47 protein-coding genes, 1 tRNA gene, 2 pseudogenes and 1 riboswitch (1 of these 51 cut by a window edge) are annotated in these 57,017 nt (G+C 71.6%); of the genes and pseudogenes, 28 read left to right on the forward strand and 22 right to left on the reverse strand.

The features are described 5' to 3' along the window. Positions 1–351, reverse strand: partial view of a tyrosine-type recombinase/integrase gene (locus ACGFYV_RS09085; protein WP_393877698.1) — the start only. Its footprint begins 1,491 nt before the window's first position; 351 of the gene's 1,842 nt are visible here — the first part of the coding sequence; its start codon is at positions 349–351; its stop codon lies off the left edge, out of view. Positions 352–710: 359 nt separating this feature from the next. Further along, positions 711–1,841, reverse strand: coding sequence for a tyrosine-type recombinase/integrase (locus ACGFYV_RS09090; protein WP_393877699.1), 1,131 nt, complete (start codon positions 1,839–1,841; stop codon positions 711–713). 122 nt (positions 1,842–1,963) lie between these two features. Between ACGFYV_RS09090 and ACGFYV_RS09095 the strand changes: the two are divergent. Next, positions 1,964–2,449: pseudogene (locus ACGFYV_RS09095) on the forward strand (HNH endonuclease family protein); the annotation flags it as partial. Between the two features lie 138 nt (positions 2,450–2,587). On the opposite strand, the gene ACGFYV_RS09100 reads toward ACGFYV_RS09095, so the two are convergent. Together ACGFYV_RS09100 and ACGFYV_RS09105 are read right to left on the reverse strand one after the other, a co-directional pair. Further along, the gene (locus ACGFYV_RS09100; RefSeq protein WP_393877700.1) at positions 2,588–3,331 is read right to left on the reverse strand and encodes a hypothetical protein; all 744 of its coding nucleotides are present in this window, start codon (positions 3,329–3,331) and stop codon (positions 2,588–2,590) included. A 244-nt stretch (positions 3,332–3,575) separates the two neighbouring features. After that, positions 3,576–4,268: a hypothetical protein gene (locus ACGFYV_RS09105; RefSeq protein ID WP_393877701.1), complete on the reverse strand. Its 693-nt coding sequence runs from the start codon at positions 4,266–4,268 to the stop codon at positions 3,576–3,578. Between the two features lie 189 nt (positions 4,269–4,457). Here ACGFYV_RS09105 and ACGFYV_RS09110 point away from each other — a divergent pair, with 189 nt between their 5' ends. The 15 genes and pseudogenes from ACGFYV_RS09110 (at position 4,458) to ACGFYV_RS09180 (ending at position 23,921) form a co-directional block, all read left to right on the forward strand. Continuing rightward, positions 4,458–6,884 carry an N-6 DNA methylase gene (locus tag ACGFYV_RS09110; RefSeq protein ID WP_393877702.1) on the forward strand — a complete coding sequence of 809 codons (2,427 nt, stop codon included), beginning with the start codon at positions 4,458–4,460 and terminating at the stop codon, positions 6,882–6,884. Positions 6,885–7,101: 217 nt separating this feature from the next. Then, positions 7,102–7,782, forward strand: a complete 681-nt coding sequence (locus ACGFYV_RS09115) for a hypothetical protein (protein WP_393877703.1) — start codon at positions 7,102–7,104, stop codon at positions 7,780–7,782. Positions 7,783–7,820: 38 nt separating this feature from the next. Next, entirely contained in the window at positions 7,821–9,314 is a 1,494-nt protein-coding gene (locus ACGFYV_RS09120) for a protein kinase (protein ID WP_393877783.1), read from the forward strand. A 129-nt stretch (positions 9,315–9,443) separates the two neighbouring features. Further along, a complete protein-coding gene (locus tag ACGFYV_RS09125; protein ID WP_393877704.1) occupies positions 9,444–10,271 on the forward strand; it encodes a glycoside hydrolase domain-containing protein in 828 nt (275 codons plus the stop codon). A 206-nt stretch (positions 10,272–10,477) separates the two neighbouring features. Next, positions 10,478–11,128, forward strand: a complete 651-nt coding sequence (locus ACGFYV_RS09130; RefSeq protein WP_393877705.1) for a SurA N-terminal domain-containing protein — start codon at positions 10,478–10,480, stop codon at positions 11,126–11,128. Between the two features lie 734 nt (positions 11,129–11,862). Beyond that, positions 11,863–12,882, forward strand: coding sequence for a nucleoside triphosphate pyrophosphohydrolase (locus ACGFYV_RS09135; RefSeq protein WP_393877706.1), 1,020 nt, complete (start codon positions 11,863–11,865; stop codon positions 12,880–12,882). Between the two features lie 153 nt (positions 12,883–13,035). After that, positions 13,036–14,421, forward strand: coding sequence for a cytochrome P450 (locus ACGFYV_RS09140; RefSeq protein ID WP_393877707.1), 1,386 nt, complete (start codon positions 13,036–13,038; stop codon positions 14,419–14,421). 168 nt (positions 14,422–14,589) lie between these two features. Beyond that, positions 14,590–15,660 (forward strand): transglycosylase family protein, encoded by a 1,071-nt coding sequence (locus ACGFYV_RS09145; RefSeq protein WP_393877708.1) that lies wholly within the window; start codon positions 14,590–14,592, stop codon positions 15,658–15,660. A 198-nt stretch (positions 15,661–15,858) separates the two neighbouring features. Further along, positions 15,859–16,034, forward strand: a riboswitch (cyclic di-AMP (ydaO/yuaA leader). A gap of 4 nt (positions 16,035–16,038) precedes the next feature. Beyond that, the gene (locus tag ACGFYV_RS09150) at positions 16,039–16,746 is read left to right on the forward strand and encodes a transglycosylase family protein (RefSeq protein WP_393877709.1); all 708 of its coding nucleotides are present in this window, start codon (positions 16,039–16,041) and stop codon (positions 16,744–16,746) included. A 271-nt stretch (positions 16,747–17,017) separates the two neighbouring features. Continuing rightward, positions 17,018–18,304 carry a phosphopyruvate hydratase gene (eno, locus tag ACGFYV_RS09155; protein ID WP_393877710.1) on the forward strand — a complete coding sequence of 429 codons (1,287 nt, stop codon included), beginning with the start codon at positions 17,018–17,020 and terminating at the stop codon, positions 18,302–18,304. Between the two features lie 137 nt (positions 18,305–18,441). Further along, positions 18,442–18,918, forward strand: a complete 477-nt coding sequence (locus ACGFYV_RS09160) for a septum formation initiator family protein (protein ID WP_393877711.1) — start codon at positions 18,442–18,444, stop codon at positions 18,916–18,918. Between the two features lie 28 nt (positions 18,919–18,946). Next, a pseudogene (locus ACGFYV_RS09165) lies at positions 18,947–19,348 on the forward strand (DUF501 domain-containing protein); the annotation flags it as partial. A 258-nt stretch (positions 19,349–19,606) separates the two neighbouring features. Continuing rightward, on the forward strand, positions 19,607–20,509 hold the full coding sequence (locus ACGFYV_RS09170) for an exopolyphosphatase (protein WP_393877784.1): 903 nt from the start codon (positions 19,607–19,609) through the stop codon (positions 20,507–20,509). Positions 20,510–20,952: 443 nt separating this feature from the next. Next, complete coding sequence (locus tag ACGFYV_RS09175) at positions 20,953–22,332, forward strand: NAD(P)/FAD-dependent oxidoreductase (protein WP_393877712.1); 1,380 nt, start codon at positions 20,953–20,955, stop codon at positions 22,330–22,332. A gap of 299 nt (positions 22,333–22,631) precedes the next feature. Continuing rightward, positions 22,632–23,921 (forward strand): class I SAM-dependent methyltransferase, encoded by a 1,290-nt coding sequence (locus ACGFYV_RS09180; RefSeq protein WP_393877713.1) that lies wholly within the window; start codon positions 22,632–22,634, stop codon positions 23,919–23,921. A gap of 95 nt (positions 23,922–24,016) precedes the next feature. On the opposite strand, the gene ACGFYV_RS09185 is transcribed toward ACGFYV_RS09180, so the two are convergent. Both ACGFYV_RS09185 and ACGFYV_RS09190 read right to left on the reverse strand, forming a co-directional pair. Beyond that, a complete protein-coding gene (locus tag ACGFYV_RS09185; protein WP_393877714.1) occupies positions 24,017–26,545 on the reverse strand; it encodes an ABC transporter permease in 2,529 nt (842 codons plus the stop codon). Further along, positions 26,545–27,315: an ABC transporter ATP-binding protein gene (locus tag ACGFYV_RS09190; RefSeq protein WP_393877715.1), complete on the reverse strand. Its 771-nt coding sequence runs from the start codon at positions 27,313–27,315 to the stop codon at positions 26,545–26,547. The genes ACGFYV_RS09185 and ACGFYV_RS09190 overlap by 1 nt, the downstream gene beginning before the upstream one ends. Positions 27,316–27,710: 395 nt before the next feature. Here ACGFYV_RS09190 and ACGFYV_RS09195 point away from each other — a divergent pair. Continuing rightward, positions 27,711–27,797 (forward strand) — tRNA-Leu (locus ACGFYV_RS09195). A gap of 119 nt (positions 27,798–27,916) precedes the next feature. Here the strand turns inward: ACGFYV_RS09195 and ACGFYV_RS09200 are convergent. Together ACGFYV_RS09200 and ACGFYV_RS09205 are read right to left on the reverse strand one after the other, a co-directional pair. Continuing rightward, positions 27,917–28,042, reverse strand: coding sequence for a hypothetical protein (locus ACGFYV_RS09200; RefSeq protein WP_393877716.1), 126 nt, complete (start codon positions 28,040–28,042; stop codon positions 27,917–27,919). 87 nt (positions 28,043–28,129) lie between these two features. Next, positions 28,130–29,341: a glycosyltransferase gene (locus ACGFYV_RS09205; protein WP_393877717.1), complete on the reverse strand. Its 1,212-nt coding sequence runs from the start codon at positions 29,339–29,341 to the stop codon at positions 28,130–28,132. A gap of 231 nt (positions 29,342–29,572) precedes the next feature. Here ACGFYV_RS09205 and ACGFYV_RS09210 point away from each other — a divergent pair, with 231 nt between their 5' ends. Then, complete coding sequence (locus tag ACGFYV_RS09210; RefSeq protein ID WP_393877785.1) at positions 29,573–30,310, forward strand: ATP-grasp domain-containing protein; 738 nt, start codon at positions 29,573–29,575, stop codon at positions 30,308–30,310. Between the two features lie 216 nt (positions 30,311–30,526). Here ACGFYV_RS09210 and ACGFYV_RS09215 read toward each other — a convergent pair whose 3' ends face one another. Further along, complete coding sequence (locus ACGFYV_RS09215) at positions 30,527–31,732, reverse strand: cytochrome P450 (protein ID WP_393877718.1); 1,206 nt, start codon at positions 31,730–31,732, stop codon at positions 30,527–30,529. Positions 31,733–32,234: 502 nt separating this feature from the next. Here ACGFYV_RS09215 and ACGFYV_RS09220 point away from each other — a divergent pair. After that, the gene (locus ACGFYV_RS09220; RefSeq protein WP_393877719.1) at positions 32,235–33,095 is read left to right on the forward strand and encodes a Bax inhibitor-1/YccA family protein; all 861 of its coding nucleotides are present in this window, start codon (positions 32,235–32,237) and stop codon (positions 33,093–33,095) included. 70 nt (positions 33,096–33,165) lie between these two features. On the opposite strand, the gene ACGFYV_RS09225 is transcribed toward ACGFYV_RS09220, so the two are convergent. Beyond that, a complete protein-coding gene (locus ACGFYV_RS09225) occupies positions 33,166–33,396 on the reverse strand; it encodes a DUF4287 domain-containing protein (RefSeq protein WP_393877720.1) in 231 nt (76 codons plus the stop codon). A gap of 129 nt (positions 33,397–33,525) precedes the next feature. Between ACGFYV_RS09225 and ACGFYV_RS09230 the strand changes: the two genes are divergently transcribed. Further along, positions 33,526–33,807: a hypothetical protein gene (locus ACGFYV_RS09230; protein ID WP_393877786.1), complete on the forward strand. Its 282-nt coding sequence runs from the start codon at positions 33,526–33,528 to the stop codon at positions 33,805–33,807. Positions 33,808–33,850: 43 nt separating this feature from the next. On the opposite strand, the gene ACGFYV_RS09235 is transcribed toward ACGFYV_RS09230, so the two are convergent. From ACGFYV_RS09235 to ACGFYV_RS09245, 3 genes are all read right to left on the reverse strand, one after another. Continuing rightward, complete coding sequence (locus tag ACGFYV_RS09235) at positions 33,851–34,633, reverse strand: hypothetical protein (RefSeq protein ID WP_393877787.1); 783 nt, start codon at positions 34,631–34,633, stop codon at positions 33,851–33,853. Positions 34,634–34,932: 299 nt separating this feature from the next. Continuing rightward, positions 34,933–36,153 (reverse strand): acetyl-CoA C-acetyltransferase, encoded by a 1,221-nt coding sequence (locus ACGFYV_RS09240; protein ID WP_393877721.1) that lies wholly within the window; start codon positions 36,151–36,153, stop codon positions 34,933–34,935. Between the two features lie 303 nt (positions 36,154–36,456). Then, the gene (locus ACGFYV_RS09245) at positions 36,457–37,479 is read right to left on the reverse strand and encodes an SGNH/GDSL hydrolase family protein (protein ID WP_393877722.1); all 1,023 of its coding nucleotides are present in this window, start codon (positions 37,477–37,479) and stop codon (positions 36,457–36,459) included. Between the two features lie 162 nt (positions 37,480–37,641). Between ACGFYV_RS09245 and ACGFYV_RS09250 the strand changes: the two genes are divergently transcribed. Next, positions 37,642–39,033: a cystathionine beta-synthase gene (locus ACGFYV_RS09250; RefSeq protein ID WP_393877723.1), complete on the forward strand. Its 1,392-nt coding sequence runs from the start codon at positions 37,642–37,644 to the stop codon at positions 39,031–39,033. A 386-nt stretch (positions 39,034–39,419) separates the two neighbouring features. Here the strand turns inward: ACGFYV_RS09250 and ACGFYV_RS09255 are convergent, their stop codons facing one another. Together ACGFYV_RS09255 and ACGFYV_RS09260 are read right to left on the reverse strand one after the other, a co-directional pair. Next, positions 39,420–39,926, reverse strand: a complete 507-nt coding sequence (locus ACGFYV_RS09255) for a hypothetical protein (RefSeq protein WP_393877724.1) — start codon at positions 39,924–39,926, stop codon at positions 39,420–39,422. 125 nt (positions 39,927–40,051) lie between these two features. Next, positions 40,052–41,470 (reverse strand): purine-cytosine permease family protein, encoded by a 1,419-nt coding sequence (locus ACGFYV_RS09260; RefSeq protein ID WP_393877725.1) that lies wholly within the window; start codon positions 41,468–41,470, stop codon positions 40,052–40,054. 128 nt (positions 41,471–41,598) lie between these two features. On the opposite strand from ACGFYV_RS09260, the gene ACGFYV_RS09265 reads away from it, so the two are divergent. Further along, on the forward strand, positions 41,599–42,441 hold the full coding sequence (locus tag ACGFYV_RS09265; protein ID WP_393877726.1) for a MurR/RpiR family transcriptional regulator: 843 nt from the start codon (positions 41,599–41,601) through the stop codon (positions 42,439–42,441). A gap of 130 nt (positions 42,442–42,571) precedes the next feature. Here ACGFYV_RS09265 and ACGFYV_RS09270 read toward each other — a convergent pair whose 3' ends face one another. The 5 genes from ACGFYV_RS09270 to ACGFYV_RS09290 form a co-directional block, all read right to left on the reverse strand. After that, complete coding sequence (locus ACGFYV_RS09270; RefSeq protein ID WP_393877727.1) at positions 42,572–42,946, reverse strand: hypothetical protein; 375 nt, start codon at positions 42,944–42,946, stop codon at positions 42,572–42,574. Positions 42,947–42,963: 17 nt separating this feature from the next. Then, positions 42,964–43,467, reverse strand: a complete 504-nt coding sequence (locus tag ACGFYV_RS09275) for a roadblock/LC7 domain-containing protein (protein ID WP_393877728.1) — start codon at positions 43,465–43,467, stop codon at positions 42,964–42,966. 31 nt (positions 43,468–43,498) lie between these two features. Continuing rightward, positions 43,499–44,317 carry a transcriptional regulator gene (locus ACGFYV_RS09280; RefSeq protein WP_393877729.1) on the reverse strand — a complete coding sequence of 273 codons (819 nt, stop codon included), beginning with the start codon at positions 44,315–44,317 and terminating at the stop codon, positions 43,499–43,501. Next, positions 44,314–44,703: a hypothetical protein gene (locus tag ACGFYV_RS09285; RefSeq protein ID WP_393877730.1), complete on the reverse strand. Its 390-nt coding sequence runs from the start codon at positions 44,701–44,703 to the stop codon at positions 44,314–44,316. Before ACGFYV_RS09285 ends, ACGFYV_RS09280 begins: the two co-directional genes overlap by 4 nt. A gap of 178 nt (positions 44,704–44,881) precedes the next feature. Then, entirely contained in the window at positions 44,882–46,300 is a 1,419-nt protein-coding gene (locus ACGFYV_RS09290; RefSeq protein ID WP_393877788.1) for a diaminopimelate decarboxylase, read from the reverse strand. Positions 46,301–46,497: 197 nt separating this feature from the next. Here ACGFYV_RS09290 and hutU point away from each other — a divergent pair, with 197 nt between their 5' ends. The 4 genes from hutU to hutI are packed head-to-tail and all read left to right on the forward strand — an operon-like array spanning position 46,498 to position 51,936. Beyond that, positions 46,498–48,162, forward strand: a complete 1,665-nt coding sequence (hutU, locus tag ACGFYV_RS09295) for a urocanate hydratase (protein WP_393877731.1) — start codon at positions 46,498–46,500, stop codon at positions 48,160–48,162. Positions 48,163–48,197: 35 nt separating this feature from the next. Beyond that, positions 48,198–49,400 carry an allantoate amidohydrolase gene (locus ACGFYV_RS09300; RefSeq protein WP_393877789.1) on the forward strand — a complete coding sequence of 401 codons (1,203 nt, stop codon included), beginning with the start codon at positions 48,198–48,200 and terminating at the stop codon, positions 49,398–49,400. After that, the gene (locus tag ACGFYV_RS09305; RefSeq protein WP_393877732.1) at positions 49,397–50,734 is read left to right on the forward strand and encodes a formimidoylglutamate deiminase; all 1,338 of its coding nucleotides are present in this window, start codon (positions 49,397–49,399) and stop codon (positions 50,732–50,734) included. The genes ACGFYV_RS09300 and ACGFYV_RS09305 overlap by 4 nt, the downstream gene beginning before the upstream one ends. 26 nt (positions 50,735–50,760) lie before the next feature. Then, on the forward strand, positions 50,761–51,936 hold the full coding sequence (gene hutI / locus ACGFYV_RS09310) for an imidazolonepropionase (RefSeq protein WP_393877733.1): 1,176 nt from the start codon (positions 50,761–50,763) through the stop codon (positions 51,934–51,936). 90 nt (positions 51,937–52,026) lie between these two features. On the opposite strand, the gene ACGFYV_RS09315 is transcribed toward hutI, so the two are convergent. Together ACGFYV_RS09315 and ACGFYV_RS09320 are read right to left on the reverse strand one after the other, a co-directional pair. After that, positions 52,027–53,643, reverse strand: a complete 1,617-nt coding sequence (locus ACGFYV_RS09315) for an RICIN domain-containing protein (protein ID WP_393877734.1) — start codon at positions 53,641–53,643, stop codon at positions 52,027–52,029. Positions 53,644–54,000: 357 nt separating this feature from the next. Beyond that, positions 54,001–54,906, reverse strand: a complete 906-nt coding sequence (locus tag ACGFYV_RS09320) for an RNA polymerase sigma factor SigF (protein ID WP_393877735.1) — start codon at positions 54,904–54,906, stop codon at positions 54,001–54,003. 249 nt (positions 54,907–55,155) lie between these two features. Here ACGFYV_RS09320 and ACGFYV_RS09325 point away from each other — a divergent pair, with 249 nt between their 5' ends. Together ACGFYV_RS09325 and ACGFYV_RS09330 are read left to right on the forward strand one after the other, a co-directional pair. Beyond that, on the forward strand, positions 55,156–55,533 hold the full coding sequence (locus tag ACGFYV_RS09325) for an STAS domain-containing protein (protein ID WP_393877736.1): 378 nt from the start codon (positions 55,156–55,158) through the stop codon (positions 55,531–55,533). A gap of 584 nt (positions 55,534–56,117) precedes the next feature. Further along, positions 56,118–56,756 carry an ATP-binding protein gene (locus ACGFYV_RS09330; RefSeq protein WP_393877737.1) on the forward strand — a complete coding sequence of 213 codons (639 nt, stop codon included), beginning with the start codon at positions 56,118–56,120 and terminating at the stop codon, positions 56,754–56,756. The last annotated feature ends 261 nt before the right edge of the window (positions 56,757–57,017 follow it).

Raw genomic sequence — 57,017 nt, forward strand, 5'->3', positions numbered from 1 at the left:
CCAACGCTGCCGTACCGGGCGGAAGTCGATGTCGCCGTGGACAGCAGCGTACCTGCGGCCGCGTCCTGCCGTCAGCCCGATGAGAGCACACTCCCATACGTCGCCCGAGGTCGGATCGGTGCCATCGAACTCGACGCGTGCGCGTCGGACGTGCAGGAGCACACCGTTCAGGACGCCGGAGGCCGCAGCCGGAAGCTCGGAGGAGAACGAGGCGTCCAGGTCGAGGAGCGAGCCGAGTCCGGCGGGGAGGCCGGCCACAATGCGGCGTACCCGCTGGGGGACCAGGCTGATCCCGGCGTCGTCGCGCTGCTGGAGCCCGTACAGAAGCTCCTGGCGGACCGCAGGGCTCACACCCGCGAGCGAGAACTGGGAGACGCCCGGCATCGCCCCGTTTGCGGAGGTGTTGGGCCTGCGACGGGAAGGATCTGCGGTGTGCGTGGTGTCGAAGTCCGCAGGGTTCCCCAGGAGATATCGGGCTTTCCGGCAGGCGTCGCAGCGGGATCCGTTGCTTGTCACATGGGTGACACAGGTGACCACGGAGCAGACGAACACGCTGGTTGTCGGGTTGCGGGGATCGGCAGTGAACAGTGCCTGAACGGGGTCCCATTCATTTGTGCGCCAGCCCGAGGGGAGGCGTGCCGCGAGCCATGACGGCCACTCCGGGACGCCGGGGACGGAGGAAACGGCAGCGGAGTGGAGGAGCGCAAGGGTCATCGCAGTAGCTCCGGCGCGAGGCTTTCGACAGCCGCGACGGCTGCGCGGAGATCCTCGTCCTGAGCGTGCAGGTACACGGCAGTGCTCGCCGAGGAGGCGTGCCCCAGCAGGGTCTGTACGACGTCCGGAGCGACCCCGTTGCGGATCCAGCGGGTGGCGGCTGTGTGCCGCATCATGTGCGGCCGGGCGGTGAGTCCGCAGCGTCTCCCGATCCGTTCGATCACTTGCTTGGTATTGGAGTACGAGAGCGGACGTCCCGCGTGGACGCCGACGAGGTTGAGGAAGACGTAGTCACAGTCGGCGGAGCCGACCACCTTTTCACGCTCGGTGAGATGATCGCGGTATCGGTGTACCACTTCCGGTGTGAGCGGAACCATGCGAGGGCGCCCGGCCTTGGCCCGCGCCCCGTTGACGTTGTCCTGCCGGGGCCTGACGTGCAGGTGCGCGCCACCGGTTCGGCAGCCCAGGTGCGTGGAGTCGGGGAGCAGATGCATGTCCTCACGCCGCAGTCCAAGGGCTTCGCCGATGCGAAGGCCCGCTTCCACCAGGACGGTCAGCAGCAGCCGGTCACGCGCAGTGCGAGCGGCGTCGATGACCTGCTCCGTCTGGACGCCAGTGAGCGTCTGTGGTGCCCGCTCGATCTCCGGCGCCTTCAGGACGCGGGCTTTGACCATCAGGTGCTGGCCGCCCTCGCCGGGATCGAAGCCGGCCGGGGCGTGGGCGAGGAAGCGCGGCTCGCTGAGACGCGCGGCGACTTCGTGATCCACATGTCCCAGGACTGCGCAGAAGCGGAGGAACTCACACACCGCAGTGAGCGTGGCGTTGACCGTCTTGCCGGACGGAGGCCGCCCGTACTGGGTCGGTGTCCGTTCAACGTGGAACTTGAACAGGCTCATGTCCCCGAGCCGGACGGTCCTCCAGTCGGTGCCCCGCTCTGCGCACCAATTGAGGAAGCGGCCGATTCTGGGGATGTACGCGCGCTGTGTCTGCGGTGACCGCCCGGCTCCGCGCAGATACAGGGAGAACTCACGGGCTTCGGGGTGAGGCGCGTACGTCTCCTCGTCGACCAGGAGCCAGGTGGTCTCGCCGGTGGTGGGCGAGACGGCCTTCTCTGTGCATAACGTCATGGATCTGCTTCCTGTCTCCGATGTCGCTCATGTGCCTCACGGCATGACCGATAACGGCAAGGGACAGGAATGGGTTACCGCTGTGCCTCATGTGCATCACATCGATGAAGGAGCTGCAGATAACGCGCGACGACATCCTCAAACGCGACCTGAAGGACGTGAAGTTCACCGGCGGCACCTGCAAGGTCACCTACGGCCTGCTGCGGTCGGACCCCTACTCCGGCAAGGCCGTCACCTACCGGCGCGGTCGCAGCCTGGTCGACATCGACCATGTCGTCGCCCTCTCGGACGCCTGGCAGAAGGGCGCCAAGTACTGGGACCCCAGCAAGCGCATAGCCCTGGCCAACGACCCGCTCAACCTCATCGCCGTCGACGCGAGCACCAACCGCAGCAAGGGCGACGGCGACACGGCCACCTGGGTCCCGCCCAACAAGGCCTACCGCTGCACCTATGTCGCCGCCCAGGTCGCCGTCAAGAAGAAGTACGGCCTGTGGGTCAGCGCCGCCGAGAAGGCCGCGATGAAGAAGGTCCTCGCCGCCTGCCCGGACCAGAGTCTCCCCACCGGCGGCAACCCGACCACGGCACCGGAGCGTTTCCGGGCACGGTGAGCCGGGCTGCCGAGGGGCGTTGGGCGTGGGCGGTGGGTCGCGGACCGTGGGTCGCGGACCCGTGGGGCGTTGGCTGTGGGTGGCGGGCCGTCGGCCTTTGATTGCGGGTCGCGGGCCGTCGGCTGTGGGCGCCGGTGATCAGGACGCGCCGGCCGCTTCCTTCAGCGAGGTCACGACGTGGCTCGCCAGCTTGCCGCCGCTGGTGGCGCCGTTGTCGCTGCCGGCCGTGGACATCACGGTGACGACGGAGGTGCCCACGCGGGCGGCGACCAGAGTGGTGCCGTTCTCCCAACTGCCGCTGGTGAGCGTGATGGTGTAGGCCTCGTCGCCGAGTCCGGGTGTGTCGCTCCCGGCGAGCCTCACCTTGGCGTGCGCCTCCGTGTCCGTGAACGAGGCGCACGCGGTGGCGGCGTCGCGCACCTCCTTCATCACCGCCGTCGCGGTCGTGCCCTGGAACTCGTCGATCTCCTGGACCATCTCCTCGGTCCGGTCGCTGTTCCCGTAGTCGCTCTGCGCGAACGACACGCCGCCCTTGTAGCCGGTCACGTCGATCCACGAGGTGTTCTCGAACTTGCCGCAGTCCGGCTTCGCCGCGCTCCGGCCGCTCGGGGCGAGGAACTGACCGCCGCTGTCGGCGGCACCGTCCGCGACGGCGGTGAGCCCCGACGGGAAGAACGACGCCGGCGCCAGCGCCTTCTTCAACTGGCTGCCCGTCATGAGACCGGCGTTGGCGTCCTGGGCCTTCGTCGTCTTCGCCGGCGCGTCGGAGCCGGACGAACCAGAGGAACCAGAGGCACCGGAGGAGGCGGTGGAGCAGGCGGTCAGGGCCAGCGGGAGCGCCGCGACGGCGAGGACCTGGGCGAGACGGGACGGGAGATGCATGACAGTTCCTTGGGGGAGTGGGTGAAACCTGGTGAAGCGTGCTGGTGTGCTGGTGAAGCGTGCTGGTGGTGCGGTGAGTTCATGACTCGGGGCCGGGGCCGGGGCCGGGGCCGGGGCCGAGGCAGGGGTCGAGGCAGGGGTCGGGGCCGGTGTCGGAGGCCTCGGCGCGGGACGTGACCGGGTGGCGGTCACCGGGACGTCCCACGCCGGCCGGGGTGGGTGGGGGCGGGGTGCCGCGGCCGGGTCAGGCCGTCTTCTTCCAGTCGCCGCAGCCGGACGTCTTGAAGTAGGCGTCCGTGGCGCGGATGGTGACGACGGCGGTGCCGGTCACGTTGTTGTTCGCGATGATCGAGTCGAGGCCGTGCTCGGCGTCCTTGGTGCGCTCCCAGTAGCAGGAGTCGTCCGCGTTCCCGGTCGACCTGTAGGTGCCCGGCGCGATGTCCGCGCCGACCTTGAACATGCCGCCCTTGCCGCTCATCGACGAGGCGGGCGCGCCCTTCGCCTTCGGGTCGACGGCCTCCCAGTCCTCGCAGCCGCTGGACTTGAACAGCTTGTCGGTGGGCTTGATCGTCACGTAACTCGTGCCGGTGACGTTGTCGTTGGCCAGCAGCGAGTCCGTCTCGCCCGAGGCGTCCTTGGCGCGCTCCCAGTAACACATGTCGTCGGTGTTGCCGGTGGTGCTGTAGGTGCCGGGCTTGACGTCGGAGCCGACGGAGAAGTCGCCGTCCCCGGCGAAGGCGGCCTTCTTCTTGCCCGCCTCCGCGCCCCCCGAGGGCTTGCCGGACGTGCCGCCGGGCTTGTGGCCGGCGGAGGCCGAACTGTCCTTGGAACCGCCGTCCTTGCCGTCCTTCCCGTCGCCGCCGGCGTTCGCCGAGACGACCCCGATGACGACGACCCCGACGACAGCGCCCAGCGCGATCTTGCCCTTCATGCCCATGGCGGGCTCCCTCCCCGATGCGGCGACCGCCCCCTCCGGCTGGCCGCTCGTTCGCTGGGTCAATAACAGCAGAGCCTGTGAACCGAGTCAACATGATTCACGGGATTCTATGTGTACACGAGCGTGAAGGCATGGGTCTTGTGTACCTCGGTATGCTCGGTGCACACACGGATGAGGGGAGCGTGGCCGGTGCAGGACAACGTGACAGAGGTGACCGCCGCCGGCATCGCGCGGCTCGCCGGAGTGGGCCGCGCCGCCGTGAGCAACTGGCGCCGTCGGCACGCCGATTTCCCCAAGCCGGTCGGCGGCACCGAGACCAGCCCGTCCTTCGCCCTCACCGAGGTCGAGTCCTGGCTGCGCAGACAGGGCAAGCTCGCCGAAGTCCCCCTGCGGGAACGCGTCTGGCAGCAGCTCGCCGGGCATCCCGAAGGGCCCGTCACCGCACTGGCGCACGTCGGCTGCGTCCTTCTGCTGATCCAGGAACGCCCCACCGTCTGGCTCGACGCGAGTGCCGGCTCCGACACGCGCCTGGCCGCGATGCTGCCCGGCGCGCTGGACCAGGTGCTCGGCCCACGCCTCGGCCTCGCGCCCGACCGCCGAGGTGTTCACACGGCCGTGCCTGACAACGGCTCACCGGCTGTGAACACCGGTGCGACGGTTCACAGCTCAGCGCGCACGTCGGCACAGCCCGCTGTGAACAGTCCGGGGGCTGTGAACGCTGGGGGGCCCGCTGGGCCCGCTGTGAACGCTGGGCCCGCTGTGCGCACTGTGTCGGCTGTGAACACCGCGCCTGCTGTGAACACCCCACCGGCTGTGAACGCTGCGTCCGCCGTGAACACCTCGCCCGCTGTGAACGCCGGGCCGACCGTGAACCCTGCGCTCGCTGTAAACACCTCGCCCGCTGTGAACACCGGGCCGACCGTGAACCCTGCGCCCGCTGTGAACACCGCCCCCGCCTCGTACGCCCACGCCCCCCACACCCCCGCCCTCCACACCCCCAGCGGCCCCCAGCTCCTCCCCTCCGCCCCCCTCCTCCGCGGCGCCGCCGAGCTGGCCGCCGAGACGGGGGCGCGGCAGACCTTCGAGTTCCTGCTGGGCCGGCACCTGGACGCCAACCCGCGCCAGTACACGCTCACCCCGGCCGAACTCGCCCGCCTCATGGCGGACCTCGCCGGTCCCGCCCGCACCGTCCTCGACCCCGCCTGCGGCACCGGTGCCCTGCTGCGTGCCGTGGACACCCGCCCCGAGCAGGAGCTGTTCGCCCAGGACAGCGCCCCCGACCTCGCCGCGCTCACCGCGCTCAGGCTCGCGCTGCACACGCGGGCCACCGTGCGCGGCGCCGCCGGCGACACCTTGCGCGCCGATGCCTACCCCGAGCTGCACGCGGACGCGGTCCTGTGCCACCCGCCGTTCAACGAGCGCAACTGGGGCCACGACGAACTCGCCTACGACCCCCGCTGGGAGTACGGCTTCCCGGCGCGCACCGAGTCCGAGCTGGCCTGGGTGCAGCACGCGCTGGCCCGGCTCGCCGACACCGGCACCGCCGTCCTGCTCATGCCGCCGGCCGCCGCGTCCCGCCGTTCCGGGCGCCGGATCCGCGCCGACCTGCTGCGCCGGGGCGCGCTGCGCGCCGTGGTCGCGCTGCCGGTCGGGGCGGCGCCGCCGTACAACATCCCGCTGCACGTGTGGGTGCTGCGCCGCCCGGACCGGACGCCGGCGGCGCTCGCGGCGCCCGAGGTGCTGCTCGTGGACACCGGGCGGTTCGCCGGGGAGGCGCGCGGCGGCCCGGACTGGCAGGCCGTGCGGGACGCCGTCCTCGACGCCTGGCAGGCCTTCGCCCGGGACGGGCGGCTGGAGGAGCGCCCGGGTCTCGCGCGTTCCGTGCCGGTCATCGGACTCCTCGACGACGACGTGGACCTCGCCCCCGCACGTCATCTGCCGCCGCCCGCCGTGGCCGACGGCGCGGAGCAGCTCACGGCCGTGCGCGAGCGCCTGGGGGAGACCCTGCGCCTGACCGCCGACCTCACCCCGCCGCCCGCCGCCCCGGCCCCGCCCGCGCGCTGGCCGCTCACCACCGTCGGTGAACTCGCGCGCGGGGGCGCGCTGGTGCTGCGCAGCGGCGGAATCGGCGGCCACGCGCGCGTGGCCGTGCTGACCGACCACGACGTCCTCGCCGGAACAGCACCCTCCGGATCGCTCCCGGAGAGCGAGGAGGAGGCGGTGCTGACCGAGCCGGGCGACGTGGTCGTACCGGTGCTCGGCGGTGGTTCGGTGGCGCGCGTGATCGACGAGGCGACGCAGGGCGCCGCCCTGGGGCGCAACCTGGTGCTCCTGCGCCCCGACCGCACGGCGCTCGACCCCTGGTTCCTCGCCGGCTTCCTGCGCGGCACCGCCAACAACCGGCAGGCCAGCAGCTACGCCTCCACCGCCACCCGCCTGGACGTGCGGCGCCTGCAACTGCCCCGGCTGCCGCTCGACGAACAGCGGCGCTACGGCGCGCGTTTCCGCGCCCTCGACGAGTTCGAGCGCGCGGTGCGCCATGCGAGCCGGCTCGGACAGCAACTGGCGCGCGGGATGTACGACGGACTGACGGACGGGACGGTGGCGCCCGACTGACAGACGGGACAGTCGTGCCCGATTGCCGGACGGGACAGTCGTGCCCGATTGCCGGACGGGGCGATCGTTGCCCGATTGACGGACGGTACGGTGGCGCCGGAATGACGGACGTGATCAGCGCGACAACGGTTCTGCACAACCCGTAACGCCTTGTCGGTGTCGGCCTATACGCTCGAAACGCTCGAACTCCCTACCGACCCCCGGCCCAGGAGCAGTCATGTACGGCCACGGCGCGGCGCCGCCCACCCGAGGCGCGGGAAACGTCATCACCCTGCGCGTGCTGATCGCCGCCTGCGGCCTGCTCTCGTGCGGCATCCTCGCGTGCGCGCCGCTGTTCCGGGTCGCGTTCCTGCGCGGGCGGTGGTTCGACTGGCTGGTGGCCTGGGTGAGCCTGCCGCTGGGCATCTTCTGCTTCGCGGTCGTCGGCTCGGTCCCGGAGAGCGACCGGCGCGGTGACGTCGCGCTGGCCACGGTCCTGATCCTCGGTGTCGCCGCGACCGTGCACTTCCTGGTCATGGACGTCCGGTACCGCTCCAAGGCCCTGCGTCCGCCCACGGGCGACGCGCCCCCGCACGCCCAGACCGCCCCGACGGCCTACGGCTACCCCGGCCCGGCGGCCCCGTACACCGCGACGACCGCCCCGGTGGCCCCGGCGGTCCCGGCCGCCACCCCGCACATGCCGTTCGCCGCCCCGCAGACCCCGCCCTCCGCCCCGCACACCCCGATACCCGGACTCCCGCAGGCCGCCCCCCACACCCCGATACCCGGCCCCCCGCAGACCGCCCCGCTCGCCCCGCCGCAGCGTCCGGCGCCCGCCCGGATCGACCAGGTGCGGGCCGAACTGGACGAGCTGAGCGACTACTTGCGCAAGAACGATGGCCACGAGGGCGGAAGGTGACCGTGGCGCAGGGACGTGTCGTCGCCGGCCGCTACGAACTGTCCACGCTCATCGGGCAGGGCGGCATGGGCCAGGTCTGGACGGCGTACGACCAGCGGCTCGACCGGCGCGTGGCGGTGAAGCTGCTGCGCCCGGACAAGGTGGCCGGGCAGGAGGCCGACGAGCTGCGCCGCCGTTTCGTGCGCGAGTGCCGGGTGACCGCCCAGGTGGACCACCCCGGCCTGGTCACCGTGCACGACGCGGGCAGCGAGGGCGAGGAACTGTTCCTCGTCATGCAGTACGTCGACGGCGCCGACCTCTCCGACCATCTCGCCGAGCACGACCCGTACCCCTGGCAGTGGGCGGTCGCGGTCGCCGCGCAACTGTGCGCCGTACTGAGCGCCGTGCACGCCGTCCCGATCGTCCACCGCGACCTGAAGCCGCGCAACGTGATGGTGAAGCAGGATGGCACGGTCACCGTGCTCGACCTGGGCGTGGCCTCGGTCATGGACACCGACACGACCCGTCTCACGCACACCGGCTCCCCGATCGGTTCGCCCGCCTACATGGCGCCCGAGCAGGCGATGGGCGGCGCGGTCGGCCCGTACACCGACCTGTACGCGCTCGGGGTGCTGATGCACGAACTGCTCAGCGGTGACGTGCCGTTCGCCGGTTCCACCGCGCTCGGTGTGCTGCACCGGCACCTGTACGAGCCGCCGCTGCCGGTGCGCCGCATCCGCCCCGAGGTGCCGGAGGCGCTCGAAGCCCTCGTCCTGCGGCTGCTCGCCAAGGATCCGCAAGCCCGCCCGGCCTCCGCGCAGGAGGTGTACGAGCACCTGGCGTTGCTCCTGCCCGCGCGCGGGACCCCGACCGGCGCGCCCCTGGACCCCACGCGCCCCTTCCTGCGTCCGCACGCCCCCTGGCCGGACCGCGCGCGGACCCCCGCGCCCCAGCCCGCCCCCGTCGCTCCCGCGTCCCCGGCGACCGGGAAGCCGGACGTCGCCGCCGCCGTGGACGAGGTCAAGCGGCTGCTCGGGGAGGGCCGTATCACCCAGGCGGTGGACATCCTCGGCGCGATCCTGCCCGCCGCGGCCGAACAGCACGGCGAGCAGTCGCCGGTCGTGCGCACCCTGCGCAAGCAGTACGCGGCGACCCTCATGGACGACGGCCAGTACCGGCGCGCGCTGCCCGAACTGCGCCGCCTCGCCGACGAACGCGCCGCCGAGGCGGGCCCGTCCGACCCGCAGTCCCTGCGCTACCGCTACGAAGCGGCCCAGTGCCTCGAACAGCTCGGCGAACCGGCCGCGGCGCTCGCCGAGTTCCGCGCGCTGCTGCCGTACTACGAGAACCAGTACGTCTCCGGCGACCCGCAGCTCGCCCACGACGTGCGCCGCCGCATCGGCCACCTGCTGCTCGCCCTCGGCGACCGCCCGGCCGCCCACGACACGCTCGCGCGGCTCGTGATCGACGTGGAGCGCCTGCACGGCCCCGGGCATCCGCTGGCGATGGAGATCCGCCGCACCCTCCAGTGGCTCGGCCAGGTGCGCGGCTAGACTTTGCCGTTCTCTGGCGAACTCTTGTGATCTTCGGGAGATTGAGTTTCCCGCAGGCATGAACGAGGCCGGATAGGTTGCGCTTCGCCTTACCGGGCGACGCGGATTCAGCAGATTCAGGGGTGGGACATGGCCGGCCATCGGCAGTCGAAGAAGCGCAGGTACATCACGTGGGCGGTGGCCGGGACGGCCGTCCTCGCGGGCGCGGGCATCGCCGCGCAGACCTCCATGGCCGCCACCGCCTGGCCCGCCCAGAAGACCTACACCGGCCGCGCCTTCGACACCTGCACCGCGCCCTCCCTGTCCGCGATGAAGGCCTGGCACACCGGCTTCTACGGCGCCGCCGCCGTCTACGTGGGCGGCAAGAACCGCGGCTGCGGCCAGCCCAACCTCACCGCCTCCTGGGTCAAGTCGGTCAGCGCCCTCGGCTGGAAGCTCATCCCGATCTACGTCGGCGCCCAGCCGCCCTGCCAGAGCGGCTCCAACCCCGAGAAGCTGACCGCCGCCACGGCCGCCTCCCTCGGCGCCGCCGACGCCTCCGACGCCGTCGCCAAGGCCGCCGCCCTCGGCATGAAGGCGGGCAGCGCGATCTACCTCGACATGGAGGCGTACGACAGCACGAACAAGGCGTGCAACGACGCCGTGCTGACGTACGTGCGCGCCTTCGACAAGGGCCTGCACGCCAAGACGTACCGCGCCGGCTTCTACGGCTTCACCAGCTCCAGCGCCAAGGCCATCGCCACCGCTTCGAACAAGGCCGACCTGCCGGGCAACCTCTGGTACGCGCTGTACGACAAGCAGAACACCACGACCGCGGACTGGCCGTGGGGCGCGAGCCAGTTCACCAACCACAGCCGCGCCCACCAGTACATGGTCAACAGCAAGGAGACGATCGGCGGCGTCACGCTCACCGTCGACCGCGACGCGTGGGACGCGCCGGTGGCCATCACCGGCTGACGACGGCACTGCCGGAGCGCGCGGCGGCGCCCGAAGCGGTGCCCGAAGTCGTGGTGAATCGTTGGTCGAATGGGTTGGCCAGAGCTGAGCGGCTGCCTACCATCGATCACCGCAAGACTTTGTGCGTCCGCCCGTCGCCCGACCACCATCCCTGGTGGAGGCGATGTGCGCCGCACCTGTTGTTGCAATCTCCTCAGGAGGTTTCCTTGCACCGCCGCCGTCGCACCGCGCTCCTCCTCACCGCCGCGCTCGCCGCCGCGGCCCCCCTTCTCACCGCATGCGGGGACCAGGCGCACCCCGGCGCCGCGGCCGTCGTCGGAGGACAGCGGATCACCGTCGCCCAGCTGGAGAACCGGGTGAACGAGGTACGCGCGGCGCAGCGTGCCGCGGTGCCGGACGACACCCAGTACCAGCAGGTCCTCGCCTCCACCGGCACCCTCACCCGCGACACCCTGCACGGCATGGTGCTCGACCGGGTCCTGCACCGGGCCGCCCAGGACGAGGGCATCACGGTCAGCCGCAAGGAGATCCAGGTGATGCGGGCGGGCCTGGAGCAGCAGGCCGGCGGCGCCAAGGGTCTGGAGTCCACCTGGCTGCAAAAGTACGGCATCGCGCCCGTGCGCCTGGACGACAACCTCCGCCTCCAGATCGAGGCCCAGAAGCTCGCCACGAAGCTCGGCGCCGACACCACCCAGCCCGCCTTCTGGAAGGCCCTCTCCCAGGCCTCCGGCGAACTCCGCATCGACCTCAACCCGCGCTACGGCGCCTGGGACGTGCAGAAGAGCAGCCGCGTGGACGCGAAGACCCCGTGGGTACGGCAGGTCACGTCGGCGGCGTCGGAACAGCAGCCGGCGTAGCGGACGACACCCGGGAGGCGTGGCGGACGACGCCGGGAGACGTGGCGGACCACACCCGGAGGCGGGTCAAGCACCCGGAGGCGGGTCAAGCACCCGGCGAAGGCCGCTCGCCCGGTGGAAGTCTGGGGGAGGGGCCATGGCTCTGGGGACGGATACGGGCGCGGGCAAGGACGCGGGTGCGGGGACAGCCGGCGAGCGGCGGTGGCCGCGCCGGTTCGGTGCCTGGGCGCGCGTCGCCGGGAAGGCCGCGGCCGGGGTGGCCGTCACCGCCGCGGCGGCCTTCCTCGTCGTCCTCGGGTGGGGACTCGCCCGTGCCGGGGTCGACGGGTGGAACGACACCTCCTCCATCGCCGCGCACGGACGGTCGGTCGACGGGGTCGTCACGGCGAAGGACGAGGTGAGCGGCCCCCAGGGAAGCAGCCAGAAGGGTACGAGGTCCGCTTCACCACGGACACCGGGACGGCCTACCGGTTCTGGGAGCCCGGCGACGCGGACGTCGGCGACACGGTCCGCGTCCACTACGCGCGGGGGCGTCCCGAGACGGCGACCACCGCCTCCGCCTCCGGCGACCGGATCGCGTACGGCCTGCTGACCGCGACCGGAGCAGCGATCGTGATCGTCATCGCGTCCCTGTTCCTCTGGCTCGTCCGGGCACTGGTCATACGATCACGTAATCGCCTTGCCCCTGTGGACAACCCGGCTCGTCCGCCGGCGCCGTGAGTTACGTTCGGATCGTGAACGCAACCAGCCCCGAAGCCCTCGGCCCGGACGCCGCCCCCGGCCGCATCATCCTGCTCACCACCAGCCACCGCGTCGCCCCCGGCCTGCTGTCCTGGCCCGCCTGGCAGGCCCTGCGCAGCGCCGACACCGTGCTGTGCGCGGACGGCGCGCACCCGCAGCTGCCCTATCTGCGGGAGGCCGGGACGGTCGTGTCGGAGGAGTCCCCCACCGCGCAGGATCTGGTCGACGCCTGCGCCGGCGGGCGGACGGTGGTGGTCGTGGCCACCGGCGAGGGCGAGCCGGCCCTCACCGACGGGCTGGCGAGGCTGGCCGGCTCCGGCCGGGTGCGGATGCCCGAGCTGGAGCTGCTCCCCGCCTCCTACGACCTGCCCGGCGCCCGCTTCCTCGACCTCGTGCAGGTCATGGACCGCATCCGCGAGGAGTGCCCCTGGTCCTCCCGGCAGACCCACCTGGGCCTGGCCAAGTACGGCATCGAGGAGGCGTACGAACTGGTCGAGGCGATCGAGGCCGGAGACCGCGACGAACTCCGGGAGGAGCTGGGTGACGTCCTGCTCCAGGTCGTCTTCCACTCCCGCATCGCCGAGGAGGACCCAGACACGCCGTTCTCCATCGACGACGTGGCCGGCGGCATCGTCGCCAAGCTGATCCACCGCCACCCGCACGTCTTCGGCGAGGAGAAGGCGCAGACCCCGGAGGACGTCCAGGAGCACTGGCTGCGCACCAAGGCCGAGGAGAAGCGGCGCACCTCGGTGACGGAGGGCGTCCCCCTCGGCCAGCCCGGTCTCGCCCTCGCCGCCAAGCTCGCCTCCCGCGCCCGCACGGCCGGCCTGGACGTACCCCTGCCCCAGGGCGAGGGCATCGGCTACGAACTGCTGGCCCTGGCGGTCCGCGCCGAAGCGGACGGCGCCGACCCCGAAGCGGCCCTGCGCGCCGCGGCCCGCACCTACCGGGACGCGATACGGGCGGCGGAAGGCACACAGCCGGAGCAGGAGAAGCCGGAACAGGAGAGATGAGGAGTAGGCGAAGCCGGAGAGGCAAGGAGCCGGAGAAGCAAGGAGCCGGAGAAGCAAGGAGCCGGAGAAGCAAGGAGCCGGAGAAGCAAGGAGCCGGAGAAGCAAGGAGTAGGAGGAGTAAGAAGAGGAGCAGGGTCCGGATACCGTCGAGGAGTGACCAACCAGCCCCACCCCGACGCCTCCGCACCGCCCCCCGCACCGACCCCCGCGCCGACCCCGACCCCCGCGCCGACCCCGACCCCCGCGCCGACCCCGACCCCCGCGCCGACCTCGCCCCCCGCGCCGACCTCGACCCCCGCCCCGGACCTCTTCACCTGGGAGTTCGCCGCCGACCCCTACCCCGCCTACGCCTGGCTCCGGGAGCACGCGCCCGTGCACCGCACCAAGCTGCCCAGTGGGGTCGAGGCCTGGCTGGTCACCCGCTACGCCGATGCCAAGCAGGCGCTGGCCGACCAGCGGCTGAGCAAGAACCCGGCCCATCACGACGAGCCCGCGCACGCCAAGGGGAAGACCGGTATCCCCGGCGAGCGCAAGGCCGACCTGATGACGCATCTGCTGAACATCGACCCGCCGGACCACACCCGGCTGCGCCGGCTGGTGAGCAAGGCGTTCACGCCCCGCCGTGTCGCCGAGTTCGCCCCGCGGGTGCAGGAGCTGACCGACCAGCTGATCGGCCGGTTCGCCGCGACGGGCTCCGCCGACCTCATCCACGAGTTCGCCTTCCCCCTCCCCATCTACGCCATCTGCGACCTGCTCGGCGTCCCGCGTGAGGACCAGGACGACTTCCGGGACTGGGCGGGCATGATGATCCGGCACGGCGGAGGTCCGCGGGGCGGGGTCGCGCGGTCGGTCAAGAAGATGCGCGGCTACCTCGCCGAACTCATCCACCGCAAGAGGCAGGCGCTGCCCGCCGAGCCGACCCCGGGCGAGGACCTCATCTCGGGCCTCATCCGGGCCTCCGACCACGGCGAGCACCTCACCGAGAACGAGGCCGCCGCCATGGCCTTCATCCTTCTGTTCGCCGGCTTCGAGACGACCGTCAACCTCATCGGCAACGGCACCTACGCCCTGCTCACCCACCCCGAGCAGCGCCACCGCCTCCAGCGCTCGCTGGCCGCCGGGGAGAGGGGCCTCCTGGAGACCGGTGTGGAGGAACTCCTGCGCTACGACGGCCCCGTGGAGCTGGCCACCTGGCGGTTCGCGACCCGGCCGCTCAGCATCGGCGGGCAGGACATCGCGGCCGGCGACCCGGTGCTGGTCGTGCTCGCCGCCGCGGACCGCGACCCGGAGCGGTTCGAGGACCCGGACGTGCTGGACCTCGCGCGCCGCGACAACCAGCACCTCGGGTACGGCCACGGCATCCACTACTGCCTCGGCGCCCCGCTCGCCCGGCTGGAGGGCCAGACCGCGCTGGCCACCCTGCTGACCCGGCTGCCCGACCTGCGGCTCGGGGCGGATCCGGCCGATCTGCGCTGGCGTGGCGGGCTCATCATGCGCGGTCTGCGCACGCTCCCCGTGGAGTTCACGCCGGTTCCCTGAGGCCGGTGCGCGGAGAAAACGTGAGAGGCGTTCAACTATGTGATCTTCACGTGATCCGCGCGGCATGAACTTGTGATGAGCGATCATCTGCCGATACCTTCACCCTTCAGCGTGGCGGACGGGCAACGCCTGCCGCGCCGGTTCTGCTGTCGCTCGAAAGGCCTCCGTATGCTTCCCGGGAACGGTCGTCACCGTCGCCCCCGTCAGGCTCCGGCGCTCATCGTCGCGGCCGGAGTGACCGGCTCCGCCATCGCCATCCCGCTCCTCGGTGCCGTGAGCGCCCACGCGGCCGACGGCACCACGTGGGACAAGGTGGCCGAGTGCGAGAGCGGCGGCTCCTGGAGCGCCGACAACGGCAACGGGTACTACGGCGGCCTGCAGATCTCGCACGAGGACTGGGTCAAGTACGGCGGCACCCAGTACGCCGACAATGCCGACCGGGCGAGCCGGTCGCAGCAGATCGCGGTCGCCGAGAGGATCCTCGCCGACCAGGGCACCACCCCCTGGGCCACCTGCGCCCTGCTCTCCGGGATGACCGCCGACTCCGCTTCCGCTGACGTCGACACGGGCGTCGGGGGCTCCGACTCCCAGGGCTCGGGCAAGGGCAACTCCGGCCACTCCTCCGACTCCCAGAGCGACGACTCCGGGTCCGGCAAGAAGTCCGGCTCACCCGACTCGACCGACTCGTCGAACTCGTCCGACAAGTCGGGTTCATCCTCTTCGTCCGACTCGTCGGACCTCTCGGACTCGTCGGACCCCTCCGTGGGTGCGTCCGCCACGCCGTCCCCGGGTGTGGGCCAGGGTTCCGGTTTCGGTGACGCCCGTGAGGGTGCGGGTGCCGCCGAGTCCGACATGTCGGCCTCGCCCGGAACCGGGGCGTCGCAGGAGGGTGAGGGTTCGGCCGCCTCCGACCCCACGCTCGGCGACCCGGGCAATTCGTGGCAGACCGGCAGCTCTTGGAGTCTGGTCGACACCGGCGCCCTCGACGGTGGCGGACGTCACCGTGGCGGCACTGCGGACGAAAGCGTGACAAACGGTCAAAGCGGCCACGCCTCGGGCCGTCACGCCTCCCGTGACGCGGACGACTACACCGTCCGCGAGGGCGACACGCTCAGCTCCATCGCCGACTCCCTTGACGTCGACGGCGGATGGCACGCGCTCTACGCTCAGAACAAGAAGGCCGTCGGCGCCGACCCGGACGACATCGCCCCCGGTCAGACCCTGCACGTCGGTTCCTGAGTGGGCGGCGGACAGGGGGAGTTGGCGCCCCACTTCACCCGCTAATGTCCGTTTTGGTGAAAGTGTGGGATGAGTCTCAGAAGCCCTGATCGTCTTTGGAATTCCGCCGAACGCCTGCCTACGGTCGAGGCCGCTCGTCACCACGAGCCCCGGCATCCGCAACGCCGAATCCTGCCAGCGGTCGCCCGGGAACAGTCGACGCGTCACGCGCCGTAGGCAGGAGCGGGGGACCCAAGGTAGGCGCCGGATCCGGCAGTTGATGCCGCGACCGGCTCGGGGTGAAGCCGTGCCTCCCGGAAGACGGGAGGGACGGCCGGGCAACTCAACCGGCCCGAACCCGACAGCTCACCTCGCAGGCGTCGGTGAGGGGATCGATCCATGCTGTTTTCCAGCAAGGGCAAGCACCGTCGTCCGGCCAAGGCTCTTCGCGCCGTCACGCTCGCCGGCGTGGCCGGCGCCGTCGTCGTCGCCCCGCTGATGGCGGCCGGCAACGCCTCCGCCGCCACCGCCTCGGAGTGGGACAAGGTCGCCCAGTGCGAGTCCGGTGGCAACTGGTCCATCAACACCGGCAACGGCTACTACGGCGGTCTGCAGTTCTCCGCCTCCACCTGGGCCGCGTACGGCGGCACGGCCTACGCCTCCCGCGCCGACCTGGCCTTCGAGCAGCAGCAGATCACCGTCGCCGAGAAGGTCCTCGCCGCCCAGGGCAAGGGCGCCTGGCCGGTCTGCGGCACGGGCCTGTCCAGCACCCCCTACGGCGCCGCTCCCGCCGCCGCGAAGCCCGCCCCCGCGAAGCCGGCCCCCGCCAAGCCCGCCGCGCCGAGCACCACCACCCGCTCCACCGACCAGCAGGCCGCCTCCCGTTCGGCGGACCGCCCGGCCGCGAGCAAGACCGTCACCACCCCGACCGGCAAGAAGGTCAAGAAGGGTGACGGCGAGTACAAGGTGGTCAAGGGCGACACCCTCAGCACCATCGCCGGCAAGCACGGTGTCAAGGGCGGCTGGAAGAAGCTGTTCGACCTGAACAAGGACATCGTCGCGGACGCCGACCTCATCTACCCGGGTCAGCAGCTGCACCTGAAGTGACCCCAGGCTCAGGCCTCCCCCGTCCCCACGGACTCCCTGCCCCGGTGCGTGTTCCCCCGTACGCACCGGGGCGGGGTTTTTTCATGAACCTCCGTATTTCGTGAACTCCCTTTGTTCCGCTGATGAACAATGGGTACCGTCTCACTGCAGTCCCCGTCCACGGGACGGTCGGTCGGTGGCCGACGCCCCTGGGACGGTTAGGCTCTAGTCGCAAGGCACAGCCGCAAGGCACAACAGCCCCGCTCTTCCAGCGTCACATTCCAAGAAGGAGATGCTCGTGCCGTCCATCGACGTCGTCGTAGCCCGGGAAATCCTGGACTCCCGAGGCAACCCCACGGTCGAGGTCGAGGTCGGCCTCGACGACGGCAGCACGGGTCGTGCCGCCGTTCCGTCCGGTGCCTCCACCGGTGCCTTCGAGGCCATCGAGCTCCGTGACGGTGACCCGAACCGCTACCAGGGCAAGGGTGTCGAGAAGGCCGTCCTCGCCGTCATCGAGCAGATCGGCCCGGAGCTGGTCGGCTACGACGCCACCGAGCAGCGCCTGATCGACCAGGCCATGTTCGACCTGGACGCCACCGACAACAAGGGCTCCCTCGGCGCCAACGCCATCCTCGGCGTCTCCCTCGCCGTCGCCCACGCCGCCTCCGAGGCCAGCGACCTGCCGCTGTTCCGCTACCTGGGCGGCCCCAACGCGCACCTGCTGCCCGTGCCGATGATGAACATCCTCAACGGCGGCTCGCACGCGGACTCCAACGTGGACATCCAGGAGTTCATGATCGCCCCGATCGGCGCGGAGTCCTTCTCCGAGGCGCTGCGCTGGGGTACCGAGGTCTACCACACCCTCAAGAAGGTCCTGAAGGGCAAGGGCCTGTCCACCGGCCTCGGCGACGAGGGCGGCTTCGCCCCGAACCTCGGCTCCAACCGCGAGGCCCTCGACCTCATCCTGGAGGCCGTCAAGCAGGCCGGTTACATCCCCGGTGAGCAGATCGCGCTCGCGCTCGACGTCGCCGCGTCCGAGTTCTACAAGGACGGCAAGTACGAGTTCGAGGGCAAGTCCCGCTCGGCCGCCGAGATGACCGAGTACTACGAGGAGCTGGTGGCGGCCTACCCGCTCGTCTCCATCGAGGACCCGCTGTTCGAGGACGACTGGGCCGGCTGGAAGGTCCTCACCGACCGCCTCGGCGACAAGGTCCAGATCGTCGGCGACGACCTGTTCGTCACCAACCCGGAGCGCCTGGCCCGCGGCATCGAGGAGGGCACCGCCAACGCCCTCCTGGTGAAGGTGAACCAGATCGGCTCGCTCACCGAGACCCTGGACGCCGTCGAGCTGGCCCAGCGCAACGGCTTCAAGTGCATGATGTCCCACCGCTCCGGCGAGACCGAGGACGTCACCATCGCCGACCTCGCCGTCGCCACCAACTGCGGCCAGATCAAGACCGGCGCCCCGGCCCGCTCCGAGCGCGTCGCCAAGTACAACCAGCTGCTGCGCATCGAGGAGATCCTCGACGACGCCGCGGTGTACGCCGGCCGCAGCGCCTTCCCGCGCTTCAAGGGCTGAGCAGCCGAGGGGCTGAGCAGCCGAAGGGCTGAACGGCAACCCGGCTCAAGTCTTAGCCAGTCGTACGTACGTCCCCGTACCCGGTCCCGTACCGTGTGCGGGGACGTACGCGCGTGAAAGGGGAGGCGGAGAGCCAGATGGCCGTGAAGAACGGGGACCGCTTCTCCACCGCGACCAGGCTCAGACTGCTCGGGGAGCAGACGGCCGCCCGCGTCTACCGCTCCCAGACCAAGCGCCAGGCCCGCCGCTCGCGGCTCACCGGCCGCGCCGCGCTGCTCGCGCTGGTGCTGTGTTCCCTGATCGTCGCGCTCGCCTATCCGATGCGGCAGTACGTCTCCCAGCGCGCGGAGATCGCCGACCTGCGGCGTCAGCAGGAGCAGGCGCGCGAGCGGGTCGAGCAGCTGCGCGACCTCAAGGCGCGCTGGCAGGACGACTCCTACGCCGAGCAGCAGATCCGGCGCCGGCTGCACTACGTGATGCCCGGCGAGACCGGGTACGTGATGATCGACCCGGGCGCGGCCAAGCAGGCCCACGCCGACCTCCGGGCCGCGCACCGGCCGTGGTACGCGAACGTCTGGGACGGCGTCGACAAGTCCGACGCCTCCGACCAGTGAACCGACAGAAAGACAGCTGAAGACAGTCATGGAAACGCCTCCGCCGCCCACTCCGCGTACCGAGCCGACCGACGCGGACGTCGAGGCCTTCAAGCAGCAGCTCGGCCGTCCGCCGCGCGGGCTGCGGGCGATCGCGCACCGGTGCCCGTGCGGGCAGCCGGACGTCGTGGAGACGGCTCCGCGGCTGCCGGACGGCACGCCCTTCCCGACGACGTACTACCTGACGTGCCCGCGCGCCGCCTCGGCGATCGGCACGCTGGAGGCGAACGGCGTCATGAAGGAGATGACGGAGCGGCTGCAGAGCGACCCCGAGCTGGCCGCCGCGTACCGGGCCGCGCACGAGGACTACATCCGGCGCCGGGACGAGATCGAGGTCCTGGAGGGCTTCCCGAGCGCGGGCGGCATGCCGGACCGGGTGAAGTGCCTGCACGTGCTGGTGGGCCACTCGCTGGCCGCCGGACCGGGCGTGAACCCGCTCGGCGACGAGGCGATCGCCATGCTGCCGGAGTGGTGGCTCAAGGGCCCGTGCGTCCAGCCGCTCGTGGCGCCCGACCCCGCGGACGAGCACCCCGGCGAGGACGGCACGGTCACCGACCCCACCGAGGCGCGCACCGGCGCCTTCGCCGGGCGGCCGCCGGTCGCCGAGGGGTTCACCCGGGTCGCCGGCGTCGACTGCGGCACGAACTCCATCCGCCTGCTCGTCGCCGACGTGAACCCGGCCACCGGCGAACTGCTGGAGCTGGACCGGCGTATGACGATCGTGCGGCTCGGTCAGGACGTGGACCGCACCGGCCGGCTGGCCCCCGAGGCGCTGGAGCGGACCTTCGCGGCGTGCCGTGACTACGCGGACGTCATCCGTGAACTGGGCGCCGCGAAGGTGCGGTTCGTCGCCACCTCCGCCTCCCGGGACGCCGAGAACCGGGACGAGTTCGTGCGCGGTGTCGTCGGCATCCTCGGGGTCGAGCCCGAGGTGATCAGCGGTGAGCAGGAGGCCGAGTACTCCTTCACCGGCGCCACCAAGGAACTCACCGGCCGCGAGGACCTCGCCCGGCCCTTCCTCGTCGTGGACATCGGCGGCGGCTCCACCGAGTTCGTCGTGGGCGGCGACCATGTGCGCGCCGCGCGGTCCGTGGACGTCGGCTGCGTCCGGATGACCGAACGGCATTTGGTGCGCGACGGCAAGGTCAGTGACCCGCCCACCGAGGAGCAGGTCGCCGCCATGCGGGCCGACATCGAGGCCGCTCTCGACCTCGCCGAGGAGACGGTCCCGCTGCGCGAGGCACGCACCCTGGTGGGCCTCGCCGGCTCGGTCACCACCGTGTCCGCGATCGCCCAGGAGCTGCCCGAATACGACTCCTCGCGCATCCACCACTCCCGCGTCACGCGCGAGCGTGTCCGTGAGATCACCGAGTGGCTGCTGCGCTCCACGCACGCCGAGCGCGCGGCGATCCCGTCCATGCACCCGGGCCGCGTCGACGTCATCGGCGCCGGCGCCCTCGTACTGCTCGCGATCATGGAGCGGACCGGCGCCGAGGAGGTCGTCGTCAGCGAGCACGACATCCTCGACGGGATCGCGTGGTCGGTGGCGTAGCTCTCTTTTATTACCAGCGAGTAGTCTACGGCTGAGCAGGCCGGATAACGTCTGAGCGGGACTGAGGGGCCTCCAGGGGCCCCTCGGTGACGGTCGGCCGGAAAACTTCGTGAAGTTCTTCACAAGGAATTCCGCCGCCGAGGGCGCGAAAAGGCTTCGAATGACCCCTCCAGAGGCCCCTGGGGCCTTTGAACGTGTTCAGATAGCGGGCGAAACGGGGTCTGGGGAGAGGGTGTTCGGGGCCCCTCGCGGGGTGCTCGCGAGTGCCGCCGCGACTCAGAAGGGCAGCTCACGCGGCCTTGACACCGGGTCAGAACGGTCAGGGGTTCCCGTTCGGCGGCATGACCTGTGTCACGTGGGTCGCGGAGGATAACACAGGCCCTCCCCAAGCTTGTGAAGGGGCGCACGAGCGACCCCCTGGGGGCGGGTGGATACTCGATGGCATGAGCACCACGGAGCGTCCCAGGATCCTCGTAGTAGGCGGTGGGTACGTAGGCCTGTACGCAGCTCGGCGCATTCTCAAGAAGATGCGCTACGGCGAGGCGACCGTCACGGTCGTCGACCCCCGGTCGTACATGACCTACCAGCCCTTCCTCCCCGAAGCCGCCGCCGGCAACATCTCCCCCCGGCACGTCGTCGTCCCGCTGCGACGCGTCCTGCCGAAGGCGGAGGTCCTCACCGGCCGGGTCACCACCATCGACCAGGACCGCAAGGTCGCCACGATCGCCCCGCTCGTGGGCGAGGCGTACGAGCTGCCCTTCGACTACCTGGTCATCGCGATGGGCGCGGTCTCCCGCACCTTCCCGATCCCCGGCCTCGCCGAGCAGGGCATCGGCATGAAGGGCATCGAGGAGTCCATCGGCCTGCGCAACCACGTCCTCGAGCAGCTCGACAAGGCCGACTCGACGACCGACGAGGAGATCCGCCGCAAGGCGCTCACCTTCGTCTTCATCGGCGGTGGCTTCGCGGGTGCGGAGACCATCGGCGAGGTCGAGGACATGGCCCGCGACGCGGCCAAGTACTACACCAACGTGTCCCGCGAGGACATGCGCTTCATCCTCGTCGACGCCGCGGACAAGATCCTTCCCGAGGTCGGCCCCAAGCTCGGCCAGTACGGCAAGGAGCACCTGGAGAGCCGCGGCGTGGAGATCTACCTCTCCACCTCCATGGACTCCTGCGTCGACGGTCACGTCGTGCTGAAGAACGGCCTGGAGGTCGACTCCAACACGATCGTCTGGACGGCCGGCGTCAAGCCGAACCCGGCGCTCTCCCGCTTCGGCCTGCCCCTCGGCCCGCGCGGTCACGTCGACTGCGCGCCGACCCTGCAGGTCCAGGGCACGGACTACATCTGGGCCGCCGGTGACAACGCACAGGTCCCGGACCTCGCCGCCCGCAAGGCCGGCAACGAGAACGCCTGGTGCCCGCCGAACGCCCAGCACGCGCTGCGCCAGGCCAGGGTCCTCGGCGACAACGTGATCTCCGGTCTGCGGGGCTTCCCGCAGAAGGACTACGAGCACGCCAACAAGGGCGCGGTCGCCGGTCTCGGTCTGCACAAGGGCGTCGCGATGATCGTCCTGGGCAAGACGAAGATCAAGCTCAAGGGCCGTCTCGCCTGGTACATGCACCGTGGCTACCACGGTCTGGCGATGCCGACCTGGAACCGCAAGATCCGCATCTTCGCGGACTGGACCCTGGGCATGTTCCTCAAGCGCGAGGTCGTCTCCCTGGGCGCCATGGAGAACCCCCGCGAGGAGTTCTACGAGGCCGCCAAGCCGGCGCCGGTCGCCGCCGCGAAGACCGAGGAGAAGGCCAAGGCCTCCTGACCTCAGGTCTCCTGATCTCAGGTCTCCTGACCCCGGGCCTCGGGCCGCTGACCTCAGGTCTCTGAGCCCAGGTCCCAGGTCCCAGGTCCCAGGTCCCAGGCCCCCGGTCCGCACCATCCGACCCCCCGTCGGCGATTCACCCGAAGGACCTCCCGCCATCCGTGGTGCGGGAGGTCCTTCGGCGTTGGCGGCTACGACCGCCTTTGCCAGCTGTAACGCCAACGGGGGACTGCGGCCGGGCCCCGCAGGTGTTTACGTGGTAACCGGCATCCGGGATCGTCGTCTTGGAGGTGTGCGCCATGGCCGACGCCGCGTCGCGGCTCGTGAGTGTTGCGGAGCAGTTGCTGGGAGCCCGGCTCCCGGTGCGGATCCGGGCCTGGGACGGCTCCCAGGCCGGCCCGCCGGGGGCGCCCGTGGTCGTCGTACGCAACCGGCGGGCCCTGCGCCGCATGGTGTTCAAACCGGGGGAGCTGGGCATGGCCCGCGCCTGGGTCAGCGGAGACCTGGAGGTCGAGGGCGACCTGTACTCGGTGCTCGACGCCGTGGCGGCCCAGGTCTGGGAGCGCGACGGCGACTCCCGCACCCTCGCCCAGGCACTGCGCGACGCCGGCGCACGCTCCGCCGTACGCGAGCTGCTCAAGCTGGCGGGACCGCCGATCCCGCCCGCGCCGCCGCGCGAGGAGGTCCGCAGCCGCCGTCATCTGCACACGCGGCGCAGCGACCGGCAGGCCATCAGCCACCACTACGACGTCGGCAACGACTTCTACGAGATCGTCCTCGGCCCGTCGATGGTGTACTCGTGCGCCTACTGGGAGGACGACAGCACGCTGGAGTCCGCCCAGCGCGACAAGCTCGAACTCGTCTGCGCCAAGCTCGGCCTGACGCCGGGGCAGCGGCTGCTGGACGTCGGCTGCGGCTGGGGCTCGATGGCCGTCCACGCGGCCCGCGAGCACGGGGTGAGCGTCGTCGGCGTGACCCTGTCCCAGGAGCAGGCCGCGTACGCCCGTAAGCGGGTCGCGGACGAGGGACTGACCGACCGGGTGGAGATCAGGGTCCAGGACTACCGGGACGTCACGGACGGCCCCTACGACGCGATCTCCTCCATCGGCATGGCCGAACACGTCGGCGCCGAACGCTACCTGGAGTACGCGCGCGACCTGTACGCCCTGCTGAAGCCCGGCGGCCGGCTGCTCAACCACCAGATCGCGCGCCGCCCGCAGGACGACGAATCGACTTACGAGACCGACGAGTTCATCGACTCCTACGTCTTCCCCGACGGCGAACTCGCCCCGCTCGGCAGCACGGTCACCCAGCTGGAGCGCGCCGGCTTCGAGGTGCGGGACGTGGAGTCGATCCGCGAGCACTACGCCCGCACCCTGCGCCGGTGGGTCGAGCGCCTGGAGGCCGACTGGGGCCGCGCGGCCCATCTCGCCGGCCCCGGCCGCGCCCGCGTCTGGCGCCTGTACATGGCCGCCTGCGCGCTCGCCTTCGAGCGCAACCGCATCGGCGTCAACCAGGTCCTGGCCGTCCGCACCCCGGGATCCGGCGCCTCCGGCCTCCCGCTGCGCACCCGCACCTGGAACAGCTGACGACACGAGAACCGGGGCCCGTTCCACGCATGGAACCGGGCCCCGGGGGGGTGTGCGGGGACCGGCGCCCCAGGGGGCGTGCGGCTGCCGTACGGCTACTCGGCCTTGATCGCCGCCAGCATGTTCAGCCGGGCCGCGCGCCGGGCCGGCCACAGCGCGGCCAGGACGCCGACCACCGCCGCCAGCAGCAGGAAGACGGCCATCCGGTCCCAGGGCAGGACCAGTTCGTAGGTCGCCAGCTTCGTGCCCAGCAGCTCACCGGCCGCCCAGCCGAAGAACACGCCCAGGCCGATGCCGAGCACGCCGCCGAACAGGGAGATCACCAGGGACTCCAGGCGCACCATCCGCTTGACCGCCCGGCGGTCCAGGCCGATCGCACGGAGCATGCCGATCTCCTGGGAGCGCTCGAACACCGACATGGCCAGGGTGTTGATGACCCCGAGGACCGCGACGATCACCGCCATGCCGAGCAGGCCGTAGACCATGTTCAGGATCATGGTGAACATCTTCGCGATGCCGTCGGAGATGTCCTTCTTGTCCTGGACCTGGATCGCCGGGTTGAGGCCGAGGGTCTTCTCCAGGGAGTCCCGGGCGGCGGCCGAGGTGCCGTGCGCGGTCCTGACCATGACCTGCATGTCGGCCGGGTCGCGCAGGTGCGGGGTGAGGACCTTGTTGTCGAGCATGATCCCGTTGAGCATCTCGTTGCCCTCGTAGACCCCGGCGACGGTCAGCCTCTTCGCCTTGCCGTCCTCGAAGTGGACGGTGAAGTCCGAACCGGCCCGCCAGCCGTGCTTCTTGGCCCGGTCCTTGTCCACGACCACCTTCGTGCCGCCGACCTCGAAGGCGCCGTCGTCCACCGTCAGGTCCGTCAGCTTGCCGATGGACGAGCCGTCGACGCCGGTCAGGAACTCGGTCCTGCCGTCGATACGGGAGGGGCCGTTGCGCAGCGGGCTGCTGGCGGTGACGCCGTCGGCGGTCGCGAGCTTCTTCGCGACGTCCGGGGAGAGCGGGCCGCGGTTCGCCATCGAGACCACGTAGTCCGCGCGGATCGCGGAGCTGGCCATCTTGTCGATCGCCGTCTGCAGGCTGCCCGCCATCACGGTCATGCCGGTGATCAGGGTCAGACCGATCATCAGCGCCGAGGCCGTGGCCGCCGTACGGCGCGGGTTGCGCACCGAGTTCTGGCGGGCCAGCTTGCCCGAGACACCGAACAGGCGCAGCACCGGGGCGGCGGCCGCGATCAGCGGGCGGGACAGCAGCGGCGTCAGGATGAACACGCCGATGATCAGCAGGACGGCACCCAGGCCCATCGGGCCCTGCGCGGAGTCGGTGTCCATCGTCGTGGCCGACAGGACCACCGCGACACCGGCCGCCGAGAACAGCGCGCCCAGCGTGTTGCGCAGCACCAGCGACTTGGTGGTGGCCTTGGCGTGCACGCTGCTCATCGCCGCAACCGGCGGGATCTTCGCGGCCCGGCGGCCCGGCAGCCACGCGGCCAGCACGGTGATGACGATGCCGACGGCGAGCGCGGCCACCACGGTGCCCGGCGTGATCACCAGCGGCCCGTCCGGCACGCTCGCGCCGAAGGAGCCCAGCAGCGCGCGCAGTCCGGCGCCGATGCCGATGCCGGCGGCCAGGCCGGTCACCCCGGCGACCGTGCCGACCACGAACGCCTCGATCAGCACCGAGCGGGTGACCTGCCTGCGGGAGGCGCCGACCGCCCGCAGCAGGGCCAGTTCCTTCGTGCGCTGGGCGACCAGCATGGTGAAGGTGTTGGCGATGATGAACGTGCCGACGAACAGGGCGATGCCGGCGAACACCAGCAGGGCCTGCCGCAGTCCGCTCATGCCCTCGGAGATGGCCTGGGCCTGGTCGTCGGCGAGCTTCTTGCCGGTGGTGGTCTTCACCAGGTGCGAGGGCAGCGCGGTGTCCAGCCCGGACTTGAGCGCGGCCTGGCTGGTTCCGGCCGCCGCCTTCACGTCGATCTCGTCGTACGTGCCCTTCTTGCCGAACAGGGCCTGCGCGGTCGGGGTGTCGAACAGGGCGAGGCTGCCGCCCGCGGCGACGTTGCCGTCGTCGGTGGTGAAGATGCCGCTGACGGTCGGGGTGAGGACCGGGCCGTCGACGGAGACGCGCACGGTGTCGCCGACCTTGTAGCCGGCGCGCTTCGCGGTCCCGGAGTCGATCAGGACCTCGCCCCTGCCGCTCGGCGCGTGGCCGGAGACGATCGGGTAGCGGGCGTCCTCGCTGCCCCAGTAGTTGCCGCCCTGGGACTGCCAGCCGCCGCCGATCAGCTTGCCGTCCTTGTCGGCGATGGCGGTGAAGCCGGTGACGACACCGGTGGCGGAGGCGGCGCCCGGGACCTTCGCGGCCTTGTCGAGCAGCGCCTGGGTCAGCTCGGGCCTCCGGCCGACCCTGTCGCCCTCGGACTCCTGGAACCTGGGCTGTACGGCGACGTCGACCTGGTCGAAGCCCTTGGCGGAGCTGTTCTGGTAGGCGTCGGAGAGGGTGTTGGTGAAGACGAGCGTCCCGGACACGAAGGCCACGCCGAGCATGACGGCGAGCACGGTCATCAGGAGCCGGGCCTTGTGCGCGAGGACGTTGCGCAGGGCGGTGCGGAACATCAGCTGGTACGGCCCTTCGCGTCGAACTGCTTCATCAGGTCGAGGACGGAGTCGGCGGTGGGGCCGTGTATCTCGTCGACGATGCGGCCGTCGGCCAGGAAGACGACGCGGTCCGCGTAGGCGGCGGCGACCGGGTCGTGGGTCACCATGACCACCGTCTGGCCCAGCTCGCGCACGGAGTTGCGCAGGAAGCCCAGCACCTCGGCGCCGGAACGGGAGTCGAGGTTTCCGGTCGGTTCGTCACCGAAGATGATCTCGGGCCGGGAGGCGAGGGCGCGGGCGACGGCGACGCGCTGCTGCTGGCCGCCGGACAGCTGCGCGGGCCGGTGCGAGAGCCGCCCGGACAGCCCGACCATCTCGATGACCCGGTCCAGCCACACCTTGTCCGGCTTGCGGCCCGCGATGTCCATCGGGAGGGTGATGTTCTCCAGGGCGGTCAGGGTGGGCAGCAGGTTGAACGCCTGGAAGATGAAGCCGATCTTGTCCCGGCGCAGCTTGGTGAGCTGCTTGTCCTTCAGGGAGCCCAGCTCGGTCTCACCGATCCGCACGGACCCGGAGGAGAAGGTGTCCAGGCCGGCCACGCAGTGCATCAGCGTGGACTTGCCGGAACCCGACGGGCCCATGATCGCGGTGAACTCGGCCTGCCGGAAGTCTACGGAGACCTGGTCGAGGGCGACCACCCGGGTCTCGCCCTGGCCGTAGATCTTCGACAGCTCCGTGGCGCGTGCGGCCACGGCCGTGGTCCGGCCGGCGGTGGGTGTGAGGGTCACGGGGTGGTGCTCCTGTCGGGACGACGTGTCTTCGTGGGGACAGATCCATCGTCCCGGCGGGGGACGCCCGTGGAGTCAGCCGCTGCTCCGGTTCCGGGGGGCGACTCGGGTCGGACGGGGACGGGCCGGTGTCATACCTGGGGAGGACGGGCACCCCTGACCGCCGGCGCCACCCAGAACCGGTGGACCACCCTCGTTCGGTAGGTGAAATTCCGTCATTCCGCGTACGCGCGTGAGGGCACCCCGTCACGCTATTGGCAAGTGCGTATGGCGCGTACCGTGGTCTGATGCACCCTCAGACATCAATAAAATAAGACAACATCGGCCCGTCTTCCCGGTTGGTGGGGGAAGGCACCCCGATAGGCTCGGGATCTCGAACGCGGTGCCCATGGCCTGCCCGGATGGTGGAATGCAGACACGGCGAGCTTAAACCTCGCTGCCCCTTCGCGGGCGTGCCGGTTCAAGTCCGGCTCCGGGCACCACCGCGTCTACCGAGAGTGACCGGCGAAGACGCTGCGTCGCCGCTCGTGGTTCGTCCGGAAGCGGGAACCCTGCGTCGGGCGCGGTGGGCGATGCCCTACAGGCCGCTACCAATCGCCGATCAGCGCAGCGCCCAGGGCGAGACGGATGACCGGCTGAGCGTCAACTCCACCAGCGCGGGCCGGAGGTCGGCGTCCTCGCCGTAGCGGATCACACCGCGCCGCCAGGACGAGGCCCTGGCGGTCACGCACTACAGCCGGGACAACGACAGACTCGGGGATCGCGGTGACTGGACCCGGGCCACCTCGACCGGCAGCCCGTGACCAGACCGGTCCTACGCGGCGCGGGCGGCTTCGAGGAGTACGTCGACGAGCCTTTCCGCCGCATCGGGCCGCCCGTGCCCGAGGGCGGCCTGAGCCATACGCGCACGCCGGGCCGGGTCGGTCAGCAGCGGCGCGAGCGCTGCCTGCAGCCTGTCGGCACTCACATCGCCTTCCAGGGCGACGGCAGCGCCGGACTCCTCCAGGTGCCGCGCGTTGTGCGCCTGTTCGTTGCCCGCCGACGAGGCGAGAGGAATGAACACGGCGGGCTTGCCGAGCGCGGTGAGCTCCGCGAGCGTGCCCGCTCCACTGCGGGATACGACGACGTCCGCCAGGGCGAGCACGTCCGGCAGTTCCGGGCCGATGAAGCCCGCCAGGTGGTACCGGCCGGACAGGGGGACGGGCAGGGTCGCCGCGATGCCGCGCAACTCCTCCACGTTCGCCGGACCACACTGGTGGACGATGTTCGCGCGCTCCAGCAGCCATGGGAGAGACTGGGCGACCACCGTGTTGATCTGCTGGGCGCCCTGAGCACCGCCGGTCACGTAGAGGGTGGGAAGGCGCCGGTCGAAGCCGTCCAGCCGCAGTGCGGTGACGGCCTTGTCGGCGTCGCCCGTCAGGACCTCCGGCCGGACGGGATTGCCGGTGACGACGGCTGCCGCGCGTACGTCCCGGGGCAGCAGCGGCAAGGAAGACTCCGAGGACACCGCGATCCGGGTGGCGGACCCGGCGAGCTTCCGGTTGGCCGGCCCGAGGCGAACGGTCTGCTCGTGCAGTACGAGGGGGCGTCGGCAGAGGCGGGCGGCCAGGCCCGCGGGGACGGCGACGTATCCGCCCGTGGCGAGGACGACGTCCGAGGCGAAGTCCGAGATGCGCGAACGGGCTTGAGCGACGCCGAGCGGCACGCGCGCCATGTCCTTCACGTTCGCCGGGCCCAGCATCTTCAGAGGGTTCGATGAGCGGCGGATCTTGCCGGTGGCGACGGTGGTGAACGGGATGCCCTCGGCGGGTGCGACGCGCGCCTCCAGGCCCTCGGCTGTGCCGATCCACAGGACCTCCAGGCCCCGCCCCTGGCCGGCGAGCCGGTTCCGCAGAGCGCGGATGGCGGTGAGCGCCGGGTAGGTGTGGCCGCCGGTTCCACCGCCCGTGACGACGAGGCGGAACGGCGGGTGCGTGGCGCTACTGGTCACGAGACATCCAATCTGCCTGCGGAGGGCAATGCCCATCGTGCGCTCAACGTCCGTCCATTGGAGGGACGGGCGATGAGAAGCACCCTTCCACATCCGTTCCCTGCCGCCGGCCCATCCCCGTGGTCCCGGCCTCGGGTTGAGGGAGAGGCCGGGCCCGCGAGGGGATTCCCGGCTGCGGTGGTGGGCGCGGGGGGACCAGCGTGGCGGTTTTGCGGAGCACGGGAGGGATGCGCGGTGCTGGTCATGCCTGGGCGGCGGACGTCGACGATGGAACTGCTGGCCGTCGAGGCGGCGGGCCGAGGGATGTCGGTCAGGGCGGCGGAGGAGCCCGGCCTGGCAGGCCCCGCGTACTGGTACGGCGGGCCGGTCGCGGGTGCGCGGCTGGCAGGACGGCTCGGATTCGCTCTGCTCGAACCGGCGGACGGCTGGCTCGCCGAGCTGCCGGAAAAGTTCATCGGCCGCCAGGTCCGGGAGGGGACCATCGCGGACGCATGGGCGCTCAACCGGCCGACGTTCGTCAAGCCACCCCGTGACAAGTCCTTCCCGGCCGATGTCTACACCGACGGCTCCCGGCTGTCCTCCGCCCTGGACCCGACGACACCGGTACTGCTGTCCGACGTGGTGACCTTCGCGGCCGAGTACCGGCTGTTCCTGCTGGACGGCCGGATCGCCACGGCGAGCCGGTACGCGGTGTTCGGCCGGCTCGACCCCCGCCCGCTCGGTACGGACCGTGCGGACCGGGCCACCGCCGCGCGGATCACGGAGTTCACCGACCGGCTGGTCACCGCGGCCGGGCACACGCTGCCGAGCGCCGTCGTCGTGGACGTCGGGCAACTGCTCGACCCGTACCGCACAGACCACCGCTGGGCCGTGGTGGAGGCCAACATGGCGTGGTTCTCGCACGCCTACGCCGCCGACCCGGCACGGGTGCTGGACGTGGTCCTGCGGGCGGCGGGGCCGCGCGCGCACATGCGGCCGCGAGATGTGGCGTTCGAACGGCGCTGATCCGCACTGCGCGAGCCGGGCTTCCCGGAGGCCGGCTGTCGCCCCCGTTCGGGTGCGGACGCCGGCGCGCGGCCCGTTTCCATGCTCCGGTTGCGCGAGATCCACGCCGGTTGCCGCAGGTCGGAGTGGAGCCGCAGGCCAGGGGGTGGGGTGGGGCGGGTTCGCGGGCGGCTCCGGGCACCGCCCCACCTGCGACGCGGCGGCTCAGCGCCGTTGTTACCACGCCACCGGCAGTTCCAGCGGGAAGCGCCTGATCGTCTTCGTGTCCCACTCCAGTTCCTTCTCCGGCACCGCGAGCCGGAGCCCGGGGAAGCGTTCCAGGAGTCGTCCGATGGCGACTTCGAGTTCCGCCATCGCCAGCGGGACCGCGATGCACCGGTGCCCGCCCCAGCCGAAGGTCATGTGCGGGGCGCTGGGGCGGTCGAAGTCGATGGTGTCCGGGTCCGGGTAGCGCTCCGGGTCGCGGTTGGCCGCCAGGTACGACACGTGCACGTAGTCGCCCTTGCGGATGCGGGCGCCGCCCAGTTCCAGGTCCTCCAGCGCGACCCGGGGGATGCCGACTCCCTTGCGGAACGGGATGCAGCGCAGCAGTTCGTGCAGGACGTCGGTGAGGGAATCGGGCCTGCGCCGCAGTTCCTTCATCAGCTCCGGGCGGGTCAGGAGCAGATAGACGATGTCGCTGATCTGGCAGGTCGCGGTGTCCTGGCCGCTGAGGGCCAGCATCAGCGCCATGACCGCCAGCTCCCGGTCGTCGAGCCGTTCCTTGCCCTCCCGTGCCGCGGCCATCGCGCTGATCAGGTCCGGGCCGGGGGTGACGCGGCGCTGCTCGACGAGCGTGCCGAAGTAGGCCGTCAGATCGACCTTCGCCTGTGCGGCCGCCTCCTTGTTGCCGGCGCCGACGACGAGAAGGCGCTGCACCGCCTCCTGGATGCGCTGCCAGTCCTCCCCCTCGACGCCGAGGAGGTCCAGGATGGTGTGCCGGGGGAGGGGGTCGGAGAGGTGATGGACCAGGTCGGCCGGCGCGCCCTGGCGCTCCATGTCGTCCAGCAGGCGGTCCGCGAGCCGCACGATCCGGGGCCGCATCTCCTCGACGTGCTGCTGGGTGAAGGCCTGCGAGGCGAGGCGGCGGACGCGGTTGCTGAGCGGCGGGTCCATCACGTTGACCGACTCGGGCGAGACGATGGGCTCCGGCGTCATCCGCGGGTAGTCGTGGCCGATGATGCCGGCCCGGCTCAGCCGGTTGTCGGTGGTCACCTGCTTGACGGCGTCGAAGCCGGTGATCAGCCACGCGTCCGCCGCGCCGTAGGGCAGACGGATACGGGCGGGGGAGTCACGGCGCATCAGTTCCTCGAGCGCGGGGTCGAACTCCATGGCCTCGCTGTAGTCGAACGGGCAGGTGATGGGGGTGTCTTCCGCGGTCATCGGATGGTTCCTCCCGGCATGGGTACGACGGCGGTGGCGACCACGGCCCGGCCCGGCGCATCGCCGGGCGAACCCGCCGGCAGCGCCGACGGCCCGGAGGTGGACGAAGGACAGGCGCGGCTCGTCCGTCAGGTTGTGATGGCTGACGCGATCGAAACACGCCATCCCCTCGCTCGCAGATCACGCACCGTCTCTCCCCGCCGGGTGGGCTAACTCCCTGCCCCTCCCGGGTCGCCGCCCCCTCGCGCAGGGCGGAGATCGCCCCCGCCGTGCGAGGGGCGCCACGACCGCGCCCGCAGCGAGTGACCTCGCCGAGGCTTGGACCGGGCCGCGGGTGGGATCCCGTGGGAATGAGGGGCTCCGTCGGTGGGAACAAGGCATGCGCGTAGCGTGTTGCGCAGCACAGGGCAGGGGGGAAAGATCCTCCCCAAGTACGACGCGATACTTTGCCAATACATTACTCTTGAGCCAAGGCCGCGCACGGCGGCCGTGGAGGAGTGCAATGAGGAGCAGTAACCCGGTCTTCTCGCGACGGGGGTTCAGCCGCGACAACGGCTACGCCGGCTTCAACACCGCCGCGCAGGCCGGGTACGCGCAGGGCAACCCGTACGCGCAGAACCCCTACGCCCAGAACCCGTACGGCCAGCAGGGCCTTCAGCAGGGCGCCCCGCCGCAGGCCCCGGCCGCCACCGACCGGATGACGATGGACGACGTCGTCATGCGCTCGGCCTTCACGCTCGGCACGGTCGCCGTCGGCGCCGTCCTCGCCTGGGTGCTGCTGCCGGTCTCGACGACCAGCTACGGCCTGGCCTTCGGCTCCGCGATCATCGCGATGGTCCTGGCGCTGGTGCAGAGCTTCAAGCGCACCCCGTCGCCCGCGCTGATCCTGGCCTACGCCGCCTTCGAGGGCGTCTTCCTCGGCGTCATCAGCGAGATGTACAACAGCCGATGGAGCGGCGCCCCCTTCCAGGCGGTGCTCGGCACGATGGCGGTCACCGCCGCCACCCTGCTGGTCTACAAGGCCGGCTGGATCCGCGTCACGGCCCGCTACGCCCGCATCGGCACGTCCATCGCCATCGCCTTCGTCCTGGTCATGGCGGTCAACCTGCTGCTCGTCGCGTTCGGTGTCGCCGAGAACGGCGGCCTGCGCAGCTTCGGTCCGCTCGGCGCGATCGTCGGCATCATCGCGATCGTGCTCGGCGCGTTCTTCCTGACGCTCGACTTCAAGCAGATCGAGGACGGCATCGCGTACGGCGCCCCGCGCAACGAGTCCTGGCTCGCGGCGTTCGGGCTCACACTGACCCTCGTGTGGATCTACGTCGAGATGCTGCGCCTGGTGGCGATCTTCAGCAACAACGACTAGCGGACACCCATCTCGCGCGAAGGGCCCACGGGTTGACCCGGGGGCCCTTCGTCGTCGGTGGGCGGCGGCGTCAGAGCAGCTTGCGGGCGGCCCTCCTCAGGTCGTACTCATGGATGATCGCCTTGGCGTGGCCGTACGCGAGGTCGTACTCGTGCCGGAGCCAGCTGACCTTCTCCTCGAAGCGGAACAGTGAAGGGCCTTCGTCGACGGTGCGCAGCCAGTCGGAGACTTCACGACCGGTGCAGTGCGGGATACGGGCGAGCATGTTGCGATGGGTCTCTTCGGAGAAGACTTGGGACATCGGCGCCTCCGAACGCAAAGGGGATGTAAGCCGGTCCTTCACGTCACCGTGCCTGAGCGTTCGCCGATTGGCAACAGTGCGGCACGTTACGCTCGGCGCGTGGTTGATACGACGCCCCTGATCCAAGCAGTGGAACACTTCGCCGACCGGCTGCGGGCGGCGCCGCAGAGTCGCCTGCAGCGGAGCGCGGCCGCGGAGGCGCTGGCGCTGGCACGGGATCTCTCCCGGCGGGCACAGCTGCTGGAGCAACCCGGGGCCGAGCCCCGGGAGATGCCCGACGCGGGGATGTTCGCCGTCGCCGACCAGATCACCGTGGCCGGGAACGACCTGGCGGTGGTGCTGGCGAATGAGGAACAGGTCGCGGAGGCGGTGGGGTTGGTGGAGGAGGCGCGCAAGCGGGCGGGGGTCTGAGCCACCGTCGGCTTCAGCGCCGTCGGCCTCAGCACCGTCGGCTTCAGAGCGACGCGATGACGCGGTCCGCCAGGATGTAGAGGGTGTCCGCGCCGCAGGTGAAGGTCAGGGTGTAGGCGCCGGAGACGACGGACCCGCCGAGAAGGTAGGGGGTCTCGCCCTCGCGCAGGGCCGCGGCCAGGCGCTCCGCGGTCTCGCGGTGGCCCGGGGTCATGCACAGCGTGGTGCCGTCGGCGAAGACGTAGACGTCGAGGGTGCCGAGCGGACCCGGGCGGACGTCGGCCAGTTCGACCCGGTCGCTGGAGAGCTGCTCCAGAGTGGTCACCGTGCGCTCGTGGTCGTCGACGACCGGCGACTGCACCGGGACGAAGTCGGGGTGCGAGGGGTGACGGCGGCGGGCCGCGGCCAGTTCCGGGGAGTCCCCGGCGAAATCGTCGGTCTCGGTGGCCGGCTCGGCGACCGGCTCCAGCGAGTCCAGGCCCGCGAAGTCGGACTGCCGGGGCAGGAACGGGTCGGCGTCGCCGAGGCCCAGCAGGGAGGGCGCGTCGGAGGCGTCCCGGGTCTCCTGCGCGGCCCAGAACGCGCGGGCCTCGGCCAGCTCCCGCTCGCGCTCCTCGGCCAGCGCCTCGGCCACGGCCGCGCGTATCTCCTCCGTGTCCGCGGTGGTCCGGGCGGCCGGTACCAGGGCGCGCAGGGAGGCCGCCTGGTTCTCGGCGAGCTGGGTGTGCAGCTCGGCGATCTGGCGGCGCAGCTTCAGGACGGTGCGCAGGACGGCGACGCCCACGGCGCCGGTGGCGGCCGTGGTGAGCAGCAGGGCGATGGGCATGGCGCTCACTGACGTACTCCCAGGTTCAAAGTCGACCCCCGACTTCCTACCTCAGCTTGAGGTGCTGCCTCACCATCTGTCAGTGCGTAACGTCACGAAACGGACAGGACTTTGGGCCCGTGGTTTCGTCGGGTACCGCGTGGACCTGCGCTGACCTGCGGCGATATGCCCAGTGAGGGATATAGGTCACATCCTGGGGGAGATTGGATCACAGAACGGCCCGCAACCCAGGCGTTTTCCGGGTTCCGGGCCGTCCTTCGACGTAGGGTGCTCCGCCGGCTACCGACGGTGCCCCCGGGTCAGCTGAGGCGCTCGATGACCATCGCCATGCCCTGCCCGCCGCCGACACACATGGTCTCCAGACCGAACTGCTTGTCGTGGAACTGCAGCGAGTTGATGAGCGTGCCGGTGATCCGGGCGCCGGTCATGCCGAAGGGGTGGCCGACGGCGATGGCGCCACCGTTGACGTTCAGCTTGTCGAGGTCGATGCCGAGGTCGCGGTAGGAGGGGATCACCTGGGCCGCGAAGGCCTCGTTGATCTCGACCAGGTCGATGTCGTCGACGGTGAGGCCGGCGCGCCGCAGGGCCTGCTTGGACGCCTCGACCGGGCCGAGGCCCATGATCTCGGGGGAGAGGCCGGAGACGCCGGTCGACACGATGCGGGCGAGCGGGGTCAGGCCCAGCTCGCGGGCCTTGGTGTCGGACATGATCACGACCGCGGCGGCGCCGTCGTTGAGCGGGCAGCAGTTGCCGGCGGTGACCAGGCCGTCGGGGCGGAAGACCGGCTTGAGGCCGGAGACGCCCTCCAGGGTGACGCCGGCGCGAGGGCCGTCGTCCTTGCTCACCACCGTGCCGTCGGGGAGGGTGACCGGGGTGATCTCGCGCTCCCAGAAGCCGTTCTTGATGGCTTCCTCGGCGAGGTTCTGCGAGCGGACGCCGAACTCGTCCATGTCCTGGCGGGTGACGCCCTTCCAGCGGGCGAGGTTCTCCGCGGTCTGGCCCATCGCTATGTAAGCGTCCGGCACGAGGCCGTCCTCGCGCGGGTCGTGCCAGGTCGTGCCCTCCTGCTGGGCGACCTCGGCGGTGCGGGCCTCGGCCTCGGCGAAGAACGGGTTGTGCGTGTCCGGAAGGCTGTCGGAGTTGCCCTTCACGAACCGCGACACCATCTCGACACCGGCCGAGATGAAGACGTCGCCCTCGCCGGCCTTGATGGCGTGCAGGGCCATGCGGCTCGTCTGCAGCGAGGAGGAGCAGTAGCGGGTGATCGTACAGCCGGGCAGGTGGTCCATGCCCATCTGTACGGCGACGATCCGGCCGAGGTTGTTGCCCTGCTCGCCGCCGGGCAGGCCGCAGCCGAGCATCAGGTCGTCGAGGTCCTTCGGGTCCAGCTCGGGGACCTTGGCGAGGGCGGCCTGGATGATCGTGGCGGTGAGGTCGTCGGGGCGCAGGTCCTTGAGCGAGCCCTTGAAGGCACGGCCGATGGGGGAGCGGGCGGTCGAGACGATGACGGCTTCGGGCATCACGGCTCCAGTTCGAAAGGCGCGGCGCGCCGTGCCCCGTCGGGGCGGCGGTCGGATGACGGGCGGGCCGACGGAAGTAGGTAGGCCTGAGGGGAAGTTACCTTCACGTATGGCCGGGGTCACCGGTGTGGCGGTGTGACACTGACCGCAATTGTCTAAGCGCTTGCTTTGGCCTCCGGTGGTTTGGCCGAAGGGTGCGGGTGGGCAGGGGTGCGGGTGGGAAGGGGCGGCCGTCCCGGGAGGCCCGCCCCCGGACCCCGCTCTCCCACCCTCCCACCGGTCCCGGTGGCCGAGAAGGCACCGTCACGTCGACGGGGCTGCCGGTTCGGCTTCGGGGACGCGGCGGCGGCGTCTGCGCTTCAGCAGGGCCCAGGGGCCGCGAGGGCCCGTCGGCATGGCGGCGGTGACCTCGGTGCCCGCCTCGGACGCGGCCTCCGCGGCAGCGCGGGCCACCGGCAGGAACCCCTCGCGGCGGGAGACGTCCGGCCGCTCCTCCTCCGCGGGCCACAGCCCCAGCGAGGCGCAGACGGTCGGCAGGACCGCCATCGCCGCGGTCGCGTACCCCTCCGCAGAGGGGTGGTAGTTGTCCGGCCCGAACAGCTCACGCGGGTTCGCCTCGAACTCCGGGCCCAGCAGGTCGCCGAGCGACACGGTCCGGCCGCCCTGCTCCACCGCCCCGATCGTCTGCGCCGCCGCCAACTGCCGCGAGGCCCGGCGCGCCAGCCAGCGCAGCGGCTGCTGCACCGGCTCGATGGTGCCGAGGTCGGGACACGTGCCGACGACCACCTCCGCACCGGCCGTGCGCAGCCGCCGTACCGCCGCCGACAGGTGCCGTACCGAGCGGGTCGGCGGCATCCGGTGGGTCACGTCGTTCGCGCCGACCATGATCACGCAGATGTCGGGGACCGGGAGAGAAGGGGACAGGACCAGCGCGACCTGGCGGTCCAGGTCGTCCGACTGGGCGCCGGCAAGGGCCACGTTACGCAGCTGAACCGGCCGCTCCGCCACCGCCGAAAGGCCCGACGCCAGCAGCGCCCCCGGTGTCTGGCCCGCGCGGTGCACGCCCTGGCCCGCCGCCGTGGAGTCGCCGAGCATGGCCATCCGCAGCGGCGGCTCACCGGGCACGCCGTAGGTCTGGCCGTACAGGCCCTCGGCCACGGGCACCCGACCCCCGCGGTTCCCGTTGTTCACGGCACGGCGGGCCAGCCGCACCTCCGCCAGCACCAGCCCGACGGCCGCCGCACCGATTAGCCCGACCCCGCCACCGCCGTACGCCGCCCCGGCCGCGATGCGCCGGGCCACACGCGCCCTCGACATGTTCGTCATGCGTCGCCGCCACCTCCTCGTAGCCGTACATCCACTCCTTGCCCCGTACGGCCCGTGCGCCAATCTCAACGGGGAGTGAACGCCCACCGCGCGTCACCCGGGGGCCTTAGGCTGGCGGAACCACTACGACCACTGTTTTTGTGCAAGCAACCGGAGACAACGGTGCAATTCCACGACTCGATGATCAGCCTCGTCGGCAATACCCCGCTGGTCAGGCTCAACAACGTGACCACGGGCATCCAGGCCACCGTCCTGGCGAAGGTCGAGTACTTCAACCCGGGCGGTTCCGTGAAGGACCGCATCGCCCTGCGCATGATCGAGGCCGCGGAGGAGAGCGGCGCGCTCAAGCCCGGCGGCACGATCGTCGAACCGACCAGTGGGAACACCGGTGTGGGACTCGCCATCGTGGCCCAGCAGAAGGGCTACAAGTGCATCTTCGTGTGCCCGGACAAGGTGAGCACCGACAAGATCAACGTGCTGCGCGCGTACGGCGCCGAGGTCGTCGTCTGCCCGACGGCCGTCGACCCGGAGCACCCGGACTCCTACTACAACGTCTCCGACCGGCTCGTCCGTGAGACCCCGGGCGCCTGGAAGCCGGACCAGTACTCCAACCCCAACAACCCCCTCTCCCACTATCACTCGACCGGACCCGAGCTGTGGGAGCAGACCGAGGGGAAGATCACCCACTTCGTGGCGGGCGTCGGCACCGGCGGCACCATCTCCGGCACCGGCCGCTACCTGAAGGACGCCAGCGACGGCCGGGTCAAGGTCGTCGGCGCCGACCCGGAGGGCTCCGTGTACTCCGGCGGCTCCGGGCGCCCGTACCTGATCGAGGGCGTCGGCGAGGACTTCTGGCCGACCGCCTACGACCGCACCGTCGCCGACGAGATCGTCGCCGTGTCCGACAAGGACGCCTTCCAGATGACCCGCCGCCTCGCCAAGGAGGAGGGCCTGCTCGTCGGCGGCTCCTGCGGCATGGCCGTCGTCGCCGCGCTGCGCGTCGCCGAGCGGCTCGGCCCGGACGACGTCGTGGTCGTCCTGCTCCCGGACAGCGGCCGCGGCTACCTCAGCAAGATCTTCAACGACGAGTGGATGGCCGACTACGGCTTCCTCGAGGACGAGGGCCCCAGCGCCCGCGTCGCCGACGTGCTCAGCGACAAGGCCGGCGGCACCATCCCGTCCCTGGTGCACATGCACCCGGAGGAGACCGTCGGCCAGGCCATCGAGGTGCTGCGCGAGTACGGCGTCTCGCAGATGCCGGTCGTCAAGCCCGGCGCAGGCCACCCCGACGTGATGGCCGCCGAGGTCGTCGGCTCGGTCGTGGAGCGCGAGCTGCTGGACGCCCTGTTCTCCAAGCGGGCCTCGCTGGAGGACCCGCTGGAGAAGCACATGTGCGCCCCGCTGCCGCAGGTCGGCTCCGGTGAGCCGGTCGGCGACCTGATGCAGGTGCTGGGCACGGCGGACGCGGCGATCGTCCTGGTCGAGGGCAAGCCGACCGGAGTGGTCAGCCGGCAGGACCTGCTGGCCTTCCTGGCCAAGGGCGGAAAGCAGTAGCGAACCCCCGGTGAACGGCCCGTGTCCGCGGCGAACACGCGGTGACCTGGGCCGATCCAGCTGTCTCGGAAGCGGTACGAGCGTGTCACGTGCACGCAGCACCCGCTTAACACGGGTACGGCAGATTGGTGGGTGTCGGCAGGGCGGGAGCGGCTCCCCGCCTCGCCGGCACCGAACGGCGCCAAGGACCTCCGGAGCGGCTCCCGGACCTCCACGGACGCCACGGACGCGCAGCCCGGCCCTGACCCGGCCCGCGTCCCGTGCGGGGACCGCCGTCGTCCCGCCCCCCGGAAACGGGGGTGCGGCGGTCCCCGCCTATTTTTGCGGCTGAACCGCCGCCGCTCTCGCGGAGAGCCGCCTGCTCTCTGTCGGCTACTCCCTGTCGACTACTCCCGGTCGGCCCCTCTGCCCGGGAGCAGTTCCGGGTGGAGGCGGACGGCCTGGGCCGCGTTGACGCCGACGACGCCGATCCAGCAGGCCACCAGGCCGGACATCCCGGCGAGGCCGCCGGCGATGGCGGACAGCGGGATGGCCAGCACCAGGGTGAGCAGGGCGAATCCGTAGCGCTCGGCCCAGGAGTCGTCCTGCTTCGGCCGCCGGCCGCCGCGTGCGGCCGCCATCCGCTGCTCGGCCAGGTGCCGCCGCACCCGGCGGTCGACCGTGTCGTCGATGCGCTGCTCGACCTTCTCCAGGAAGGAGTCGACCAGCGCGGAGTCGTACTCCTCGCCCAGTTCCCGGCGGGCCCGCACGGTGGCGTCCAGGTCCTTGCGGATGTCGACGTGATCCACGTGATCCACGTGATCCAGGTGATCCACGTGATCGGCACTGGCGGCTCGGTCGCCGCGGTCTGCGTGCTCGACGGGGCCGGCGTGCTGCGGGTCGCTTGCGCTCATGGGCTTCACCCTAGGGAGCGGGTCATGCCCGCCGCACTGGGGACAACCCCCCTGTTCGCGTGGGGCCGGCCGCCGTCCGGGCGGAGGCCGGCGCTCGGCCGGGAGGTCAGCGCTCGGCCGGAAGGTCAGCGCGCCTGCGGCGCCCCGGCCTGATCCGCGCCCGGCGTGGGCGTCTGCGCCCCCGGCAGGTGCGCCGTGTTGCGCCGTGCGATCAGCCAGTACAGCAGCGCCGGCACGACCAGGCCGACGATCCAGGAGACGTCCGCGCCGCCCAGCGGCTCGACCAGCGGGCCGGTGTAGAAGCTCGTGGCGAGGAACGGCAGCTGGGCCAGCAGGCCCACCGTGTAGACCGCGAGGGCGTCCCAGCGCCAGGCTCCGTAGCGGCCGTTCGGGTCGCTGAGCGCCGGGATGTCGTAGCGCTCCTTGGAGATCAGGTAGTAGTCGACCAGGTTGATCGCCGACCAGGGGGTGAAGAAGGTCAGCAGGAACAGCAGGAACTCCTTGAAGGAGGACAGGAAGCTGTCCTTGCCCAGCAGGGCCACCACGGTCCCGGCCACCATGATCAGCGCGATGTAGGCGGCCCGCCCGCGCTGCGACAGCACCCGCTGCCCCTTGAAACCGCTCACGCTGGTCACCAGCGACATGAAGCCGCCGTAGGTGTTGAGCACGTTGACGGTGAGCTTGCCGAGGGCGATCACGAAGTAGAGGAAGGACGCCACCAGACCCGTGCCGCCGAGCCCGACGACGTAGCCGACCTGGCTGTCCAGGAACGTGGTGCCCGCCGTGGCCGCGACCAGCACGCCGAAGGTCATCGACCACTGGGAGCCGAGCGCCGACCCGGACAGCGTCCACCAGAAGGTGGCCTTCGCCGAGGTCGTGCGCGGCAGGTAGCGCGAGTAGTCCGCCACGTAGGGGCCGAACGCCAGCTGCCAGGACGCCGACAGCGAGATCGCCAGCAGGAACATCGGCAGCGAGAAGTGCGCGTTGTGCAGCAGGGTGCCGAGGTCGACGCGGTCCAGGAGCCGTATGCCCAGGTAGACGAAGGCGAGCGCGCAGATCACGCTCGCCACCCGGCCCAGGGTGTGGATGACCCGGTAGCCGACGGCCGCCACGACCGCGGTGACGACGGCGAAGGCGATGATGCCGGTGGTGTCGTCGGTGTGCGTCAGCCGGCCGACCGCCTGCCCGGCCAGCACGCTGCCGGAGGCGAAGAAGCCGACGTACATCACGACCACCAGCAGCAGCGGCACGACCGCACCGCGCACCCCGAACTGGGCGCGCGACTGGATCATCTGCGGCAGGCCCAGCCGGGGACCCTGCGCCGAGTGCAGGGCCATCACGGCGCCGCCCAGCAGGTTGCCGAGCACCAGGCCGACGAGCGACCACACCACGTCCCCGCCGAAGACGACCGCCAGGGCGCCGGTGACGACGGCCGTGATCTGGAGGTTCGCCCCGAGCCAGAGGGTGAACTGGCTGAACGCCGTACCGTGCCGCTCCTCGTCGGGGACGATGTCGATGGAGCGGAGTTCGATGAGTTGTGCCATGCGCTGTCCCTACTTCGCCTGTATAACAATATGCAGGGTTACACTCTCTGAATAGGAAGGGCGTGTTTGTCAATGCCTCGGCGCTGTACTCTCCCGGGGCGTGGAGGAGAACTGAGGGGGAGTACGTGATGAGCACGATCGACAGCCCGGCCAATCGGCTCCAGGCGCTCTTCGAGGGCCACCGGCTCACGCCGACGCAGCGCCGTATCGCGCACAGCATGGTGCGCCGGGCCGTGGACGTGCCGTTTCTGTCCAGCGTGGAACTGGCCGAACTGGCCGGGGTCAGCCAGCCGTCGGTGACCCGGTTCGCCGTCGCCCTCGGCTTCGACGGCTACCCGGCGCTGCGCAAGCACCTGCGCGAGGTGGTGCCCGCCGAACCGGCCGCCGAAGCCGGCTCGTACAACGAGTACCAGCAGGCCGTCGAGGCCGAGATCGAGAACCTCAAGCACCTCGCCGAGCTGCTCGCCGACCCCCGCCCGGTGCAGCGGGCCGGCCGGATCCTGGCCGCCTCCCGGCCGCTGCCGGTGCTCGGACTGCGCGCCGCCGCCTCGCAGGCCTACGGCTTCTCCTACTTCGCCGCCAAGGTCCACCCGGACGTCCGGCTGCTCAACGAGGGCGGCACGATGATCGAGGACCGCATCGACGCGGCCGTCCGCGCCGGCGCCTCGGCGCTGCTGTGCTTCGCGCTGCCCCGGCATCCGCGCGAGGTCGTCGACACCCTCGCCTACGCCAGGCGGGCGGGGCTGACCGTGGTCACGGTCGCCGACTCCGCCTTCGCGCCGGTGGCCAAGCACTCCGACCTGCTGCTGCCGGCCGCCGTCGGCACCGGGCTCGCCTTCGACACCGCGTGCGCGCCGATGCTGCTCGGACGGGTGCTGCTGGAGGCGCTCTGCGACGACCTGCCCGACGCACAGGCCCGCCTGGAGGAGTTCGACGCCAACGCGGCGGCCCGCGGCCTGTTCGCCGAGTGACCCGGCGCCGGATCGGGTGCCGGTCGGGCCCGGGGCCCGGTGGGCGGGGCCGTGAAAGGCCGTGCGGTACGGGTGCCGCGGCCGGCGACGCGGCCCCGGATGGGACCCGCCGCCGTACCGCAGCCCTCCTCTAGACCTCCAGCTCCCCCTCGATCTTCTTGAGCTGGTGGCGGGCCATCGCCAGGTTGGCCCGGGAGGCGTCCAGAACCAGGTAGAGGAACAGGCCGTTGCCGCCGTGGCCCTTGAGCAGGCGGATCAGGTGGTACTGGTCCGACAGCGTGATCAGGATGTCCTCGATCTCGGCCTTGAGGCCGAGGTGCTCCATGGTGCGCATCTTGGCGCGGATCACGTCCGTGTTGCCGGCGGCGGCCACGTTCAGGTCGAAGCTCTTGCTGCCGCCCATCGTGCCCAGCGCCATCCCGCTGGTGTAGTCGACGAGCGCGACGCCGGTGGCGCCCTCGATGGAGGTCAGCGCCTCTTTCAGTGCGGTCTCGGTGTTGGCCATGACGGTCCTCTCAACTTTCAACTGTCGGTTGTGGTGCGCGCTTCGGCGGTCGTGGCGCGTGGCGCGCGCGTGGATCTGGTCGGTGGTGCGGATGCGGCCCTGGCGGTCGCCCGGGTGGCCGGTGCCGCCTGTGCCGCGGCCTCGGCCGCGTCGAGCAGCTCCCCGACGCGGGCGCCCGCGCGGCGGCCCTCCAGGTGCAGCCGGCCGACGTTGACCCGGTCCTGGGCCAGCAGCGTCAGCACGGCGGTGCGGCCGGCCGCGTAGGTGGCGACGTAGCCGTGCTCGCCGCGCACCAGCAGCTCCCGGAAGCTGCCGTTCCCGGTGGCGTCGGCCATCCGCACGGAGACGCCGAGCGCGGCCGCGGTGAGCGCGGCCAGGCCCTCCGGGGCGACCCCCGGGGTGTCGTGGGCGACGACAAGGCCGTCGACACCGGCGGCGAGGGCGCCGGTGAGCTGCGGCACGCGGGTCCGTAGCCGGCGTAGTTCCTCCAGGACGGCTTCGAGGTCCTTCTCGGACACCATCAGCTCTCTCTTCTCGGCGGGTTGGTGCCGTTCAAAACGCCTCCAGCGCATCCCTGAGCCTCTTCAGCAGCGCGATGTCGGGGTCGGTGACCGTGAGTGCGGGAGCCGGTGGGTCCCGTGGCGGCGCGGGGGCCGTGGGCACGGGCCGGAGGAGTCCGGCCCCCGCGAGCCGGCGGACGTCCACCAGCGTGTGGAACGCCTGCCGGCCCAGATCGCGGGCGATCTCCGGGGCCGTGCGGACGCCGTCCACCAGGTCCAGGACCGCCCGGGCACGCGGGGTGACCGGTGCCGCGGCGGCCGGGGCGGTGCGGATCAGGGGGGCGCTGTCGGCCGCGGGGTCCGGCCACAGGCGGTGCAGCAGCAGACGGCGGCGCAGCGTCTCGTGTTCCAGCGCGATGACGGGGACCGAGGGCAGTGGGCCCAGGTGGGGCGTGCTGTCGTAGCGGAAGTGGCCCGGAGCGCTGCTCGGCGAGAGCGCGAAGAACCCGGCGTCGTACAGCGCGTCCAGGTGGCACAGCTCAAGGGCGCCCTCGGGCAGCGCCCCCTCGGCCAGCAGCAGGTGGGCCGCGTCCGCGGAGCCGCCGGCCCGTCCGGCCGCCCGCTGCCAGGCGGCGCCCGCGAGGGTGCCGTGGGCCGTGAGGAGCACGTCGAGACCCGGGGCACGGGAGCTCTCGGCGTGCACCACCCGGCCATCGGCGAGGTGCAGGGTGCCGTGTTCGCGGACGAGGACGCCGGTCGCCTGTTCCTCGGCGAGCCGCCGCAGCATCGGCGACAGCGAGCCCGCCGTGCGGTCCTGCGGATTGGCCCTGGCCCGCACCGGAAGTGACGGAGGTGTGGAGACCATCGTCATCCCAGCACCAGCCGGGCGGCCATCTCGCTCAGCCGGATCCGCGCGAGGGCGAGGTTGCCCTCCTCGCGGCCGAGCCACAGATGCAGGAAGACGCTGCTGTCGAAGGACGTGCTCACGAACCGCAGCAGGTGGTAGCTGTCGTGGTTGCTGACGATCACGTCCTCGACGGGAGGCCGCCCGTCGTCGCCCGCGTCGGGCGCGAAGGCGCCGTGCTCGGCGGCCAGCCGGGCCAGCTCGGCCGCCTCGGCCGCGGTGGTCTCGTGGTCGCCCCCCGGGGCGTCCCCGACGGTGCCCAGCGCCAGTCCGCTGGTCCAGTCCACCAGCGCGGCCCCCCGGGCACCGGGCAGCCGCATTGCCTCCAGTAAGCACTCGTCGATTCCGGGCACGCCGGATCCCCTCCCTGCTGTACTCCGGCTGAGTGACAGGGACTGTACGCAAAGTGCGCGCGAGGGGTGGGGGGTTTGGCATTTTCCGGTGGAACATGCTTCCGGCGTACTAGAGTGGTTCAACTGACAGCTGTTCCAGGCCAGTTGACCCATTCATGCGAGGTGGGGCCGAGGCGCGTCAACGGCTCCCGGACGTGTGCAGGGTGGTGAGCGCGGTCGCGTGCGCCCCTCCGGATTCGGCCACCACCTCCGCCACGGTCTGCGGCTCCCGTACCGTCGCGAAGGCGACGCCGCCCGCGGCGCTCGGTACGAAGCCGTAGATGCCGGGCCGGGCGAGGGAGTTGTAGGCGTAGTGGTGCGCGAAGTAGTACGCGCCCGTGTCCAGGGCCGCCGCGTAGTCGCCCTGCTCCAGCAGGGGCAGCGTGCGCCCCTCGGCGAGCAGGTCGCCGGAGAAGCAGGCGGGGCCGGCCACGTCCTGCACCACCCCGGGCCCCGGTTTGGGCCGCCCCTTGGCGTCGTACGCGGCGATCCGCAGGGGCCACGCCTCCGGCACGTACACCGTGCGCGTCGCCACCTGCACGCCCGCGTGCGTCACCGCGATCCGCCGCCCGCCCGCGCTCTTGGCGTACTCCACCCGGGCCACCACCGTGCCGTGCCTGGCCAGAAGTGACCGCCCGAACTCGGTCACCAGCCCGTACCGTCCGTCGAACAGCCCCGGCACCTCCCGCGCCAGCAGCCGCGCGTACGCGGCGTACGTCGGCTCCGTCGCCTCCGCCGCGAAGTTCACCGACAGCCCGCCGCCGATGTCGAGCGTGTCGATCTGCCGCCGCCCGAGCCGCGCGTTGATCTCCTCGGCCAGCCGGTACGTCTCCGCCACACCCCGCGCCAGCAGCGGCAGCGGGATCCCCTGCGAACCGGTGTGCGCGTGCAGCCGGGTCAGCCACGGCCGCGCGGTGAACGCCTCCACGACCCACTCCATGGCCCCCTCGTCGCGCAGCGCCACCCCGAACTTCGAGGTCGCCGTCGCCGTGGAGGTGGCCCCGATCGTCCCGCCCCCGATCTGCGGATTCACCCGGAGCCCCAGCGGCGAACGGGTGGGCGAGGCATGCACCAGGGCGTCGATCCGGGCCAGCTCCTGCGGATTGTCCGCGTTCACGGCGACGCCCAGCGCCAGCGCCTCGCGCAGCTCCGCCTCCGTCTTGGCGGGGGCGTCGAACACCGTCCGCTCCGCCGCGACCCCGGCCGCCCGCGCGAGTGCCAGCTCACCCGGGCTCGCCACCTCCGCGCCGATGCCCTCCTCGTGCAGCAGCCGCAGCACCGGCACCAGCGGGGTCGCCTTCACCGCGAAGGCGTGCAGCACCGGGGTCCCCGGCGCCACGACCGCGTCGAACGCCGCGCGCAGGGCCGCCGCCGACTCCCGGATGCCGGCCACGTCCAGCAGGCCCACCACCGGCGCGTCCGGGCCCAGCAGGCCCTGCGCGACCGCGCCCCGCACCGCCTCGTCCCGCCGTGCCGCGCGCTCCCGCGCCTCACGCCCGACGTCCTGCCCTGCGACGTCCCGCCCTACGGAGTCCTGCGCTACGGCGTCCTGCTCCATGGCGTCCTGTCCCGCCGCGTCCTGTCCCACCGCGTCCCGCTCCACAGTCCTCTCCCCGTCCTGTCTGCCTTCCCGTCCCTGTGTGGCGATTCCAGCCAAACACTCGTGGCGCCCCGGCGTGTCATGCTCGCCGTATTGACTAGTTCTATTCAGAGGTTCAGGATGTGAATAGACCCAGTAATAGGAGGAGGCAGACGATGTCGGGACCCCGCCCCGTACGAGCAGCGCGCGGCACGGAACTGAGCGCCCTGGGATGGCAGCAGGAAGCCGCCCTGCGGATGCTGCAGAACAACCTCGACCCCGAGGTCGCGGAGCACCCCGACAAGCTCGTCGTCTACGGCGGCACGGGCAAGGCCGCCCGTGACTGGCGCTCCTTCGACGCCATGGTCCGCACCCTGCGCACCCTCAAGCAGGACGAGACCATGCTCGTCCAGTCGGGCCGCCCGGTCGGCGTCATGCAGACCCACGAGTGGGCCCCTCGCGTCCTCCTCGCCAACTCCAACCTCGTCGGCGACTGGGCCAACTGGGAGGAGTTCCGCCGCCTGGAGGCCCTCGGCCTGACCATGTACGGCCAGATGACCGCCGGCTCCTGGATCTACATCGGTACCCAGGGCATCCTCCAGGGAACCTACGAGACCTTCGCCGCCGTCGCCGCGAAGAAGTTCAACGGCACCCTCGCCGGCACCATCACCCTCACCGCCGGCCTCGGCGGCATGGGTGGCGCCCAGCCGCTCGCCGTGACCATGAACGACGGCGTCGCCATCTGCGTCGACTGCGACCCGCGCGCCATCGAGCGCCGCATCGAGCACCGCTACCTGGACGTCAGGGCCGACAGCCTCGACCACGCCCTCCAGCTCGCCACCGAGGCCCGCGACCAGCGCAAGCCGCTGTCCATCGGCGTCCTCGGCAACGCCGCCGAGCTGGTCCCGCAGCTGCTCGCGATGAACGCGCCGATCGACATCGTCACCGACCAGACCTCCGCGCACGACCCGCTGGCGTACCTGCCGGTCGGCGTCGCCTTCGAGGACATGGCCGACGCCGCCGCCAAGGACCCGGCCGGCTTCACCACCCGCTCCCGCGAGTCGATGGCGAAGCACGTCGAGGCCATGGTCGGCTTCATGGACGCCGGCGCCGAGGTCTTCGACTACGGCAACTCCATCCGCGGCGAGGCCCAGCTGGCCGGTTACGACCGCGCCTTCGCCTTCCCCGGCTTCGTCCCCGCCTATATCCGCCCCCTCTTCTGCGAGGGCAAGGGCCCCTTCCGCTGGGCCGCCCTGTCCGGCGAGGCCTCGGACATCGCCAAGACCGACAAGGCGATCCTCGAACTCTTCCCCGAGAACGAGTCCCTGCACCGCTGGATCAAGATGGCCGGCGAGCGCGTCCACTTCCAGGGCCTGCCCGCCCGTATCTGCTGGCTCGGCTACGGCGAGCGCGACAAGGCCGGCGAGCGCTTCAACGACATGGTCGCCTCCGGCGAGCTGGCCGCCCCGCTGGCCATCGGCCGCGACCACCTCGACTGCGGCTCCGTCGCCTCCCCGTACCGCGAGACCGAGGCCATGCTCGACGGCTCCGACGCGATCGCCGACTGGCCGCTGCTGAACGCCATGGTGAACGTGGCCTCCGGCGCGAGCTGGGTCTCCCTCCACCACGGCGGCGGCGTGGGCATGGGCCGCTCCATCCACGCCGGCCAGGTCTCGGTCGCCGACGGCACGAAGCTCGCCGGCGAGAAGGTCCGCCGTGTCCTCACCAACGACCCCGGCATGGGTGTCATCCGGCACGTGGACGCGGGCTACGACATCGCCGAGTCCGTCGCGCAGGAGCGCGGCGTCCGGGTTCCGATGCGTGAGGGTGACGACGCGTGAGCCAGGACCAGATCTCCGGCGACTCCTTCCACACGATGTGGCGCGATCTGCTCCCCATAGGCCGGCACGCCGACTCCGGCGGCTACCGGCGCTTCGCCTGGACCGGCGCCGACGCCGAGTGCCGGGCCTGGTTCAAGGAGCAGGCCGAGGCACGCGGACTGACCTACGAGGTCGACCGGAACGGCAACCAGTGGGCCTGGCTCGGCGACCCCGCAGCCGGGGACGCCGTCGTCACCGGATCGCACCTGGACTCGGTGCCGGACGGCGGCGCCTTCGACGGCCCCCTCGGTGTCGTGTCCTCCTTCGCCGCCCTGGACGAGCTGCGCGCACGCGGTGTGCGCTTCACCAAGCCCCTCGCCCTCGTCAACTTCGGTGACGAGGAAGGCGCCCGGTTCGGGCTGGCCTGTGTCGGATCGCGGCTCACCTCCGGGCAGCTGACCGCCGAGGCGGCGCAGCTGCTCACCGACGGCCAGGGGATCACCCTCCCGAAGGCCATGGAGGCCGCTGGATTCGACCCCGAGGCCATCGGACCCGACCCGGAGCGGCTGGAGGGCATCGGCGCCTTCGTCGAACTGCACGTCGAGCAGGGCCGCGCGCTGGACCTGTCCGGCGACCGGGTCGGCGTCGCCAGCGCCATCTGGCCGCACGGCCGCTGGCGGTTCGACTTCCGCGGTGAGGCCAACCACGCGGGCACCACCCGCCTCGTGGACCGGCACGACCCGATGCTGTCGTACGCGGAGACCGTCCTGGCCGCCCGCCGCGAGGCACAACTGGCCGGTGCCGTCGCCACCTTCGGCAAGATCTCCGTCGAGCCGAACGGCGTCAACGCCATCCCCTCCCTGGTGCGCGGCTGGCTCGACTCCCGCGCCGCCGACCAGGAGACCCTGGACACGGTCGTCGGCGGCATCGAGAGGGCCGCACGGGAGTACGCGAAGGCCCACGGCATCGACCTCGACGTCGTCCGGGAGTCCTTCACCCCGGTCGTCGAGTTCGACCACGCCCTGCGCGACGAACTCGGCCGCATCCTGGGCAAGGACACCGGCCTGACCGTGCCCGTCCTCGGAACCGGGGCCGGACACGACGCCGGAATCCTCTCCGGCCGCATTCCGACCGCCATGCTGTTCGTGCGCAACCCCACGGGTGTCTCGCACTCCCCGGCCGAGTTCGCGGCCGAGGACGACTGCGTGGCCGGCGTGCACGCGCTCGCCGACGTACTGGAAGGACTGGCCTGCAGGTGACCAAGGGAACCTACTGGTTGGAGCACGCCTGGCTCGGCGCGAACGTCGAGCCGGGCGTGGCCCTGGACGTGGACAACGGGCGGATCAGCGCCGTCCGCACCCAGGTGCCCACCCCGCCGCCCGGCGCCGAGATCCTGCGCGGACTGACCCTCCCCGGACTCGCGAACGCCCACAGCCACGCCTTCCACCGGGCGCTGCGCGGCACCGTCCAGGTCGGCAGCGGCACCTTCTGGACGTGGCGCGAGGTGATGTACTCCGTCGCCGACCACCTGACCCCGCAGACGTACCACGCCCTCGCCCGCGCGGTGTACGCCGAGATGGCCCTGGCCGGCATCACCTGTGTCGGCGAGTTCCACTACGTGCACCACGCCCCGGGAGGCACCCGCTACGCCGACCCCAACGCGATGGGCGAGGCACTGATCGCGGCCGCCGCCGACGCCGGTGTCCGCATCACCCTCCTCGACACCTGCTACCTGTCCTCCGGCTTCGGCGAGGCCCCGAACAACCACCAGCTGCGCTTCTCCGACGGCAGCGCGGAGGCCTGGGCCGAACGCTGTTCAGTTCTCAAGGACCAGGATCACGCACGGATCGGAGCGGCGATCCACTCCGTACGGGCCGTGCCCGCCGACCAGTTGGCGACCGTGGCCCGCTGGACGGACGAGCGGCAGGCACCGCTGCACGTGCACCTGTCGGAGCAGACCGCCGAGAACGACGCCTGCCTCGCCGCGCACGGCCGCACCCCCACCCGGCTGCTCGCCGACCACGGCGTCCTCGGGCCGCGCACCACCGGTGTGCACAACACCCACCTGACCGACGAGGACATCGCCCTGCTGGGCGACTCCCGCACCGGCACCTGCATGTGCCCGACGACCGAGCGGGACCTCGCGGACGGCATCGGCCCGGCCGTCGCCCTGCAGCGGGCGGGCTCCCCGCTCTCCCTCGGCTCCGACAGCCACGCCGTCATCGACCTGCTCGAAGAGGCGCGCGCGATGGAGCTGAACGAGCGGCTGCGCACCCGCACCCGGGGCCACTGGACCGCCAACGCCCTGCTGCGGGCCGCCACCGCCGACGGCCACGCCGCCCTCGGCTGGTCGGAGGCGGGCAGCATCGAGCCGGGAGCCCTCGCCGACCTGACGACGATCGCCCTCGACTCGGTCAGGACGGCCGGACCGCTGCCCCGACTGGGCGCCGAGACGGCCGTATTCGCGGCGAGCGCCCCGGACGTGCGGCACACGATCGTGGGGGGACGCCAGGTCGTACGGGACGGCGTCCACACGCTCGTACCGGACGTGTCGTCCGCACTGGCGGACGCGATCGAAGCCCTGCGCGGCTGAACCCCATCGGCATCTCTGAGGACACCATGAGCAGCAGCACCGTCATCACCAACATCGCCACGCTGGTCACCAACGATCCCTCCCTCGGTGACAACTCGCCCCTGGGTCTGATCCAGGACGCGGCCGTCGTCATCGAGGGCGACCGCGTCGTGTGGACCGGTGAGACAAGCAAAGCACCCGCCACTGACAACGAGGTCGACGCGGGCGGCCGGGCGGTGCTGCCGGGCTTCGTGGACTCCCACTCCCACCTGGTCTTCGCCGGTGACCGGACCCAGGAGTTCAACGCCCGCATGTCCGGTCGCTCGTACAGCGCGGGCGGCATCCGCACCACGGTCGCGGCCACCCGCGCCGCGACCGACGCGGAGCTGGAGGCCAACCTCGCCCACTACCTCGCGGAGGCGCTCCGCCAGGGCACGACCACCTTCGAGACGAAGTCGGGCTACGGCCTCACCGTCGAGGACGAGGCCCGCGCCCTGCGCATCGCGGCCCGGCACACCGAGGAAGTGACCTACCTCGGCGCCCACATCGTCTCCCCCGACTACGCCGACGACCCGGCGGCCTACGTCGCCCTGGTCACCGGCGAGATGCTGGACGCCTGCGTCCCGCACGCCCGCTGGGTCGACGTCTTCTGCGAGAAGGGCGCCTTCGACGGCGACCAGGCGCGCGCGATCCTCACCGCCGGCAAGGCGAAGGGCCTGCTCCCGCGCATCCACGCCAACCAGCTCTCCTACGGCCCCGGCATCCAGCTGGCCGTGGAGCTGGACGCGGCGAGCGCCGACCACTGCACCCACCTCACCGACGCGGACGTGGACGCGCTCGCCAGTGGCAACACGGTCGCCACCCTGCTGCCCGGCGCCGAGTTCTCCACCCGTGCCGAGTGGCCGGACGCCCGCCGTCTGCTCGACGCCGGCGTCACGGTCGCGCTGTCCACGGACTGCAACCCGGGCTCGTCGTTCACCTCGTCCGTGCCGTTCTGCGTCGCCCTGGCCGTGCGGGACATGGGCATGACCCCGGACGAGGCGGTCTGGTCGGCCACCGCGGGCGGTGCCGCGGCCCTGCGCCGCACCGACATCGGCCGCCTCACCGCCGGCGCCCGCGCCGACCTGACCCTGCTGGACGCCCCCAGCCACGTCCACCTGGCCTACCGGCCGGGAGTGCCGCTGGTCAGCGAGGTGTGGCGCCAGGGCGTACGGGTGGTGTGACGGTGGTTCGACGGGTGGTGTGACGGTGGTCCGACGAGTGGCGTGACCCCGGTCCTCACCCGGCCTGTTCTCGCGGGGCGGCCCCGGCCCTCACCCGGGCCGCCCCGCGTGCCATTTCGACAGGTTCCCCTCGACGTACTCCAGCCCCACGTCGTAGCCGCCGGTGGCGGTCACCGCCATGCCCCAGTCGATGTGCGGAATGATCAGCCCGTCGTCCTGCACGGTGAACTCCAGGTTCATGCCGTTGCCGCTGTCGACCGAGGAGCAGGTCCAGATGCCGACGCCGCGGTCCGTCGCGCCGCGGCTGTCGAGGCAGAAGGTGTCGTCGGCGTACGACTGGACGACCTGCCGCCTGGCGTCGAATCGCCACAGCTGCGTCTCGGTGCCGTCGCACGGTGTGACGACCACGTCGTTGCCGTTCTCGAACCGCCCGTCCCGGGAGTCCAGGCACCACCCCGTCGCGTTGTTGACGATCGTGGCGTACGTGCCGTTCGGCGCGTGGGTCGCCGGAGCCGGAGCCCGCGGCGGCCCGGACGTGGGCGCGGGCGTCGGCGCGGGCGGGGGAGCCCCCGGCGTGGCCGGCCGGTACGACGTGCTCGTGGGGGACGGTGACCTCGTCGTGTGCGAGGGAGCCGGGGACGGGGACGAAGACGGGGACATGGAGACGGTGGCCGTGGCCGTGGCGGTGACCGTCACCTGCGGGGGCGCGGGAGTCGCCGCCACCGGCTGACCCTGGGGATCGCCGGAGGGCGACAGCACGAACACCAGGAGCGGGACGAGGACCACGGCCACCGCCGCCGCGGCCAGCAGACGACGCCTGCGTGACAGCCGGCCGCCCGCGTCCGCCGGACGGGACGTGGGCGCCGCGGGCGCCGAGGCGCTGTCCCGTACGTACGACGCCCCCCGCCATGGCAGCAGGCCCTCCGCCAGTGCCTGCCTCGGGGCGTCCCGCAGGGCGGTCAGGTCCTCGATCGCCGCCGCGCAGTACGGACACCGCACCCGGTGCGCCTCCAGATCGGCGCTGTAGCGGGGAGTGTCGGGCCGTACCGCCTCCTCGATCAGCCGGCGGAAGTCGGCGCAGCGCGGGTCGTCGGAAGCGGCCAGACGGTGCCTCAGACAGGCCTGGGCCAGCGCCTTGAGGGCCTGCGGGGTGTCGTGGACGACGTCGGAGGGCCTGAGCCCGAGGAACGCGGCCGTCCGCTCCGGGGGTTCCTGTTCGAGGACGCCGTACCAGAGCAGGCCCTGGATCCGGGAGGAGAGCGACTGGAACGCGGGCAGCAGCGGCGGGGTCGGTCCGCCGGACGGACCGCCGGAGGTGAGGACCAGCAGCAGCCCCGGGTCCAGGCCCGCCGCCCGTTCGTCGTGCGCCCAGCCGGCCGCCGAGCGGGCCGCCACGAGCAGCAGATGGTGCCGCAGCGGGACGGTCGGCTCGACGCCGCGCGCCGTGTCGCGGGCCGCCGTGGTGAGCGTCTCCGCGGCCAGCCGGCGGGCGGTGGACCCGCCGGCGGTGCACAGCCCGGCATAGGCGGCGACCGACGCCAGGTGCCGGCGGCGCAGCTCCTGCAGCGCCGGGTAGGCCGTCGCGGAGGCGGCGCGGAGCAGTGCGGTGAGCCGCGCGTCCGGGACGTTCTCGATGGCCTCGCCCGGACCCCCGCCCGGACCTCCGCCCGGACCCGCGCCCGACTCGGCACGGTCGCCCTGAGCCATGCGTACCCTCCGTCCCACGCCCCCGAACACTCTGACGTACCAGTCAGTTTGGGTGGCCCATGGTGCTGGAGGAGCGTCCTTCGGAAAAGACGTTACCGAGGGTAACTGAATAACGGTTCGCGCAATGGCCGGTCCCGTACGACGTGTTCAGGCCACGGTGGCGCCAACTGCCCCTATGTGGAGAGGGGTTCGTGTGTTCCGTATGTGCGGAGAGGGTTCGTGCGCGCAGGGTTCGTACGTGCAGGGTTCGTGCATGCCCCTCCACGGCGAAGCGGCCCGGCGTATTCCGCCGGGCCGCCCTGCGTGAGTCGAGGGAGGGCCTTCCCGCCCGCCACCCCTCCGGTCGCTCGCGCGCCGTCACTCCTCCACGGTCAGACCCCTGCGCAGCCGTACCAACGTGCGTGACAGCAGCCGCGAGACATGCATCTGGGAGATGCCGAGTTCGTCACCGATCTCCGACTGCGTCAGGCCCGCGACGAAGCGCAGGGACAGGATCTTCCGGTCCCGGGACGGCAGTTCGGCGATCAGCGGCTTCAACGACTCGACGTACTCGATGCCTTCGAGCCCGTGGTCCTCGTACCCGATCCGGTCCGCGAGCGCGCCCTCGGAGTCGTCCTCCTCGGGCTGGGCGTCCAGGGAGGAGGCCGTGTAGGCGTTCGAGGCGGCCATGCCCTCGATGACCTCGTCCTTGGACAGGCCGAGCCGCTCGGCCAGTTCCGCCGCGGTGGGGGCGCGGTCCAGCCGCTGGGCCAGCTCGTCCCCGGCCCTGGCCAGGTCCAGGCGCAGCTCCTGCAGCCGGCGCGGCACGCGCACGGACCACGAGGTGTCACGGAAGAAACGCTTGATCTCGCCGATGATGGTCGGCATCGCGAAGGTGGGGAACTCCACGCCGCGGGAGAGCTCGAAGCGGTCGATCGCCTTGATCAGCCCGATCGTGCCGACCTGGACGATGTCCTCCATCGGCTCGCTGCGGGAGCGGAAGCGGGAGGCGGCGAACTTGACCAGCGCGAGGTTCAGCTCGACGAGCGTGTTACGGACGTACGCGTACTCGTGCGTGCCTTCCTCCAGCGCCTCCAGTCGCTCGAAGAGGGTCTTCGACAGGGCCCGCGCGTCGACGGGGCCGACCTCGTCGAAGGGGGGGATCTCCGGGAGTCCCTCAAGGGGGTCGAGGGAGTCGACGGGATCGATGGGATGATCCAGCTGATCCGGTGGGGGTGTCGACGTCGCGGCCTGGGTATGCGATTCGTCGAGCCGGGGTGACATGGGTGCCCTCCATCGTTCTCGGCATATGGCTGCCGAAGCCAATTCGTGCACTGCGGTGTGCGGCGCCTCCAAAGCCGGCGTGTAGCGGAATCTGTCCTTACTAGCCCTACCGGCTCAACCGATGCGATCGCAAGTGCGTTCTGTGGTGTTATGTCTTGCTTTGTGGGGTTGTTCGGGTGTCAGAGGACGTTCTGAAGGCGTAATGTTCGAGGGCGTCAGCAGAAGCCACGACCTCGGGAGAGAGACGGCATGGACCACGGGACGGTCGGCGGCGCACAGTCGGGCCGGCTTCTGGTGGAGGTGCGGGAAGAAGGTTCCAGCGCCGTAGTGACACCTGCGGGTGAGCTGGATCACCACACCGCCGATCTCCTGCGTGAGCCGCTCGACGGCCTCCTGGCGAAGGGGTTCTCACGGCTCGTGGTGGACTGCTCGCGCCTGGAGTTCTGCGACTCCACGGGTTTGAACGTGCTTCTCGGCGCCCGCCTGAAGGCGGAGGCCGCCGGGGGCGGGGTTCATCTGGCGGGCATGCTGCCCGTCGTCGCGCGTGTGTTCGAGATCACGGGCGCCGGGGCGGTCTTCACCGTCCATGACTCCATCGAGGCGGCACTGGCCGACGAGGTCGACTGATCTCCGTTCCCGGCCGCGCGGACGCGGATGCCGTCCCGTCCCGGACGTCACCGGCGTGAGCCGGGGCGAACGGGGGCGAACGAGGGCGAAAAGGTGGGTGTTCCGCCGGATCGGCCGGGCAGGAGACATCCAGAAAGCCGTCGGCCGTCCGTGATGCTTCGGTCGTCGGAGCGGACCGTATCGGGCCGTGTCGGACCGTATCGGGCCGTGCCGGATCGTGTCGGGCCGTGCCGGACCGTATCGGGCCGTGCCGGACTGGGGTCGGCCGGAGATGAACCGGACCGTCCTGGTCCGTTCCGGTCAGTCCCGGTCGGTCTCGGTCCATCCCGGTCCGTACGGTCCGGGAACCAGGGAACGGACCGGGGGACGGACCGGGAACCGGGGAACGGCCCGGGTGCGACGTAGGGACGAGAGGCGGAGGATCGGCGGGCGACTCAGGCGGCACGTGCGGACCCCAGGGGGCGCCGGAATCCGGTGGACAGCGGATTGCGGGCGGACCGGGGCGGACGTCGGAGAAACCGGCCGGCCCGGAACGGAGCCGGACTTTGAATCGTGAACTGGTGAATCGGTGAGGTGAGGCGCTGATGAGCACCACCCGGCCCTGCTCGCCGGGCGACCGCGGCCCAGAGCCCAGCGGCGCTTCCGGGGTGTCCGAGGGGATTTCCGAGGAGACTTCCGAGGGGAGTGCGCAGGCGGACGGCGTGTCCATGGAGACGGCCGCGCCGTCCGCGTCGCCCACCTCGCCCACTCCGTCCAGCCCGCCCACCCCGTCCGAGTCGGCTGCGTCGGCCGAGGCCCCGCAGGAGGCCCCGGGGCGCCAGGTGCGCCGGCTGCGGCTGGACGGCGAGAGCGGGGTCGTTCCGCTCGCCAGGGACTTCACCCGCCAGGCGCTCTACGCCTGGGGCTGGCTGCCCGCCGCCACCGCCGACCAGCGCGCCGCCGCCGAGGACGTGCTGCTCGTGGTCTCCGAGCTGGTCACCAACGCCTGCCTGCACGCCGACGGCCCCGACGAACTGTTCCTCGCCTGCGACGACAAGGTGATCCGGCTGGAGGTCTCCGACCGCGGCACCGGCCAGCCCGCCCCCCGCACCCCGCACCGCGCCGGACGCCCCGGCGGGCACGGCATGTTCATCGTGCAGCGGCTGTGCCTGGACTGGGGCGTCGTCCGCACCCCCGGCCGCGCGGGCAAGACGGTCTGGGCGGAACTGGGCGCCCCTGCGTGACGTGACGCGGGGCGATCCCGGTCCACTTGGTCTGTTCGGTCCGTCTGGGCACTTGGTCTGTTCGGTCCGTCTGGGCACTTGGTTCACTCGGTCCGTCCGGTCTGTCCGGGTCACCCGGCCGGTCCAGTTCCTCCGGGCCGGCGGTCTCTTCGGACCGTCCAGCCCCACTCGAACGACTCGGTCCACCTGGGTCGTCCGGTTCCTTCGATCCCTCCGGTCCCTCCGGGCGCTCGGTCCACCTGGTCCGCCTGGTCCGTCCTG

Origin of the sequence: Streptomyces sp. NPDC048297 (assembly GCF_043201585.1) — a bacterium.
Taxonomy (GTDB): Bacteria; Actinomycetota; Actinomycetes; order Streptomycetales; family Streptomycetaceae; genus Streptomyces.

Bases quoted from the DNA above. Each gene is read 5' to 3' on its own strand.
- ACGFYV_RS09205 (WP_393877717.1), bottom strand. From the start codon at position 29,341: ATGGGCATTGCCCTCCGCAGGCAGATTGGATGTCTCGTGACCAGTAGC.
- ACGFYV_RS09265 (WP_393877726.1), top strand. From the start codon at position 41,599: ATGAGCACGATCGACAGCCCGGCCAATCGGCTCCAGGCGCTCTTCGAG.
- eno (WP_393877710.1), top strand. From the start codon at position 17,018: ATGCTCGTGCCGTCCATCGACGTCGTCGTAGCCCGGGAAATCCTGGAC.
- ACGFYV_RS09240 (WP_393877721.1), bottom strand. From the start codon at position 36,153: ATGCCCGAAGCCGTCATCGTCTCGACCGCCCGCTCCCCCATCGGCCGT.
- ACGFYV_RS09225 (WP_393877720.1), bottom strand. From the start codon at position 33,396: ATGTCCCAAGTCTTCTCCGAAGAGACCCATCGCAACATGCTCGCCCGT.
- ACGFYV_RS09275 (WP_393877728.1), bottom strand. From the start codon at position 43,467: ATGGTGTCCGAGAAGGACCTCGAAGCCGTCCTGGAGGAACTACGCCGG.
- ACGFYV_RS09300 (WP_393877789.1), top strand. From the start codon at position 48,198: ATGTGGCGCGATCTGCTCCCCATAGGCCGGCACGCCGACTCCGGCGGC.
- ACGFYV_RS09280 (WP_393877729.1), bottom strand. From the start codon at position 44,317: ATGACGATGGTCTCCACACCTCCGTCACTTCCGGTGCGGGCCAGGGCC.
- ACGFYV_RS09290 (WP_393877788.1), bottom strand. From the start codon at position 46,300: ATGGAGCAGGACGCCGTAGCGCAGGACTCCGTAGGGCGGGACGTCGCA.
- ACGFYV_RS09270 (WP_393877727.1), bottom strand. From the start codon at position 42,946: ATGGCCAACACCGAGACCGCACTGAAAGAGGCGCTGACCTCCATCGAG.
- ACGFYV_RS09105 (WP_393877701.1), bottom strand. From the start codon at position 4,268: ATGGGCATGAAGGGCAAGATCGCGCTGGGCGCTGTCGTCGGGGTCGTC.
- ACGFYV_RS09185 (WP_393877714.1), bottom strand. From the start codon at position 26,545: ATGTTCCGCACCGCCCTGCGCAACGTCCTCGCGCACAAGGCCCGGCTC.
- ACGFYV_RS09150 (WP_393877709.1), top strand. From the start codon at position 16,039: ATGCTGTTTTCCAGCAAGGGCAAGCACCGTCGTCCGGCCAAGGCTCTT.
- hutI (WP_393877733.1), top strand. From the start codon at position 50,761: ATGAGCAGCAGCACCGTCATCACCAACATCGCCACGCTGGTCACCAAC.
- ACGFYV_RS09160 (WP_393877711.1), top strand. From the start codon at position 18,442: ATGGCCGTGAAGAACGGGGACCGCTTCTCCACCGCGACCAGGCTCAGA.
- ACGFYV_RS09125 (WP_393877704.1), top strand. From the start codon at position 9,444: ATGGCCGGCCATCGGCAGTCGAAGAAGCGCAGGTACATCACGTGGGCG.
- ACGFYV_RS09260 (WP_393877725.1), bottom strand. From the start codon at position 41,470: ATGGCACAACTCATCGAACTCCGCTCCATCGACATCGTCCCCGACGAG.
- ACGFYV_RS09235 (WP_393877787.1), bottom strand. From the start codon at position 34,633: ATGCCCATCGCCCTGCTGCTCACCACGGCCGCCACCGGCGCCGTGGGC.
- ACGFYV_RS09315 (WP_393877734.1), bottom strand. From the start codon at position 53,643: ATGGCTCAGGGCGACCGTGCCGAGTCGGGCGCGGGTCCGGGCGGAGGT.
- ACGFYV_RS09330 (WP_393877737.1), top strand. From the start codon at position 56,118: ATGAGCACCACCCGGCCCTGCTCGCCGGGCGACCGCGGCCCAGAGCCC.
- ACGFYV_RS09175 (WP_393877712.1), top strand. From the start codon at position 20,953: ATGAGCACCACGGAGCGTCCCAGGATCCTCGTAGTAGGCGGTGGGTAC.
- ACGFYV_RS09210 (WP_393877785.1), top strand. From the start codon at position 29,573: ATGGAACTGCTGGCCGTCGAGGCGGCGGGCCGAGGGATGTCGGTCAGG.
- ACGFYV_RS09145 (WP_393877708.1), top strand. From the start codon at position 14,590: ATGCTTCCCGGGAACGGTCGTCACCGTCGCCCCCGTCAGGCTCCGGCG.
- ACGFYV_RS09220 (WP_393877719.1), top strand. From the start codon at position 32,235: ATGAGGAGCAGTAACCCGGTCTTCTCGCGACGGGGGTTCAGCCGCGAC.
- ACGFYV_RS09100 (WP_393877700.1), bottom strand. From the start codon at position 3,331: ATGCATCTCCCGTCCCGTCTCGCCCAGGTCCTCGCCGTCGCGGCGCTC.
- ACGFYV_RS09325 (WP_393877736.1), top strand. From the start codon at position 55,156: ATGGACCACGGGACGGTCGGCGGCGCACAGTCGGGCCGGCTTCTGGTG.
- ACGFYV_RS09090 (WP_393877699.1), bottom strand. From the start codon at position 1,841: ATGACGTTATGCACAGAGAAGGCCGTCTCGCCCACCACCGGCGAGACC.
- ACGFYV_RS09320 (WP_393877735.1), bottom strand. From the start codon at position 54,906: ATGTCACCCCGGCTCGACGAATCGCATACCCAGGCCGCGACGTCGACA.
- ACGFYV_RS09180 (WP_393877713.1), top strand. From the start codon at position 22,632: ATGGCCGACGCCGCGTCGCGGCTCGTGAGTGTTGCGGAGCAGTTGCTG.
- ACGFYV_RS09215 (WP_393877718.1), bottom strand. From the start codon at position 31,732: ATGACCGCGGAAGACACCCCCATCACCTGCCCGTTCGACTACAGCGAG.
- hutU (WP_393877731.1), top strand. From the start codon at position 46,498: ATGTCGGGACCCCGCCCCGTACGAGCAGCGCGCGGCACGGAACTGAGC.
- ACGFYV_RS09245 (WP_393877722.1), bottom strand. From the start codon at position 37,479: ATGACGAACATGTCGAGGGCGCGTGTGGCCCGGCGCATCGCGGCCGGG.
- ACGFYV_RS09255 (WP_393877724.1), bottom strand. From the start codon at position 39,926: ATGAGCGCAAGCGACCCGCAGCACGCCGGCCCCGTCGAGCACGCAGAC.
- ACGFYV_RS09115 (WP_393877703.1), top strand. From the start codon at position 7,102: ATGTACGGCCACGGCGCGGCGCCGCCCACCCGAGGCGCGGGAAACGTC.